At 71.0% G+C, this 57,671-nt stretch carries 48 protein-coding genes and 3 pseudogenes (2 of these 51 only partly in view); 25 read left to right on the plus strand and 26 right to left on the minus strand.

Translation table 11 applies throughout. From position 1 onward, the window contains the following. From ACFHW1_RS02530 to ACFHW1_RS02540, 3 genes are all read right to left on the minus strand, one after another. A protein-coding gene (locus ACFHW1_RS02530; RefSeq protein ID WP_416552223.1) for an ATP-dependent helicase crosses the window boundary here: on the minus strand, positions 1-2,542 show its 5' portion. 893 nt of this gene lie to the left of the window's left edge; the window shows 2,542 of its 3,435 coding nt (coding positions 1-2,542); the start codon lies at positions 2,540-2,542; its stop codon lies off the left edge, out of view. An 82-nt stretch (positions 2,543-2,624) separates the two neighbouring features. Continuing rightward, a complete protein-coding gene (locus ACFHW1_RS02535; RefSeq protein WP_416552222.1) occupies positions 2,625-3,170 on the minus strand; it encodes a TIGR00730 family Rossman fold protein in 546 nt (181 codons plus the stop codon). Between the two features lie 5 nt (positions 3,171-3,175). Next, positions 3,176-4,096 carry a TIGR00730 family Rossman fold protein gene (locus ACFHW1_RS02540; protein WP_416567637.1) on the minus strand — a complete coding sequence of 307 codons (921 nt, stop codon included), beginning with the start codon at positions 4,094-4,096 and terminating at the stop codon, positions 3,176-3,178. Positions 4,097-4,329: 233 nt separating this feature from the next. Here ACFHW1_RS02540 and ACFHW1_RS02545 point away from each other — a divergent pair, with 233 nt between their 5' ends. Further along, positions 4,330-4,482: a hypothetical protein gene (locus tag ACFHW1_RS02545; protein WP_416552220.1), complete on the plus strand. Its 153-nt coding sequence runs from the start codon at positions 4,330-4,332 to the stop codon at positions 4,480-4,482. A gap of 7 nt (positions 4,483-4,489) precedes the next feature. Here the strand turns inward: ACFHW1_RS02545 and dapE are convergent, their stop codons facing one another. Further along, a complete protein-coding gene (gene dapE, locus ACFHW1_RS02550) occupies positions 4,490-5,563 on the minus strand; it encodes a succinyl-diaminopimelate desuccinylase (protein WP_416552219.1) in 1,074 nt (357 codons plus the stop codon). A gap of 108 nt (positions 5,564-5,671) precedes the next feature. Here dapE and dapD point away from each other — a divergent pair, with 108 nt between their 5' ends. Continuing rightward, a complete protein-coding gene (gene dapD, locus ACFHW1_RS02555) occupies positions 5,672-6,628 on the plus strand; it encodes a 2,3,4,5-tetrahydropyridine-2,6-dicarboxylate N-succinyltransferase (RefSeq protein WP_416552218.1) in 957 nt (318 codons plus the stop codon). A gap of 62 nt (positions 6,629-6,690) precedes the next feature. Here dapD and ACFHW1_RS02560 read toward each other — a convergent pair. From ACFHW1_RS02560 to fdxA, 5 genes and pseudogenes are all read right to left on the minus strand, one after another. Next, a pseudogene (locus tag ACFHW1_RS02560) lies at positions 6,691-10,166 on the minus strand (S8 family serine peptidase). 88 nt (positions 10,167-10,254) lie between these two features. Beyond that, complete coding sequence (locus ACFHW1_RS02565) at positions 10,255-13,377, minus strand: putative bifunctional diguanylate cyclase/phosphodiesterase (RefSeq protein WP_416552216.1); 3,123 nt, start codon at positions 13,375-13,377, stop codon at positions 10,255-10,257. Positions 13,378-13,569: 192 nt separating this feature from the next. Next, positions 13,570-14,232, minus strand: a complete 663-nt coding sequence (locus ACFHW1_RS02570) for an SIMPL domain-containing protein (protein WP_416552215.1) — start codon at positions 14,230-14,232, stop codon at positions 13,570-13,572. Between the two features lie 9 nt (positions 14,233-14,241). Then, positions 14,242-15,366, minus strand: a complete 1,125-nt coding sequence (gene dapC / locus ACFHW1_RS02575; protein WP_416552214.1) for a succinyldiaminopimelate transaminase — start codon at positions 15,364-15,366, stop codon at positions 14,242-14,244. A 17-nt stretch (positions 15,367-15,383) separates the two neighbouring features. Then, positions 15,384-15,710: a ferredoxin gene (fdxA, locus tag ACFHW1_RS02580; RefSeq protein ID WP_233606480.1), complete on the minus strand. Its 327-nt coding sequence runs from the start codon at positions 15,708-15,710 to the stop codon at positions 15,384-15,386. Between the two features lie 80 nt (positions 15,711-15,790). Here fdxA and ACFHW1_RS02585 point away from each other — a divergent pair, with 80 nt between their 5' ends. Then, on the plus strand, positions 15,791-16,837 hold the full coding sequence (locus ACFHW1_RS02585; RefSeq protein WP_416552213.1) for a GNAT family N-acetyltransferase: 1,047 nt from the start codon (positions 15,791-15,793) through the stop codon (positions 16,835-16,837). Here ACFHW1_RS02585 and ACFHW1_RS02590 read toward each other — a convergent pair. From ACFHW1_RS02590 to mshB, 3 genes are all read right to left on the minus strand, one after another. Continuing rightward, positions 16,806-17,270, minus strand: coding sequence for a hypothetical protein (locus ACFHW1_RS02590; RefSeq protein ID WP_416552370.1), 465 nt, complete (start codon positions 17,268-17,270; stop codon positions 16,806-16,808). The two genes, ACFHW1_RS02585 and ACFHW1_RS02590, sit on opposite strands and share 32 nt — an antisense overlap. Before the next feature lie 115 nt (positions 17,271-17,385). Continuing rightward, complete coding sequence (locus ACFHW1_RS02595) at positions 17,386-17,862, minus strand: hypothetical protein (protein WP_416552212.1); 477 nt, start codon at positions 17,860-17,862, stop codon at positions 17,386-17,388. Further along, positions 17,859-18,752: an N-acetyl-1-D-myo-inositol-2-amino-2-deoxy-alpha-D-glucopyranoside deacetylase gene (mshB, locus tag ACFHW1_RS02600; RefSeq protein WP_416552211.1), complete on the minus strand. Its 894-nt coding sequence runs from the start codon at positions 18,750-18,752 to the stop codon at positions 17,859-17,861. The genes ACFHW1_RS02595 and mshB overlap by 4 nt, the downstream gene beginning before the upstream one ends. Positions 18,753-18,830: 78 nt before the next feature. Between mshB and ACFHW1_RS02605 the strand changes: the two genes are divergently transcribed. The 8 genes and pseudogenes from ACFHW1_RS02605 (at position 18,831) to ACFHW1_RS02640 (ending at position 29,178) form a co-directional block, all read left to right on the plus strand. Beyond that, positions 18,831-21,035, plus strand: a complete 2,205-nt coding sequence (locus tag ACFHW1_RS02605; RefSeq protein ID WP_416614716.1) for a prolyl oligopeptidase family serine peptidase — start codon at positions 18,831-18,833, stop codon at positions 21,033-21,035. A 59-nt stretch (positions 21,036-21,094) separates the two neighbouring features. Then, complete coding sequence (locus tag ACFHW1_RS02610; protein WP_416614718.1) at positions 21,095-22,531, plus strand: TldD/PmbA family protein; 1,437 nt, start codon at positions 21,095-21,097, stop codon at positions 22,529-22,531. 14 nt (positions 22,532-22,545) lie between these two features. Further along, positions 22,546-23,937: a TldD/PmbA family protein gene (locus ACFHW1_RS02615; protein WP_416567654.1), complete on the plus strand. Its 1,392-nt coding sequence runs from the start codon at positions 22,546-22,548 to the stop codon at positions 23,935-23,937. 421 nt (positions 23,938-24,358) lie between these two features. Beyond that, positions 24,359-25,165, plus strand: coding sequence for a hypothetical protein (locus tag ACFHW1_RS02620; protein ID WP_416567641.1), 807 nt, complete (start codon positions 24,359-24,361; stop codon positions 25,163-25,165). A gap of 13 nt (positions 25,166-25,178) precedes the next feature. Beyond that, complete coding sequence (locus ACFHW1_RS02625; protein WP_416614720.1) at positions 25,179-27,116, plus strand: fumarate reductase/succinate dehydrogenase flavoprotein subunit; 1,938 nt, start codon at positions 25,179-25,181, stop codon at positions 27,114-27,116. Beyond that, positions 27,116-27,868 (plus strand): annotated as a pseudogene (locus ACFHW1_RS02630) (succinate dehydrogenase/fumarate reductase iron-sulfur subunit); the annotation flags it as partial. The gene ACFHW1_RS02625 and the pseudogene ACFHW1_RS02630, both read left to right, overlap by 1 nt. 93 nt (positions 27,869-27,961) lie before the next feature. After that, positions 27,962-28,168, plus strand: a pseudogene (locus ACFHW1_RS02635) (succinate dehydrogenase/fumarate reductase iron-sulfur subunit); the annotation flags it as partial. Positions 28,169-28,395: 227 nt separating this feature from the next. Beyond that, entirely contained in the window at positions 28,396-29,178 is a 783-nt protein-coding gene (locus tag ACFHW1_RS02640) for a GH12 family glycosyl hydrolase domain-containing protein (RefSeq protein WP_416614721.1), read from the plus strand. A 20-nt stretch (positions 29,179-29,198) separates the two neighbouring features. On the opposite strand, the gene ACFHW1_RS02645 is transcribed toward ACFHW1_RS02640, so the two are convergent. Then, positions 29,199-29,861, minus strand: a complete 663-nt coding sequence (locus ACFHW1_RS02645) for an NAD(P)-dependent oxidoreductase (protein WP_282233990.1) — start codon at positions 29,859-29,861, stop codon at positions 29,199-29,201. A gap of 118 nt (positions 29,862-29,979) precedes the next feature. Here ACFHW1_RS02645 and ACFHW1_RS02650 point away from each other — a divergent pair, with 118 nt between their 5' ends. Further along, positions 29,980-30,972 (plus strand): AraC family transcriptional regulator, encoded by a 993-nt coding sequence (locus tag ACFHW1_RS02650; protein WP_416614723.1) that lies wholly within the window; start codon positions 29,980-29,982, stop codon positions 30,970-30,972. 16 nt (positions 30,973-30,988) lie between these two features. Here ACFHW1_RS02650 and ACFHW1_RS02655 read toward each other — a convergent pair whose 3' ends face one another. Further along, positions 30,989-31,450 (minus strand): (deoxy)nucleoside triphosphate pyrophosphohydrolase, encoded by a 462-nt coding sequence (locus ACFHW1_RS02655; protein ID WP_282233988.1) that lies wholly within the window; start codon positions 31,448-31,450, stop codon positions 30,989-30,991. A 155-nt stretch (positions 31,451-31,605) separates the two neighbouring features. Between ACFHW1_RS02655 and ACFHW1_RS02660 the strand changes: the two genes are divergently transcribed. Continuing rightward, entirely contained in the window at positions 31,606-31,917 is a 312-nt protein-coding gene (locus tag ACFHW1_RS02660; protein ID WP_281553362.1) for a 4a-hydroxytetrahydrobiopterin dehydratase, read from the plus strand. A gap of 87 nt (positions 31,918-32,004) precedes the next feature. Then, on the plus strand, positions 32,005-32,367 hold the full coding sequence (locus tag ACFHW1_RS02665; protein ID WP_123605368.1) for a PH domain-containing protein: 363 nt from the start codon (positions 32,005-32,007) through the stop codon (positions 32,365-32,367). Between the two features lie 333 nt (positions 32,368-32,700). Here the strand turns inward: ACFHW1_RS02665 and ACFHW1_RS02670 are convergent, their stop codons facing one another. Beyond that, complete coding sequence (locus ACFHW1_RS02670; RefSeq protein WP_278174364.1) at positions 32,701-32,940, minus strand: GntR family transcriptional regulator; 240 nt, start codon at positions 32,938-32,940, stop codon at positions 32,701-32,703. Between the two features lie 163 nt (positions 32,941-33,103). Here ACFHW1_RS02670 and ACFHW1_RS02675 point away from each other — a divergent pair, with 163 nt between their 5' ends. Both ACFHW1_RS02675 and ACFHW1_RS02680 read left to right on the plus strand, forming a co-directional pair. Beyond that, the gene (locus tag ACFHW1_RS02675; RefSeq protein ID WP_282233987.1) at positions 33,104-33,400 is read left to right on the plus strand and encodes a hypothetical protein; all 297 of its coding nucleotides are present in this window, start codon (positions 33,104-33,106) and stop codon (positions 33,398-33,400) included. A 139-nt stretch (positions 33,401-33,539) separates the two neighbouring features. Continuing rightward, positions 33,540-34,124, plus strand: coding sequence for a Uma2 family endonuclease (locus ACFHW1_RS02680; RefSeq protein WP_278167158.1), 585 nt, complete (start codon positions 33,540-33,542; stop codon positions 34,122-34,124). Between the two features lie 54 nt (positions 34,125-34,178). Here the strand turns inward: ACFHW1_RS02680 and ACFHW1_RS02685 are convergent, their stop codons facing one another. The 5 genes from ACFHW1_RS02685 to ACFHW1_RS02705 all read right to left on the minus strand — a co-directional run bounded on the left by ACFHW1_RS02685 (position 34,179) and on the right by ACFHW1_RS02705 (position 37,101). Beyond that, a complete protein-coding gene (locus ACFHW1_RS02685) occupies positions 34,179-34,574 on the minus strand; it encodes a PIN domain-containing protein (RefSeq protein ID WP_282233986.1) in 396 nt (131 codons plus the stop codon). After that, positions 34,571-34,810, minus strand: a complete 240-nt coding sequence (locus tag ACFHW1_RS02690) for a hypothetical protein (RefSeq protein ID WP_123605371.1) — start codon at positions 34,808-34,810, stop codon at positions 34,571-34,573. Before ACFHW1_RS02690 ends, ACFHW1_RS02685 begins: the two co-directional genes overlap by 4 nt. 111 nt (positions 34,811-34,921) lie before the next feature. Then, complete coding sequence (gene ychF, locus ACFHW1_RS02695) at positions 34,922-36,007, minus strand: redox-regulated ATPase YchF (protein WP_416552201.1); 1,086 nt, start codon at positions 36,005-36,007, stop codon at positions 34,922-34,924. Positions 36,008-36,040: 33 nt separating this feature from the next. Continuing rightward, on the minus strand, positions 36,041-36,547 hold the full coding sequence (locus tag ACFHW1_RS02700; protein WP_416552200.1) for a hypothetical protein: 507 nt from the start codon (positions 36,545-36,547) through the stop codon (positions 36,041-36,043). 83 nt (positions 36,548-36,630) lie between these two features. Next, on the minus strand, positions 36,631-37,101 hold the full coding sequence (locus ACFHW1_RS02705; protein WP_416552199.1) for a hypothetical protein: 471 nt from the start codon (positions 37,099-37,101) through the stop codon (positions 36,631-36,633). A gap of 335 nt (positions 37,102-37,436) precedes the next feature. Between ACFHW1_RS02705 and ACFHW1_RS02710 the strand changes: the two genes are divergently transcribed. From ACFHW1_RS02710 to ACFHW1_RS02730, 5 genes are read left to right on the plus strand one after another with little or no spacing between them, the layout of a single operon-like run. Further along, positions 37,437-38,651 (plus strand): MFS transporter, encoded by a 1,215-nt coding sequence (locus tag ACFHW1_RS02710; RefSeq protein ID WP_416552198.1) that lies wholly within the window; start codon positions 37,437-37,439, stop codon positions 38,649-38,651. A gap of 55 nt (positions 38,652-38,706) precedes the next feature. Then, positions 38,707-40,167 carry an AlkA N-terminal domain-containing protein gene (locus ACFHW1_RS02715; RefSeq protein WP_416552197.1) on the plus strand — a complete coding sequence of 487 codons (1,461 nt, stop codon included), beginning with the start codon at positions 38,707-38,709 and terminating at the stop codon, positions 40,165-40,167. Between the two features lie 27 nt (positions 40,168-40,194). Further along, entirely contained in the window at positions 40,195-40,695 is a 501-nt protein-coding gene (locus ACFHW1_RS02720; RefSeq protein ID WP_416614725.1) for a methylated-DNA--[protein]-cysteine S-methyltransferase, read from the plus strand. 30 nt (positions 40,696-40,725) lie between these two features. Next, positions 40,726-42,510, plus strand: coding sequence for an ABC transporter ATP-binding protein (locus ACFHW1_RS02725; protein ID WP_416614727.1), 1,785 nt, complete (start codon positions 40,726-40,728; stop codon positions 42,508-42,510). After that, on the plus strand, positions 42,507-44,483 hold the full coding sequence (locus ACFHW1_RS02730) for an ABC transporter ATP-binding protein (RefSeq protein ID WP_416614729.1): 1,977 nt from the start codon (positions 42,507-42,509) through the stop codon (positions 44,481-44,483). Before ACFHW1_RS02725 ends, ACFHW1_RS02730 begins: the two co-directional genes overlap by 4 nt. Here ACFHW1_RS02730 and ACFHW1_RS02735 read toward each other — a convergent pair. Both ACFHW1_RS02735 and ACFHW1_RS02740 read right to left on the minus strand, forming a co-directional pair. Beyond that, positions 44,476-45,303 (minus strand): class I SAM-dependent methyltransferase, encoded by an 828-nt coding sequence (locus ACFHW1_RS02735; protein WP_416614730.1) that lies wholly within the window; start codon positions 45,301-45,303, stop codon positions 44,476-44,478. The genes ACFHW1_RS02730 and ACFHW1_RS02735 overlap by 8 nt on opposite strands. A 141-nt stretch (positions 45,304-45,444) precedes the next feature. Then, positions 45,445-48,081 carry an IPT/TIG domain-containing protein gene (locus ACFHW1_RS02740; RefSeq protein WP_416614732.1) on the minus strand — a complete coding sequence of 879 codons (2,637 nt, stop codon included), beginning with the start codon at positions 48,079-48,081 and terminating at the stop codon, positions 45,445-45,447. Positions 48,082-48,442: 361 nt separating this feature from the next. Between ACFHW1_RS02740 and ACFHW1_RS02745 the strand changes: the two genes are divergently transcribed. Next, entirely contained in the window at positions 48,443-49,195 is a 753-nt protein-coding gene (locus tag ACFHW1_RS02745) for an SGNH/GDSL hydrolase family protein (RefSeq protein WP_416614734.1), read from the plus strand. A gap of 59 nt (positions 49,196-49,254) precedes the next feature. Here the strand turns inward: ACFHW1_RS02745 and ACFHW1_RS02750 are convergent, their stop codons facing one another. Then, the gene (locus ACFHW1_RS02750) at positions 49,255-49,872 is read right to left on the minus strand and encodes a hypothetical protein (protein WP_416568505.1); all 618 of its coding nucleotides are present in this window, start codon (positions 49,870-49,872) and stop codon (positions 49,255-49,257) included. Positions 49,873-49,932: 60 nt separating this feature from the next. After that, a complete protein-coding gene (locus tag ACFHW1_RS02755) occupies positions 49,933-50,700 on the minus strand; it encodes a hypothetical protein (protein ID WP_416552189.1) in 768 nt (255 codons plus the stop codon). A gap of 88 nt (positions 50,701-50,788) precedes the next feature. On the opposite strand from ACFHW1_RS02755, the gene ACFHW1_RS02760 reads away from it, so the two are divergent. Continuing rightward, positions 50,789-52,009, plus strand: coding sequence for a DNA recombination protein RmuC (locus tag ACFHW1_RS02760; protein WP_416614778.1), 1,221 nt, complete (start codon positions 50,789-50,791; stop codon positions 52,007-52,009). Between the two features lie 172 nt (positions 52,010-52,181). After that, a complete protein-coding gene (locus ACFHW1_RS02765) occupies positions 52,182-55,439 on the plus strand; it encodes a S8 family serine peptidase (protein WP_416614736.1) in 3,258 nt (1,085 codons plus the stop codon). A gap of 134 nt (positions 55,440-55,573) precedes the next feature. Here the strand turns inward: ACFHW1_RS02765 and ACFHW1_RS02770 are convergent, their stop codons facing one another. Both ACFHW1_RS02770 and ACFHW1_RS02775 read right to left on the minus strand, forming a co-directional pair. Further along, the gene (locus ACFHW1_RS02770) at positions 55,574-56,038 is read right to left on the minus strand and encodes a hypothetical protein (protein WP_416552187.1); all 465 of its coding nucleotides are present in this window, start codon (positions 56,036-56,038) and stop codon (positions 55,574-55,576) included. Between the two features lie 5 nt (positions 56,039-56,043). Beyond that, positions 56,044-57,051 carry a 4-hydroxy-3-methylbut-2-enyl diphosphate reductase gene (locus ACFHW1_RS02775; RefSeq protein ID WP_416552186.1) on the minus strand — a complete coding sequence of 336 codons (1,008 nt, stop codon included), beginning with the start codon at positions 57,049-57,051 and terminating at the stop codon, positions 56,044-56,046. 133 nt (positions 57,052-57,184) lie between these two features. On the opposite strand from ACFHW1_RS02775, the gene xseA reads away from it, so the two are divergent. After that, positions 57,185-57,671, plus strand: the 5' portion of a protein-coding gene (xseA, locus tag ACFHW1_RS02780; RefSeq protein ID WP_416552185.1) for an exodeoxyribonuclease VII large subunit. Its footprint extends 743 nt past the window's final position; 487 of the gene's 1,230 nt are visible here — the first part of the coding sequence; the start codon lies at positions 57,185-57,187; its stop codon lies off the right edge, out of view.

Genomic DNA, 57,671 nt, shown 5'->3' on the forward strand with positions numbered 1-57,671 from the left:
CCGCCGCCTCCTGCCGGCGCTGCGGCTGCGCCGTCTGGTCGGCGACCACGGTACGCAGCTCGGCGACCAGCGCCGGCAGGGTGAGCGACCGGGGCGGCCGGCCGACCGGCAGGGTCGGCAGCTCCTCGCCGTCGGCGTCCACCGTCGACACGCCCAGCTCGTGCAGGAACCGGCTCGGCTGCTCCTCGTGGTCCAGCCCGCCGACCCCTGCGGAGGCGACCGCGGTGACCAGCAGCCGCCGGCGGGCCCGGGTCACCGCCACATAGAACAGCCGCCGCTCCTCGTCGAGCAGCGCCGACGTCTGCGCGACCAGCGACGCGGTGAGCCCGGCCCCGTCGGACCGGCCGGTCAGCACGTCGACCAGCCGTTCCGAACCGAGCAGGCTGCCACGCAGCCGCAGGTCCGGCCAGACGCCCTCCTGCACCCCGGCGACCGCCACCACGTCCCATTCCAAACCTTTCGCGGCGTGCGCGGTGAGCAGCCGGACCGCCTCGCCTCGGTCGCCGCTCGGCGCCAGGGTGTCGGCCGGCAACTGCTGGCCGAGCACATGGTCGAGGAAGACCTCGGTCCGGGCACCCGGCAGCCGATCGACGAACCGGGCAGCCGCGTCGAACAGCGCCATCACCGCGTCGAGGTCCCGGTCCGCCGCCGCGGCCCGCCACCGCCCCCCGGCGTCGGTCACCCCACCGACCGGTACGGTGCCGGCCGGGCCGGCCGGCGTCCGGCCGCGCAGAATCGCGCCGAACCACCGGTCGGCCAGCCCGCTGGTCTGCCACACCGCCCAGAGCACGTCCTCGGCGGTCGCACCCGGCCGGGCCGCGGTGTCCCGCGCGGTGGCCAGCAGCGCCGCGACCGCCTGCGCCGGTGCCGCCCAGCGGCGCTCGATCGCGGCCAGCTCCGCCGGGTCACGCAACGCGTCGACCAGCAGTTCACCGGAGGGACGGCGGTCACCGGCGGCCAGCGCCAGGGCCCGCAGCCCTTGCCGCAGGCGCCGCTCGGCCAGCGGGTCCGCCCCGCCCAGCGGGGAATGCAGCAGGGCGACCGCCGCCTCTTCGTCCAGCCTGTCCGGCTCCAACGCGCAGCGCAGCAGCAACAGCAGCGGCGCCACCGCCGGCTGCCGGTGCAGCGGCAGGTCCTCGGCGTGCACCACGGTCGGCACACCGGCGACGTGCAGCGCCCGCTGCAGCGGCGGCAGTTGCAGCGTGGTCGAGCGCACGATCACCGCCATCCGGGACCACGGCACCCCGTCGATCAGATGCGCCACCCGCAGCGCATGCGCCAGATAGCTGGCCTCGCTGGTCGACGAGCGGAACACCCGTACCGCCACGGCGTCGCCGCTGTCCGGGTCCGCGCCGACGGCCGGCGGTGGGTCGGCCGACGACCGACCGACCATCCCGCCGGCAGGGGCCGGGCGCAGCTCGCGGTGGCCGGCCGGGCCGCGCAGCCGCCGGGCCACCCGAGCGGTGGCCGCCAGCAGCTCCGGGTCGGTGCGGTAGCAGACCGGCAGCAGGATCTGCCGGGCGGGCGCACCCGAGGCGGTCCGGAACCGGTGCCCGAACGCCGGCACGATGCCCGGATCGGCGCCCCGGAACGCGTATGTCGAGGAGTCCGGGTCGGCGAACGCGACCAGCGGCCGCCCGCCACCGGCGATCAGACCGAGCAGCTCGACCTGCGCCGGGTCCGTGTCAGCCAGCTCGTCAACGTAGACGTAGGACAGCCGGCCCCGTTCAGCCCCCAGCAGCGGCGGATCGTCGGTGAGTAACCCGGTGGCGGCCCGGACCAGCTCGGCGTGGTCGTAGCCGATCGAACCCCGGTTGCTGACGTCGCGCAGCGCGAGGACCGCGACGTACTGGCGCAGGAAGCGGGCCGCCGCCGGCCAGTCAGCCCGGCCGAGCCGTTCGCCGAGCCGGGCCAGCTCGACCGGCCCGACACCGCGTTCAGTGGCCCGCTGCAGCAGGTCTCGCAGCTGGGTGGCGAACGCCCTGGTGGGTAGGGCGGCGCGCAGCTCCGGCGGCCAGCCGACCGGGTCGCCGATCTGATCACCGGCCGGGCCGGTCGAGCCGGTGGAGGCGGCCGGGCCGGCCGGACCGGCGGTCCCCGGCTGTGGGCCGGCCACGTCCAGCAGCTCGCGGATGATCAGATCCTGCTCGGGGCCGGTGAGCAGCCGCGGCGACGGCTCACCCCGTTCGGCGGCGGCCCGGCGCAACAGGCCGAACGCGTAGCCGGGAAACGTGCGTACCAGGGGTTCGTGCAGCACCCGCCGGGAGCCGGCGGCGATCGCCGCCTCGATCCGCCGGCGCAGTGCGACGGCGGCCCGACGGTTGAAGGTGAGCACCAGGATCCGCTCCGGGTCGGTCCCCTCGGCGACCCGGGTGGCGACCGCGTCGACCAGGGTTCTGGTCTTTCCGGTCCCCGGACCGCCGACGACCAGCAGCGGCCCGTCGGTGTGTGTGACCACCGCCTGCTGCGCGGGGTCGTCGAAGCGCGCCGGCTCGGCCTGCGCCGGCCGGCGGACCAGCCGGTACGCCTGCACGCCGCTCATCTCACCACGACGATGGGACAGCTGTCGGCAGCCGGGTGGCCGGCACGCCGGGAGGTGGGCACACCGGACGGCGCGGACCCGGTCAACCTAACCGGGCCTCGATCTCGTCCAGCGCCGCCGACACCGAATCGACAACGATCAGCATCTCCCGGGCCGACCGCCCCACGAACGCCGTCTCCGCCAACGCCGTCAGCCAGTCCAGCAGCCCCTGGTAGAAGCCATCGGTGTCGACCAGCACCACCGGTTTGCGGTGCAGCCCGAGCACCGCCGTGGTCCACACCTCGAACAGTTCGTCCAGGGTGCCAAGGCCGCCGGGGAGGGTGACGAACGCATCCGACTTTTCGATCATCAGCGTCTTGCGGCTGGCCATCCCGTCGGTGACGACGAGTTCGTCGGAGTGGGTGTCGGCCACTTCCAGGTCGACCAGCGACTGCGGGATCACCCCGAGCGTCCAGCCGCCGCCGGCCCGGGTACCGTCCGCGAGCACACCCATCATGCCGACACAGCCGCCGCCGGAGACCAGGGTGTGCCCACGTCGGGCCAGCTCCCGCCCGGTCTCGGCGGCCAGGTCGAGCCACCGCTGCTCGAGAGTGCGCGACGAGGCGCAGAAGACTCCGATCGCGGCCATCCGTGCTACTCCTCTCCTTCCGCCGGCCGGTGGTACCCGGCCGGTGCCCGTTCACCGGCCTGCCGCTCGGCCTCGATCTGGGCGTGCGCCGTCTGGCGCAGCGCCGCCTGCTCCGCGGCGAGTGCGGCATCCGCGTCGACGATGTGCCGTACCGCCTCGGCGACGTCGTCGGTCAGGCAGAGCAGGTCGAGGTCGGCATCGCCGATCCGACCCTGCGCCTGCATCGTGTCACGCAGCCAGTCGACCAGTCCGGACCAGTACCCGGTGCCCATCAGCACCACTGGGAACCTGGTCACCTTGCCGGTCTGCACCAGGGTGAGCGCCTCGAACAACTCGTCCATGGTGCCGAACCCGCCGGGCAGCACCACGAACGCCTGGGCGTACTTGACGAACATGGTCTTGCGGGCGAAGAAGTAGCGGAAGTTGATGCCTACCTCCACCCATTCGTTGATGCCCTGCTCGAACGGCAATTCGATGCCGAGCCCCACCGACACGCCGCCGGCTTCGGTGGCACCCCGGTTGGCCGCCTCCATCACACCGGGACCGCCGCCGGTGATCACGGCGTAGCCGGCACCGGCGAGCGCACGGCCCAGTTCTTCGGCGAGCCGGCATTCCGGGCTGTCCGGCGCGCTGCGGGCTGACCCGAAAACACTGACCGCCGGCGGCAGATCAGCGAGAGTGTCGAACCCTTCGACGAACTCCGACAGGATTCGCAGCGCCCGCCAGGAATCCTTGGTCTTCCATTCACCACGGGCCCGTGAATCGAGCAGACCCTGATCGGCGGTGCTGCGGCGGACCGCTTCCCGGCGCAGGGTCACCGCGCCCCGGTGCCGCTCCGACCCCGGTTCGTCGGATGTCGGGCCGACCCCGTCCGGTCCCGGTCGGGATTGGTCGTCTGGCAGGCAATAGTTGTTCGACTGGTCCATCTGGACAACCGTAGTGGGCGGCGTGCCGTGCTTGACGGGCCGCCCGCGCGTGTCCAGTGCGGACGCCGAACGGCCCCGCTGCGACACTCACCTGGACCATGACGAAAAAGGTGATGTCAATCTTGCGTCAAGCGCAACCAAATCGGCTGCGGCTACGTCTTCTCTAACAGATACTGGGTACGCCGGACGGTGGGGAGGACGCCGTCACGGCACCTTCGGGGGGAGGAGTAGTCATGATGACACGTAGCGAACTCATCCGGGTCCGGCGGCAGATGCACCGCCGGATCCGTGTCGTGGTGGCCGAGCGCCGGGTTGCCGGCGGGCGAGCGCTTCCGGCTGAGCCGGGGGACGACGCCGTCGAGCAGGAGCCGGCACTGCTGCGGTGATCCCGGTTCACTCCGGCGTCAGCCAACGCCGGAGTGTCTCGGCACCTTGCTGAATCTTCTCGATCTCCACGTGCTCGTCACGGGCGTGCGCCAGGTTGGGGTCGCCGGGGCCGAAGTTGAGCGCCGGGATGCCCAGCGCGGCGAACCGGGCGACGTCGGTCCAGCCCAGCTTCGCGACCGGCGGCGCGCCGACCGCCGCGAGGAACTCCCGCGCCGGTGCCGACGTCAGTCCGGGCAGCGCCCCGCCGGCGCAGTCGACCACCTCGACGTCGAACTCGGCGAAGACCTCGCGGACGTGCTGCTCCGCCTGCTGCCCGTCGCGGTCCGGCGCGAACCGGAAGTTGACCTCGACGTCGCACCGGTCCGGGATCACATTGCCGGCCACCCCGCCGCCGATCCGGACCGCGTTCAGCCCTTCCCGGTACTCGCATTCGTCGATGGTGACGGTCCGCGCCGAATAGTCGCCCAGCCGGCGCAGCACCTCACCGGCGGCGTGGATGGCGTTCACCCCATGCCAGGACCGGGCCGAGTGGGCCCGGCGGCCGGTGGTGCCGACCACCGCCCGCAGGGTGCCCTGGCAACCGGCCTCGACGACGCCGTGGGTCGGCTCGTGCAGCACCGCGAAGTCGGCCGACAGCCACTGCGGGTGGGTCTCGGCCACCAGACGTAGCCCGTTGAACCGTGAGTCGATCTCCTCCGCCTCGTAGAACAGGTAGGTGACGTCGTACCTCGGCTCGGCGACGGTGGCCGCCAGATGCAACGCGTGCGCCACCCCGGACTTCATGTCCGAGGTGCCGCAGCCGTAGATCACGCCGTCGACCACCCGGGACGGGAAGTTGTCGGCCAGCGGCACGGTGTCCAGATGCCCGGCGAGCACCACCCGTCGGGAACGCCCCAGCTCGGTCCGGGCCATCACCGTGTTGCCGTACCGCCCGGTGGTGAGCCAGGGCACGACGGACAGCGCCTGCTCCACGCAGTCGGCGATCCGCTGCTCGTTGCGCGACACCGACTCGATGTCGACCAACGCGCGGGTCAGGGTCACCGGATCGGCCAGGACCTCGGGGGTCAGCGGGTTCACCATGGCTGGCACGGTACCGTCTCGGCAGGATCGACTCGTCCGCTGATCACCCGGATCGCCCGGACGTCGACCCGGTGGTGACTCGTACCCCGATCGGAAGGCGACAGTTCGGTGACGGTTTCGACGCAGCCCGCCTGGGGCATCGGCCTGGCCACCTGCACGGAGCAGGGGCAGGTGCTGGACACCTGGTATCCGATCGGCCAGCTGGGGCTCGGCGAGCGTCCGCCAGCCGCGGACGGCAGCACACCCGCCGGGCTGCCCGGCGCAGTGCTCGGCCCCCGGGCACTGCCCGGACTGCGTACCGAGATCGTGGTCGTCGAGATCGGTTCGTTGGCCGACCCGATCGCCGACGCCGCCGACGCGTACCTGCGCCTGCACCTGCTCTCCCACCGGCTGGTCCGGCCGAACGAGCTCAACCTGGACGGCATCTTCGGCCGGCTGGCCAACGTCGCCTGGACCTCCGCCGGTCCGTGCCCGCCGGACCGGGTCGACGAGTTGCGGCTGATCGAGCGGGCCGCCGGGCGGCACCTGGCGGTGTACGGGGTGGACAAGTTCCCCCGGATGACCGACTACGTGGTGCCGTCCGGGGTGCGGATCGCCGACGCCGACCGGGTACGGCTCGGCGCCCACCTGGCATCCGGGACGACCGTCATGCACGAAGGCTTCTGCAACTTCAACGCCGGCACGCTCGGCACCTCGATGGTCGAGGGGCGAATCGTCGCCGGCGTGGTGGTCGGCGACGGCTCCGACGTCGGGGCCGGCGCGTCGATCATGGGTACCCTCTCCGGTGGCGGCACCGAAAAGGTCCGCATCGGCGAGCGCAGCCTGCTCGGCGCGAACGCCGGCATCGGCATCTCGCTGGGCGACGACTGCGTGGTCGAGGCCGGCTGCTACATCACCGCCGGCTCCAAGGTGACCCTGCCGGACGGCCGGGTGGTCAAGGCCCGCGAACTGTCCGGCGTCGACGGGCTGCTGTTCTGGCGCAACTCGGTCACCGGGGCGCTGGAGGCCCGGCCGCGCACCGGCGCCGGCATCCAGCTCAACGAGGCGCTGCACGCCAACAGCTGACCGCGGACCGGTCGGTGCCCCACCCGCCGCTACGGGGCGGACAGGGCACCGACCGGCGCGGGTCAGCGCCGCGCGATCCGGTACGCCTGGATGATCGTCTGCCGTGCCGTGTTGCCGGCCCGGTCGGTGACCGACGCCCGCAGCGACACGAAACCGTCCCGGTCCGGATGGTGGACCATGGCGGTCCAGCCGGCCTTGGCGGACCGTACGTCGGCCGGCAGCCAGGTCCGCCCACCGTCGTAGGACACCTCGACGGTCGGCCGACGGATCCCGATCCCGACCACGCCCGGCTGGTGGGTGGCGGTGAACGGGATCTCCATCGCCCGCCCGGCGACGGCGGTGTTGCCGGCGTCCACCGACGGGGTGAACCGCACCGCCATCACCGGCAGGGCCGCCACCTGGTCACGGTTCACCGGACCGGACGGAAAGGTCCACGCCCCGCTGACCGACGTGGAAAAGTCCCCGACGTCGTGCGTCGCCGACACCTCAAGCCGGTAGTCGGCCTGGGCCCGGGGCACCGGGAACCGGCCGTAGCCCGGCTCCGGGCTATCCCCGATCAGCTTGCCGCTGCGGTACAGCGCGGTCCGCGCGGTCCGCGACACCACCCCGCCGGGGTGGCCCTGCGCGTCGCCGAACATCGGCACCTGAACGTCGACGACGTTGCCCCGCCGGCTGACCCAGGCACCGTCGCCCGAGACGGCCGGGAACACCGGCCCGTACGGCGCCAGGTTCCAGGTGTCCAGGGTGCGTTTGCCGGGCTGGTGGCGGCTCGGCGGCGAGACCAGCACGGCGGTGTACTCCGGCCAGAGCTGACCCTCCACCGCCCGGCCGAACTCCAGGGAACTCTCCCAGGTCGACGTGCTCGACACGCTGTAGTGCTCCACCCGCACGCTGGGTAGTTCGACCGGGGTCACCAGCGCCCATCCCCCGATGTCCCGCTCGCCGTGGCCGGGGAAGACCAGCCGGTCGGTGAGGTCGCCGTGGCTCACCCCACGGAACCGGTGCCGGACGGTGGCCAGGTCCCGGGGACGGTAGTGCCTGGTGAACCCGTTGGGCAGCCGGTCGGCGAAAAGCTCGCTCAACCCGTAGAAGTACGGGCTGGCCGTGAACCCGTCCGCGCCGTCCGGTCGCAGCCACTGGCTGGCGATGCTGGCGGTGAACTCGCCCGCGCCCGACGGCCCGCCCTCGTGGGCGGCGGCGAGCCCGTCGAAGGTGTCAGCCAGCACTCCGATCCCAGCACCCGCGTCCGGGGTGCGGTACTGGAAGCTGATGTCGACCAGCGCCGGACGCGCGGTCGACTCGGGCACGGTCATCCGGACCGGGCGGGCGGTACGCGCGTCGAACAGTACGGTGCGGTCACCGTCCAGCCGCAGGTTCGACCGGACCAGGACGGCGAGCTCGTACTCCTGTTCGCCGGTCTGGCGTTGGATCACGCTGGACAGTCCGTACCGGCCGGCGGGCAGCCGGGCGGTGACCCGGCCGGAGCCGTCCGAGGTCCACGGCATCGCGTCCGCGGGCTGGTCCAGGCCGACCGCGACGGTCCAGTAGTCGTCGGTCGCCACGCCGGCCTGGTCGACGTGGACAAAGGTCAAATCGTAGCTTTCCACCTCTCGGTGGACGCCGAACGGGGTGACGACGCGCTGGCCGGCGCCGGTGGCGACCAGATGGCCGGAGTAGTAGCCGTTCGGGCCACCGACGCTGGTGTCCGCGGTCAGGGTGGCAGCGGCGGTGCCGCCGGCCGGTACGGTCACCGTGTCGGCACCGGCCCGGAACATCTCCGCCGGCGCGCTGCGGCCGGTCGGGCCGACGGCTTCGACGGAGAGGGTCAGGGTCTGCGGCTCGCTGCCGGTGTTGCGGTAGGTGACCTTCTCGACGATCGCCGGGTCGTCGTGGTGCGGCCAGTCGGCGCGGCCGAACGATACGCTGGCCGGTCGGCTGATCAGCTCCTGGGTGACGGCGCGGGCGACGTCCACCCGGCCGGCACCCTGCGGGTACGCTCCGGTGCCGGACCGTGGCGCGGCCGACGCCATCAGGCCGGCCTTCAACCGCACGGCGGTCCAGTTCGGCCGCCGCTGGGCGAGCAGCGCGGCGGCTCCGGCCACGTGCGGCGCGGCCATCGAGGTGCCGGAGGCGGCGACGTAGTGCTCGTCGACCGGATCGGCGAGGGTGGTGCCGGCGGCGCGGGCCGCGACGATCCCGACGCCCGGGGCGGTGAGATCCGGCTTGACCGCGTCGTCACCGGTGCGCGGGCCACGGCTGGAGAAGTCGGCGAGCGTGTCGTCGCGGTCCACCGCGCCCACGGTCAGCGCCGCGTCGGCGCTGCCCGGCGAGCCGACGGTGCGGTCCGCGCCGGAGTTGCCGGCTGAGATCACGAAGAGCGCGCCGGTCTGCGCGGTGAGCGTGTCGACCGCCTTTTCCAGCGGATCGGTCTGCGCAGTGTCCGGGCCACCGAGACTGAGGTTGACGACGGTGGCCCGCTGGTCGGTCGCGGCCCACTGCATCCCGGCCAGAATCGCCGACTCGGTGCACCAGGACGACTCGCACACCTTGCCGGAGATCAGGGTGGCGTCGGGGCCACACCACGGTTCGCCCCGCCCGAGGCGGCACCGCTGCCGGCGATGATCGAGGCGACGTGGGTGCCGTGGCCGACCCGGTCGGCCGGGTCCGGATCGTCGGTGAAGTTTTCCGACCGGGCCACCTTGCCGGTCAGGTCGGGGTGGTCTGCGTCGACTCCGCTGTCCAGCACCGCGACGGTCACCCCGGCACCGGTGAATCCGGCGTCGTGAGCGGCCGGCGCACCGATCTGCCCGACGCTGCGGTCGAGCAGCAGTCGCCGTCGGCCGTCCAGCCAGACCCGGGCCAGGCCGGAGGCGGTGGCCAGGGTTCCGGCGCGGCCGGTGGCCTCGCCGGGCGGTACCGGGGCGGTGCCGGTGACCGCCGCCCAGAAGTCGGTCGCCGCGTGCTTGTCGGCGGTCAGCGCGGCGCCGCCGATCGCCGGCAGGTCCCGGGTGATCCGCGCGCCGGCAAGGCCACCGGCGTCCCGGCGGGCGGCGTCGGCCGGGGCGGCGTACTCGACGAGCAGCGGCAGCCGAGCGGTGGCGGCGTCGTGGTAGCCGTACGAGATCAGGTCGGTGACGTTGAACAGTCGCCGGTCCAGCACGCCGGCGCGGATCAGCGGCTGCGCGTCGGCTGGTACGACGTACCGGCCGTCGGAGCTCTGGTAGGTGTGGAACCGCAGGTGGTTGCGGCCTGGGGCGGGTTGGACAGCGGTGCCGGCGCTGGTGACGACGACCCGGTCCCCGGTGACCAGGGTGACCGCGGTCGCGGGGTCGGTACGGACCCGGCTGACCGGGTCGTCGAGGGTCGGTGCCGGGCGGGCGGCGGCCGGTCCCGGCCGTCCGACACCGACCAGCGTCGCGGCCAGTACGGCGACGAGAGCGGCGGCTTGGACTCTCCTGGATGGATTGGACATCGTGAACCTCCCCGGTAGACGCCGCAGCGGCGTCAGGGTCGTGATTCCGAAGCCCCAGGATTGCATACCTGGTATGCACCGACCCGGCCCGAAACTCGGGGCAATATGGACATGATTTGCACTCTGAGTCGCCAAGCTACTACTTGTAGATGATCTATGGGTGGGTCAACCCGACCGGCCGGCCACCGGCCAGCCAGGCCGCCGCGTCCGCCTCGGCGAGCGGCCGGGAAAACAGATAACCCTGCCCGAAGCCGCAGCCCAGATTACCGAGCAGGTTCCGGTCGACAACCGTCTCAATGCCCTCTGCCACCACCTGCAGACCGAGCGAGTGCGCCAACCGGATGATCCCGTCCACCAACGACCGCTGCCGTTGCGAGAAGGCCATCTCCGCGGTGAACGAACGGTCGATCTTGAGCACGTCGATAGGCAGCTGACGCAGGTAGCTGAGCGAAGAGAACCCCGTACCGAAATCGTCGATGGCCAGCCGGACACCGAGCTCGCGCAGCTGCGCCAGGTCCGCCCAGACCTGGTCGTCGTTCTGCAGCAGCAGACTCTCGGTCAGCTCCAGCATCACCGAGTCCGCCGGCAACCCGGCGGCGATCAACTCGCGACGGACCTTGCCGGTGAAGCCGGCCACCCGGAACTGCCGGGCGGAGACGTTGATGCTGACATACGGAGCCTCGCCCACCGGCAGAGCGGCCCGCCACTGGGTGACAGCGGCGAGCGCCCGGCCCAGCACCCAGTCGCCGATCGGCTCGATCAGCCCGGTCTCCTCGGCCACGTCGATGAACTGGTCCGGCCGCAGCAGCCCCAGGCTCGGGTGCCGCCACCGCAGCAACGCCTCCAGCCCGACGGCGTTGCCGCTGGACAGCTCGACGACCGGCTGGTACACGACGGCGAAGTCGGACTCCGGCGCCGACCGTTCCAACGCGGTACGCAGCTCCATCCGCCGGATCAAACTCACGTGCAACGCCGGCTGGTACCGCCGCCAGCGTCCCTTGCCCGCACCCTTGGCGACGTAGAGGGCGAGATCCGCGTGCCGCAGCAGCTCGTCGGTGCCCTCGGCGTCCGAGGTGGTGGCGACCCCGACGCTGACCGCGCCACCGACCATCCGGCCGGCGAGCCGGAACGGCTCGGTGAAGGCCGCCACCACCCGCTGCGCCGTCTGCTCCACCTCGGCCGGGTCGGTTGCGTCGTCGACCAGCGCGGCGAACTCGTCACCGCCGAGCCGGGCGGCCGCGTCGGCCGATCCCAGCGTGGCCGCCAACCGGTTCGCCACCGCGACCAGCAACTCGTCGCCGGCCTGATGGCCCATCGTGTCGTTGACCACCTTGAAATCGTCAAGATCGATGAACAGTACGCCGACCGCGTACCCGCCGCGCTGGGCGCGGGCCACTGCCTGCTGCACCCGGTCGTGGAACAGCACCCGGTTCGCCAGACCGGTCAACGAGTCGTGGAACGCCCGGTGAGTCAACTCCTGCTCCAGCCGACGCCGCTCGGTGACGTCCCGCAGGGTGAGCACCAGACCGCGAACCGCCCGGTCCGACCGCAGGTCACGGCAGCTCACCTCGACCTGCACGGTGCTACCGTCGGCGTGCCGCAGCCGCCAGTCCGGCCAGTCGTGCGGCTCACCGGAGGAGCGGACCAGGGCCAGCCCTTCGAGCACCCGGCCGTGGTCGGGCGGATCGACCAGGTCGGTCAGCGGGCCGCCGCCCGGTGCCGGCCGACCGAGCACCGTCTGCACCGCCGGGCTGGCGTACCGGACCGCGTCGCCGTCATCGACGATCAGAATGATGTCCACGCTGTTCTGCACCAGGGCCCGGAAGTACACCTCCGCGTCCCGCCGGTTGATCTCGTCACCCAGCCGGATCCGTTCCAACGCCATGTTGGCGTGACTGGCCAGCACCTCGATGGCGTCGCGCAACGCGTTGAGGACGCCGGTCTCGGCCGAGACCAGCAGAACCCCGGCTCGCGGACCGGTCACGTCGGGCCGCGGCTGCGCCGGCACCGGACCGGGTAGCCGCTGCTCCGGCAGCACCAACGGGCAGAGCAACGCGAACGGAAACGACCCGAGCTGGTGGGCCAGCATCGGGGTCAGGGTCGGCCGACGCAGCAGCCGGGTGCGTCGCACCGCAGCGGTCGACGGCAGCAACGTGCCGGTCGCCGTCGCCGGCACCGACGGCCCCCAGACGCTGCTGGCCAGCGCCGGTACCCCGCCGGTGCGGTTGAGCACCAGCACCAGGCGGTGGTCTACGCCCTCCGGCACGATCCGGGCGATCCCGGACCGCACCGCGCGATCCACCTGCGCCGCGTCGGCCGCCGAGACCAGGGCGGCGCACGCGTCCCGCAGCCCCTGCTCCCGGCGGACCGTCTGACGGTGTGCCGCGAGCACGTCACCGAACCGGCTGAGCACCAACGCGAAGACCACCGCCGAGGTGATGGCCAGCATCGCCCCGTCGCGGATCCGCCCGGTCATCGCCTCGATCAGCAGAATCGACGGCGAGATCATGGTTGCCAGGACCAGCAGCACCGCCCACGGCCGGCTGATCTTGCCCGGCTCGATCTCCGCCGGCTCGGAGAGCTGCGCCATCGACGGATGCAGCCCGGCCGCTCCCCAGGTCAGATACGTCAGCAGCCAGCCGAGTTCGATCGGCCCGCCGGGCTGCCACGGCTCACCGAGCGTCGTCAGTCCGTACAGGATGTCGCCGGTGAGCATGCCGGCACCCCCGACGAGCAGCAAAACCAGGGCCGGGGTCCGTGGATTCGTCGCCAGCAGGCGAATCATCACGGCCAGAATCAACAGATCACCGAGGGCGTACGCGGCGAGGATCGATCGTTCGAACGGCTCCATCCCGGGAGCGGTGATGTACGGACCGATGATGAAGATCCAGGCCAGAAGCGCGGCGGTGCACAGAAATGTGAGGACGTCGAGCAGCCGCGACCGGTCGCCAAGCATCTGGTTGCCCCGGGTCAGCATGAACAGGCCGACGGCGGTGAGGGCGAATACCGTCAGATAGCACAGCTCGGTGACGATTGAGCCGGGAAGAATCGCGTAGGTCGTGTCGCCGGCGGCGAGCATCACCACTGCGGCGGCGAGACTCCACCACGCCGCGGCCCGTTTCGGCCGGTAGCGCCGGATACCGAAGAAGATTCCACCGGCGCTCATCACCCCGAGCGCCGGCCACAGCACCGGATGCCAGCCGGGGGCGAGAAGGATCCCGGCGGACAGCAGGATCATCACCGTGGCATATCCACTGGTGAGCTTCCGGACCGACACGGGCCTCCCCTCAGGCCGGACGTCAACACGTGGCAACGCCTACAACTGACCCATTGACGCCCGGGCGATCCATTCACCGCCGGGCAACACATCCACCGCTCGGTTTACCAGTCCGACAACGCGTTGGCCATACTTCTGCCGGGCAATGGTCGGCAACGATGAGACGTCGATCCGGATCGGGAAGTTCGCCGGTCACGTTGGACGCAGTACCGCCGGAGCAGAGATGGTGAATCGGGCCTCCACGACTGCCTGCACCGTCTGCACCTGCGGGTCGAGGTCGAGCTGCGGCGCGGCATCCGCCATCTCGGTCGCGGCGAACGCCCGGGGGGCGCCGCGCAACACCACCGGCTGCGGCGCGGACATCCCGTGGTCGGCCAATTCCACCAGGCCGGTCACCTCCGCCCCGAGCGCGTCGGCGTAGTCGCGTGCCCGGGTGATCGCTTCGGCGATCGCCGCCCGACGGGCCTGGCCCAGCTCAGGACTGGTCGGCCGCAGCGACCACCACGGACCACTGACCTGGACCTGGTCCTGGCCGGCCAGCCGCATCATCAGCTCACCGAGCACAGTGAAGTCAACAACCGTGACGGTGGTGGTGACGCTGGCATGGTAGGCGACAACCCGTTCCCCGGAGCGTCGCCACTCAGGCCGCACCAGCAGCGCACCGGACTCCCGGCGCTCGATCGCCGGCCCGTACCCGTCGATCAAGGTACGGACCGCGTCGCCCCGCTCGGCGAGCCGGGCGAGGGTGCCGGAGCGGTCCTTGCCCCGGGCGACGGCGGTCACCCCGAACCGGGCCAACTCGGGTGGGACCTCCCGGGTCACCTCACCGCGCACCGACACCATCGGAGCATCCATCCGGCCAGCCTAGTCGAGCCGGGCGACCGCCGTCGCCACCCGCTCGTCGGTGGCGGTCAATGCGACCCGCACATGGCGCTGCCCGGCCGGGCCGTAGAAGGCACCCGGCGCGACCAGGATGCCGCGGGCGGCGAACCAGTCGGCGGTCGACCAGCTGTCCTCGTCCCGGCTGGCCCACAGGTAAAGACCGGCGGTCGAGTGGGAGATGGTGAAGCCGGCCGCGGTGAGCGCCCCTCGGAGCCGGTCCCGGCGGGCAGCGTACCGCCGACGCTGGTCGGCCACGTGCCGCTCGTCGGTGAGCGCGGCGACCATCGCCGCCTGCACCGGAGCCGGCACGATCATGCCAGCGTGCTTGCGCACCGCGAGCAGGTCGTCAACGAGCCGCGGCTCACCGGCGACAAACCCGGCCCGGTAGCCGGCCAGGTTGCTCCGCTTGGACAACGAGTGCACGGCGAGCAGACCGGTCGGATCACCGCCGCAGACGTCGCCGCTGAGCACCGAGACCGGCTGCGCCTCGAAGCCGAGGGTCTGGTAGCACTCGTCGCTGGCCACCACCGCCCCGCGCTCGCGCGCCCAGTCGACAACCTTGCGCAGATGCCCGCTCGGCAGCACCTGGCCGGTCGGGTTGCCCGGCGAGTTGACCCAGACCAGCCGGACCCGGCTGGACGGCCCGAGCGCGGTCAGCGAATCGGTCCGTACCACCTCGGCCCCGGCGAGCCGGGCGCCCACCTCGTAGGTCGGGTAGCAGACGGACGGCACCACCACCACGTCGCCGGGACCGACCCCGAGCAGGGTGGGTAGCCAGGCGACCAGTTCTTTGGAACCGACCGTCGGGAGCACACCGATCCGGTCGCCGACGGCACCGCACTCGCGTACGCACCAGTCCCGGATGGCCTCGCGCAGTCGCGGGCTGCCGGCCGTCATCGGATAACCCGGGGTGTCCGTGGTGGCAGCCAGCGCCTGCTGGACCACGGCCGGCACCGGGTCGACCGGCGTACCGACCGAGAGGTCCACGATGCCGTCGGGGTGCCGGGCGGCACGCTCCTTGACCGGGGCCAGCCGATCCCACGGAAAGTCCGGCAGGCCGGCGGCCGGTGACCCGCCGCCGGTCGGCGCGGACCGCCCGGCGGCCAAGCCCTCCCGTGCCCCGGTCAGTGCGCGTCCCCGCGCGCCGGCTGGGCCGCGACGAACGGCGTATCCTTCTCGATCTTGCCGACCTTGGAAGCACCGCCCGGCGAGCCGAGATCCTCGAAGAACTCGTAGTTCGCGGTGGTGTACTCCTTCCACTGCTCCGGCACGTCGTCCTCGTAGAAGATCGCCTCCACCGGGCAGACCGGCTCGCATGCACCGCAGTCGACACACTCATCGGGGTGGATGTACAGCATCCGATTGCCCTCGTAGATGCAGTCGACCGGGCATTCCTCGATGCACGCCTTGTCGAGCACATCGACGCACGGCTCGGCGATGATGTAGGTCACTGGCCTTCCTTCCCGCACGACATGCCGCGATCGCCCGCGGCACTGACGAGCCTAGTATCTCGCCGGGGAGGGGGTCGATCGTGCTCCGGCCACAAGATGTGGGACACCGCGTGGTAGTCCGAAAAATTATAGGTGTTGGCGGAGATCGTCCGCTCTATACCGACCTACTCGGCCTGCTGGCCGAGCTGACCGAGACCGAACTCACGGTGCTGACCCGCAACGGGCCACGCCGGGTCGCACTCGCCGACGTGCACCGCAGCAAGCTGGTGCCGCCGACCGCCAGTCCGGCGGCCCGTCGCGCGGCGGACCGCGAATCCGCCGCCGTCACCGAGCTGGAACGGGCCGCGAACCAGACCTGGGCGGCGCCGGTACAGCAGCGGCTCGGCGACTGGCTGCTGCGCGCCGCCGACGGCTGGACCGGCCGGGCGAACTCGGCGCTGCCACTCGGCGACCCCGGCTGCCCACTGCCGGACGCGGTGGACGCGGTCACCGCCTGGTACGCCGAGCGTGGCCTGCCGGCACAGGTCAACGTGCCGCTGCCAGCTGCCGCCGAGGTCGCTGGCGAACTTGCCCGCCGAGGTTGGCGCAGCGGACCGTTGGTGCTGGTGCAGACCGTGCCGCTGGCCGACCTGCTGGCCCGTACCGCCGGGCTGGGCGAGGACGCGGCAGGCGGTTCACCCGGCGGCGGGCCGCCGGTACGGCTGGACCACGCGCCGTCGCAGGAGTGGCTCGCCCTGGTAGCGGCCCGCAAATCGGCCGGCGACCCGCTGCCGGCCGCCGCCCGCCGGCTGCTCACCGACGCACCGCAGGTGCGCTTCGCCCATCTGTACGCCGACGGCCGGCTCGTCGCCATCGCCCGGGGCGCTGTCGACGCCGACCACCGGTGGTGTCAGATCGCGCTGCTGGAGGTGCAGCCGGCGGCCCGGCGGCGGGGGCACGCCACCCGGATGCTGCGGGCCGTCGGCCGGTGGGCCGCCGACGAACTGGCCACGCCGACCGCGTTCCTCCAGGTCGAACAGCACAACCCGGCGACCGCCCTGTACGCCCGGCTCGGCTTCACCACCCACCACGTCTATCTGCCGTGGCAGCCGGCGGTCAGCGACGAACCACGCGACGGGGCTTGTTGAGCTTGGTCTCGGCGTACCGTTCCAGCGACTTGGACCGGTGGTCCCAGCCGAGTGTGATCAGCACCAGATAGCCGAGCAGCACCCCGCCGGTGGAGAAGCCGGCGTACAGCCATACCTGGGAGAAGAACGCGCCCGCCCCGGCCGAGAACGGATGGTCGCCGCTGACGAACGGCCCGACGAAAATGGTCAGCACCAACGCCGCCAGGATCGCCGCCGCGGCGTCACCGCTCCACCGCTCGACCGGGCGGTCCCGCCCCCAGACGAAGGCCACCGAGCCGAGCACGACACCGATCACCACGAACATCGCGAACGAGAGCCGGTCCTGCGTCTGCGGATCGGTGTCGATCCCGAAGCGGACCACCAGCCGGGCCACCACATTGACCGCGAACAGCACCCCGGCGAGTACGCCGACCGGCAGCCAGCGCTGCCTCATCTCCACCTCCCGCACCCAGACCCGCACCGCGTCCACGGCACGCCGGACCGCGCGGGTGTGTTCTCCGGACCCCTATATTCGTACCGAGGATTGTAGGAGCCGACACCCGGTCGCGTCAGCCTCCGTCGCTGCGGCGGGCCGGCTGGGCCAGGATCATCCGGAACGCGAGGACGGCGAAGGCGATCGCCCCGGTGAAGATCACCGCGAAGCCCACCCAGTTGTCGCCGGCCAGCAGAATGTCCCCCTCGGTGGTGCCGCCAGCGGCCAGCACCATCACCGCGAACCAGGCCGCCGCCGGCAACGTCATCGCCCACCGGGCACCCACCGCGCGGATCGCGAACCAGCTCACCAGCACGTTGCCGGCGATCGCCAGCAGCACCGACACTCCGACCAGGTGCCCGCCGACCCGTACCGTGGCCAGCAGCAGCTCCAGGACCGCGGACAGCACCGCCGCGACCGCCGCGACCACCCCGCCGACCGTCCGCAGCCCCAGGTCCACCAGCTCACGCAGGCGGGTAGGGGCCGGAGCCGTCGCCACCGGCGGCGACGGCTCCACCGCCGACACCTGGCCGGAGACACCGGGCGAGGTCACGGCAGCGGCACCTCGCCAGCCGGCAGCCCAGCGAACAGGTCGGTCTCCCAGCCGTACGGGCCGTCGCCCGGACCCTGCCGGCCGGCACCGAGGACGAAGTACTCGTAGCCCATGAACTCGCCGCCGACATTGCCGGCCAGCGCGTAGAGCCACGAATCGGCCGGGATCTGGCTGGCATGCGCCCGCATGGCGGCCTGCTTCGCCTGGTAGTGGGCGGTGCCGTCGATCCGCGCCGCGATCTGCGGATCGGGGGTGCCGAACGGCAGGTCGTCGACGTGTTCGACGCCGGCGAACGGGTTGTTCGACGCGCCCCGGAACGCGTCGATGCCGGCGGCGAGCACGCTCTTCGGCATCGCGGTGAAGTAGATCTTGTCGGGGGCGACCCCCTCGGCGGCGGCCAGTTCGGCGGCGCGCATCGTCACCCGGTGGGCCTGGATGTGGTCGGGGTGACCGTAGAAGCCGTTGTCGTCGTAGGTGACCACCACCTGCGGCCGGGTCTCCCGCAGCACCTCGAGCAGCAACCCGGCGGCCTCGTCCAGGTCGGCCTGCCAGAACGCCCGTGGGTGGTCGTTGGTGGGCAGGCCCATCATCCCGGAATCCCGGTACCGGCCCGCACCGCCGAGGAACCGGTGATCGCTCACTCCGAGCGCCGCACAGGCGGCGTCGAGCTCGGCGATCCGGTACCCGCCAAGCTGGTCGGCCTGATCAGGGGCCAGCCCGGCGAGGCGCGGCAGGTGGATCTCGCCTTCCTCGCCGAGAGTGCAGGTGACCAGGGTGACCTGCACTCCGGCGGCGGCGTACCGGGCCATCAGGGCACCGGTGCCGATCGTCTCGTCGTCCGGATGGGCATGAACCAGGAGAAGCCGTCGCGCGGCGGCAGGGTCGGTCACTCCGGCAACTTTACGCCGGATGGGCACCGGAGTGGATTAACGGTCTCATCGCTGATCAGCCGGTTCTACGATCCGGGAGTGGAATCACCGGAGCCTGCCGCCCGTACCCGCAGACCTGTCCGGGGCGCCCCGCACGCGGTGACCGTGGGCGCCGACGGCGCCCGCGTGGTGTTCCTGCGCTCCACCGGCCCGCACGACCCGGCCGCCGGTCTCTGGTCGTTCGAGGTCGACAGCGGCGAGCAGCGTCGGATTGCCGACCCGACGATCCTGCTCGGCACCGGGAACACCGCCGGTGCGAGGAACACCGCCGATGCGGGGATCACCCGGTACGCCACCGACCCGGCCGTCCGGGTCGCCGTGTTCGTCCTTTCCGGCCGGCTGTTCCGGGCCGACCTGGTGACCGGCGACGTGATCGAGGTACCGGTGGTCGGCTCGGTCACCGACGCCCAACCGGACCCGACCGGCAGCCGGATCGCGTACGTGTCGGACAACGACGCGGACCCGGTCGGACCGGCCGGCGCGACCGGCGGATCCGGCCGCGATGAACCGGCCCACGACGGATTCAGCGGCAACGGGCGGGCCGGCGACCCGCACCGCGACGGTGCCGGCAAGCTCCGGGTCGTCCACCCGGACGGCCGCGACGTGCTGCTCGCCGGCGAGGACGGCGACATCACCTGGGCACTGCCCGACCCGGCGGCGGTCGACTTCGGCCGGGACCGCGGCTACTGGTGGTCACCGGACGGCCAAAGCATCCTCGCCGCCCGGGCCGACCGTACCCGGCTGCCCCGCTGGCAGTACGCCGACCCGGCGCAGCCGCAGCTGCCGGCCCGCAGCCGGCCGTACCCGATGTGCGGTGGCCCGAACGCCGAGGTGACCCTGCACCTGCTCGACCTCGACGGCGGCTGGGTCGACGTGCACTGGGACCGGGAGACCTACCCGTACCTGGTGTCGGTCGACTGGTCCGACGGCGGCCCGCTGATCACCGTGCTGCGCCGGCTGCAGCAGCACGGTCTGGTGCTGTCCATCGACCCACGCACCGGGGAGACCCAGGTGCACGCCGAGCTGGCCGACCCCCGGTGGGTGGAGCCGATCCCCGGCACCCCCTGCCACCTGTCCGACGGCCGGGTGCTGGTCGGCGGGGAACTCGCCCACGACGGGTACGACGCCCGCTGCCTGTTCGCCGACGGCACCCTGCTCACCCCGGCGGCGCTGTACGTACGCCGGGTGGTCGGCCGGCTGCCCGGCCGGCACACCAGCCCGGACCTGCTGATCGAGGCGAGTGACGGGGAACCCAGCGAACAGCACCTCTACCGGGTCCGCACCGCGGCCTCCTCGGGTGGCCTGGACGCGGTCCGGCTCACCAGCAGTCCCGGCTGGCATGTCGCCGCGGTCGGCGGTGCCGTACTGGCCGTCGGTTCGGCCACCCTGGACCAGCCCGGGGTGCGTTGGACGATCTACCGGGACGACGCCGAACTCGGCGTGCTGCGGAGCCTGGCGGCCACCCCGGCGGTGACTCCCCGGCCCACGCTGCAACGGGTAACCGACCGCCGGCTGCCGTCCGGTGTGCTGTACCCGCAGTCGCATGTCGCCGGCCGGCGGCTGCCGGTGCTGCTGCAGGTGCACGGCGGACCGGGCCACCAGCAGGTCCGGGCCGAGCGGGCAGGCTGGCTGGCCGGGCAGTGGTGGGCCGACGCCGGCTTCGCCGTGGTCACCGTCGACAACCGGGGTACGCCGGGCATCGCGCCGAGTTTCGAGAAGGTGGTGCACCGGCGGCTGGCCGACGTGCTGCTCGCCGACCAGGTGGACGCGCTGACCGCGATCGCGGAGAAACATGCCGACCTCGACCTGGGCCGGGTGGCGGTGCGGGGCACCGGGTTCGGCGGCTGGCTGGCCGGGCTGGCCGCGCTGCGCCGTCCGGACGTGTTCCGAGCCGCCGTGGCGCGCGACCCGGTCACCGACTGGGCGTTGCTGCGCAGCGGGTACGCCGAACGGTTCCTCGGCCTGCCCGAGGAGGGCGGCGAGATCTATCCGCACCACAGCCTGGTGGAGATCGCCGCCGAACCGGTGACCGGCAGCGACGAGCTCCGCCCGCTGCTGCTGGTGCACGGGCTGGCCGACGGTGCCGTGCCGGTGGCGCACACCCTACGGTTGTCCGCCGCGTTGCTGGCCGCCGGCCGACCGCACGCGGTGCTGCCGTTGGCCGCCGGCACCGACCCGGACGCGGCCACCGTGCTGCGCGCCGAACTCGCCTTCGTCCGGCAGACGTTGGGACCGCTCGGCTGAGCGGCCGCCAGCGGGCGTCGGGATCGCCCGGCCGAGCCGATGTCGCATAAGGTCACAGGGTGACCCAGTTCGAGGTGGCGACGGCCGCCGTGCAGGCGGCACTCGACGCCGGCGCCCGGTACGCCGACGCGCGGGTGATGCACCGCCGTTATGAGTCGATGACCGCACGCAACGGTGAGATCGAGGCGCTGGTTCAGCACAGCGACGCCGGTCTCGGCGTCCGCGCACTGGTCGGTTCCAGTTGGGGCTTCTACGCCGTACCGGATCCGTCGCCAGCGGCGGCGCGGGCCGCCGGTGGTCGGGCGGCGAAGATCGCCGCGGCCAGCGCCCAGGTGCCAGGGCCGCCGACCGACCTGGTGCCGGCCGGGGCCGGCACCGCGAGCTGGGCCAGCCCGTGCCGGGTCGACCCGTTGTCGGTGCCGCTGCCGGACAAGGGCGATCTGCTGGTGTCGGCGACCCGCACGATGCTCGACCACGGCGCCGACCTGGCCGAAGGGCTGTACCAGATCTGGGACACCGAAAAGTGGTTCGTCTCCAGCGAGGGGCACCGGATCGACCAGCGGATCCGCGAGTGCGGTGCGGGGCTGTCCGCGACGGTGATCGGTGACGGGGAGACCCAGCGCCGTTCCTATCCGAGCCACCGCGGCCAGTACGGCACCAGCGGCTGGGAGCTGGTCGACGACCTGGACCTGCCGGCGCACGCCGCGCGGATCGCCGAGGAGGCACGGGCGCTGCTCACCGCGCCGGCCTGCCCATCCGGGGAGACCACGCTGATCCTCGGCGGGGAGCAGATGGCGTTGCAGATCCACGAGTCGGTCGGGCACGCCATCGAACTGGACCGGATCCTCGGCTGGGAGGCCGCCTTCGCCGGCACGTCCTGGCTGGACCTGGCCCAACTCGGCAGCCTGCGGTACGGATCCGAACTGATGAACGTGACGATCGACCCGACCATCCCGGGCGCGTTGGGCAGTTTCGGGTTCGACGACGAGGGCAGCCCGGCGGTCAAGCGGGACGCGGTCCGGCAGGGCCGGTGGGTCGGCGTACTGGCCGGGCGGGACTCGGCCGCCGTCGCCGGCCTGGACCACGGCGGCAGCGTGCGGGCGGACGGCTGGTCACGGCTGCCGATGGTCCGGATGACCAACGTCGGTCTGGAGCCGGGGCCGCACACGTTGGACGAGATGATCGCGGCGACCGATCACGGGGTGCTGATGGACATCAACCGATCCTGGTCGATCGACGACAAGCGGCTCAACTTCCAGTTCGGCTGTGAAATCGGCTGGGAAATCCGCAATGGCAAGTTGGGGCGGATGCTGCGCAACTCGACGTACACCGGAATTGGCCCGGTGTTCTGGCGGTCGATGGACATGCTGTCGTCGGAGAGCGTCGCCTGGGGGACGCCGAACTGCGGCAAGGGCCAGCCCGGTCAGGTCGGGCACACCGGGCACCCGGCGGCGCCGGCCCGGTTCACCAACGTCCGGGTGGGGGTACGCGGGTGAGTCTGGACGCGGGGCTGACCGGCGCGGCGACGTCGCCCGCCGAGACCGATCTGGCCCTCCGGGTGGTGGCGGCGGTCCGCCGGGCCGCCGGGCCGGGTGCGCAGGCCGAGGCGTACGTCAGCCACCGGGCGCTGGCGCTGACCCGGTTCGCCAACTCGTTCATCCACCAGAACGTCGCCGAGGCGGTCACCACAGTGTGGCTGCGGCTGCACGTCGACGGCCGGACCGCGATCGGTTCGACCACGCTGACCGGTCCGGACGGGTTGGCCGACCTGGTCGAGCGCACCTTGGCGGCGGCCCGGCTCTGCCCGCCGGATCCGGCCTGGCCGGGGCTCGCCGGACCGGCGCCGCTGCTCGCGGCCGGGTCGTGGGACGAGGCGACCGCGCAGGCCGGCCCGGCGGAGCGGGCTGCCCGGGTGCGGGACTTCGTCGCGGCCGCCGGCGGTCTGGAATGCGCCGGGTTCTGCCGTACCGTGCACCGGTCGACGGGGTTTGCCAACAGCGCCGGGCAGACCGCCGGCGGCCGGGCGGCGGAGGCCGCGATGGACGGGATCGCCCGGACCGACGGCGCCGACGGGGTGGCCCGGCAGGCGGCCGACCGGCTGGCCGAGATCGACGGCGCGGCGCTGGGTGCCCGGGCGGCGGTGAAGGCCCGGGCCGGCCGGCACCCGGTCGATCTGCCGCCTGGGCGCTACCCGGTGGTGCTCGAACCGACCGCGGTGCTGGATCTGTTGCAGATGCTGGCCCGGCACGGCTTCGCCGGCAAGGCGCACCACGAGCGGCGGTCGTTCGTCCGGCTCGGCGAGGCCCAGTTCGACCCGGCCATCACGCTGGTCGACGACCCGGCCACCGGCGGCGGGCTGCCGTTCGACGCCGAGGGCACCCCGACCGGCCGCACGGTGCTGGTGGACGCCGGCCGATCGACGGCGCTCACCCACGACCGACGGACCGCGGCGGCAGCCGGCACCGCTTCGACCGGACACGCGGCACCGGGCAGCGTCGCGTGGGGGCCGGTGGGTCAGCATCTGCGGCTGCTTCCGGCCGGCGGCCGGCAGTTCGCCAGCGACGACGGGCCGGCGGCTGGCGGCAGTGCGGCGCTGCTCGGCGGTGTGCAGCGCGGTCTGCTGGTGACCGACCTGTGGTACACCCGGATCCTCGATCCACGCAGCCTGGTGGTGACCGGTCTGACCCGTAACGGTGCGTGGCTGGTCGAGTCAGGCGAGATCGTGGCGGCGGTCCGCAGTCTGCGGTTCACCCAGTCGTATCCGCAGGCACTCGCGCCCGGTGCGGTGCTGGGTCTGGGCTCGGAGTTGCGCCGGCTGCCGGACAGTTGGGACGACACCTCCTGGCACGCGCCGGCTCTGCACCTGGCGGACTGGCAGATCACCGGCGGCGCCGCGGGCTGACCCGGCGAATTGCGAGATTGACGACGCTACGCGGATTACTTAGGTTAGGCATACCTCATTCCTGAGGGTCAGCGACGGGCGGTGCGGGCTGGTCGACCGCGCCGCCCGTCACCCCTGACGACGCGTTCGCTGTCAATCTGTGACCGACGCCGCTCGGGATCCAGTGAGCTTCTGCACATCCACCCCCATAGCGGCGGGCCGGGCTTTCGTAACCGACGCGATACCGGCGAGACTCCCTTGCGCATACGGCCGCCGGTACTGGGCGTAACGTGTGCACCGGACCAGCGCCCGCCGATGCGTGTGGTGCGGGTTCCGGAGCACGCGGTCGCACGGCATCTGGGCTCTGCCCTGCTACGCCACAGACCGGCCGAAGATATCCGGGTCCGCCCTTGCACGGGTCGGGCCCCGTCAGGGAGACAGGATGACGACTACGGCAACGATGCCGGGGCAGGCGCGGGCGCGCGCCGCCATCGCGGCGAAGACGTTGCGCACCGACCGGTGGTGGCTACCCCCGCTGATCACCGTGATCGGACTCGGTGCCTGGGTCACCTACGCCACTGTCCGTGTTTTCATGCACGACTTCTACTGGGTCCAGGAGCACCACTACCTCACCCCGTTCTACTCACCGTGCGTCACCGAGCGCTGCGTACCGGAGGCGGCGCACTTCGGCCGGTTCCTACCCGGCTGGTGGATCATCCCGGACGCGGCGCTGACCCTGCCGTTCCTGCTGCTGTTCCGGCTGACCTGCTACTACTACCGCAAGGCCTACTACCGGGCGTTCTGGCTCTCCCCGCCGGCCTGCGCGGTCCCGGACGGCCACCAGCGCTACACCGGTGAGACCCGCTTCCCGCTGATCTTTCAGAACGTGCACCGCTACGCCTTCTACGCGGCCGCCATCATCTCGCTGATCAACACCTGGGACGCGGTACTCGCCTTCGACGGCGAGAACGGCTTCGGCGTCGGCCTGGGCAACGTCGTCCTGCTCGGCAACGTGGTCATGCTCTGGGCGTACACCCTGTCCTGCCACTCCTGCCGGCACATCGCCGGTGGCCGGCTGAAGCACTTCTCCAAGCACCCGGTGCGCTACCGGATCTGGACGTTCATCTCCAAGCTCAACGTCCGGCACATGCAGCTGGCCTGGATCACCCTCGGCACCCTGGCGCTGACCGACTTCTACGTGATGGCGCTGTCCGCCGGCTGGTTCAGCGACCTGCGGTTCTTCAACTAAGGGCTTGGACGATATGACTACCCGAATCGAACGACACCACTACGACGTCGTGGTCATCGGTGCCGGCGGCGCCGGACTGCGAGCGGCGATCGAGGCCCGGCTCGCCGGCAAACGCACCGCGATCATCTCCAAGTCGCTGTTCGGCAAGGCGCACACGGTGATGGCCGAGGGTGGCGCCGCCGCCGCGATGGGCAACGTGAACAGCCGGGACAGCTGGCAGGTGCACTTCCGCGACACCATGCGCGGCGGCAAGTTCCTGAACAACTTCCGGATGGCCGAGCTGCACGCCAAGGAGTCACCGCAGCGGATCTGGGAACTGGAGACGTACGGCGCGCTGTTCGACCGTACGAAGGACGGCAGGATCTCGCAGCGCAACTTCGGTGGCCACGAGTACCCGCGACTGGCCCACGTCGGTGACCGCACCGGCCTGGAGCTGATCCGCACCCTGCAGCAGAAGATCGTCTCGCTGCAGCAGGAGGACAAGCGGGAGTACGGCGTCCACGACGCCCGGATCAAGGTCTTCGCCGAGACCACCATCACCGAGTTGATGCTGGAGGACGGGCCGGACGGATCCCGGGTCGCCGGCGCCTTCGGCTACTACCGGGAGAGCGGCGAGTTCGTCCTGTTCGAGGCGCCGGCCGTGGTGCTGGCCACCGGCGGGGTCGGCAAGTCGTACAAGGTCACCTCGAACTCCTGGGAGTACACCGGCGACGGGCACGCGCTCGCCCTGCGGGCCGGCGCCACCCTGATCAACATGGAGTTCCTGCAGTTCCACCCGACCGGCATGGTCTGGCCGCCCTCGGTGAAGGGCATCCTGGTCACCGAGTCGGTCCGGGGCGACGGCGGGGTGCTGCGCAACACCGACGGCAAGCGGTTCATGTTCGACTACGTTCCCGACGTGTTCCGCAAGCAGTACGCGGAGACCGAGGAGGAGGCGGACCGCTGGTACACCGACCCGGACAACAACCGGCGTCCGCCGGAGCTGCTGCCCCGTGACGAGGTCGCCCGAGCGATCAACAGCGAGGTCAAGGCCGGTCGTGGTACAGAGTCCGGCGGCGTACTGCTGGACATCGCCAGCCGGCTCCCGGCCGAGGAGATCCGTCGCCGACTGCCGTCGATGTACCACCAGTTCAAGGAGCTGGCCGACGTCGACATCACCAAGCAGCCGATGGAGGTCGGGCCGACCTGCCACTACGTGATGGGTGGCGTCGAGGTCGACCCGGACACCGCCGCGGCGGCCGGCCGGATCAGCGGCCTGTTCGCCGCCGGTGAGGTCTCCGGCGGCATGCACGGCTCCAACCGCCTCGGCGGCAACTCCCTGTCCGACCTGCTGGTCTTTGGCAAGCGGGCCGGTGAACACGCGGCCGCGTACGTCGGCGGGCTGGACCGGCGGCCGAAGGTCTCGGCCGACGAGGTGGAGCAGGCGGTGGACCAGGCGCTGGCGCCGCTGTCGCGCGACACCGGGGAGAACCCGTACACCCTGCAGCAGGACCTGCAGGCGGTGATGGGCGACCTGGTCGGCATCATCCGGCGCGAAGGTGAACTGGCGGATTCGCTGGTCAGGCTGGCCGAGCTGCGCGAGCGGGTGGTCAAGGTCAGCGCCGCCGGCGGCCGGCGTTACAACCCGGGTTGGCACCTGGCGCTGGACCTGCGCAACATGCTGGTGGTGTCGGAGTGCACCGCCAAGGCCGCGCTGGAGCGCACCGAGTCCCGCGGCGGGCACACCCGCGAGGACCACCCGACCATGGCCCCGACGTGGCGCACGGTCAACCTGGTCTGCTCGCTGGACGGTGACACGGTCAAGCTGGAGCACAAGCCGCTGCCGAAGATGCGCCCGGAGCTGATCAAGCTCTTCGACCGGGCGGAGCTGGCCAAGTATCTGACCGACGAGGAGTTGGCGGAGTTCGACGCGCTGGCGCAGGACGCGCTCGCTGAGGAGGCGGACAACTGATGGGCACCAAGCGCCACTTCAGGGTGTGGCGGGGCGACGAGACCGGCGGCGACCTGCAGGACTACCAGGTGGAGGTGAACGAGGGCGAGGTTGTCCTCGACGTCATCCACCGGCTGCAGGCCACCGAGGCTCCGGATCTGGCCTGCCGGTGGAACTGCAAGGCCGGCAAGTGCGGCTCCTGCTCCATGGAGATCAACGGCATGCCGAAGCTGGGCTGCATGACGCGGATGTCGACGTTCGAGGAGAACGAGACGATCAGCGTCAGCCCGCTGCGGACCTTCCCGGTGATCCGCGACCTGGTCACCGACGTCTCGTTCAACTACCAGAAGTCGTTGGAGACGCCGGCGTTCAGCCCGCCGGAGGACCTTGCCCCCGGCGAGTACCGGATGCAGCAGGTCGACGTGGAACGTTCGCAGGAGTTCCGCAAGTGCATCGAATGCTTCCTCTGCCAGAACACCTGCCACGTGGTACGTGACCACGAGGACAACAAGACCGCGTTCTCCGGTCCCCGGGTGTTCATCCGCGCCGCCGAGCTGGACATGCACCCGCTGGACACCAGGACCGACCGCAAGCAGTACGCGCAGGCGCAGCAGGGGCTGGGCTACTGCAACATCACCAAGTGCTGCACCGAGGTCTGCCCCGAGCACATCAAGATCACCGACAACGCGATCATCCCGATGAAGGAACGCGTCGTCGACCGGCGGTACGATCCCCTCGTGTGGCTCGGCAGCAAGATCTTCCGGCGGGGGCAGAACGGCGCGGCGGCGAGTGGACCGGCGCTCGGTGAGTCCGGCCTGGACCAGCCGGCCGGTACGGCGGCCGGGCTGCCGGCCGACGGTGACCACAGCGCGGTGGCCGACGCCGAGCGCGGGGTCAACTGGCACCGCCAGGTGCCCCGCCCGCAGGCGGCGGCGGTGGACGAGAAGGGCCACCTGCCGATCAGTGAGCTGGCGTTCGACAAGCCGGCCGCGCCGTCGCCGTTCGGCGAGGACGTCACTTTCCCACTGCCGGACAAGTCACTCAACTACCACCACCCGGACCAGGACCGCTAAGCCGGTATCACGCCCGCTGACCGCCCCTCCCGGTGCTTCCTGCGCCGGGAGGGGCGGCTTCTATCCGTGGTCGCCGGGGTTGCCCGCCATCCATTGACGGTCGTAACATCCTTCGCGGAGCCGGGAACGGGACCTTGTCCACCGTTTCCGTCGTGGGGCGGCGTCGGGCCGCCGGACCCACGACACCAGCCTGTACTGCGGGCTGCTCGCCGAAGGACTCCCCCACCATGATCCCGCTCCGGCTCCGGCGCCACCGCCTGCCCGCACTCGTCGTCGCCGCACTCGTCGTCGCCGGCGTGACCGTCGTCTGGCTGGCACCGGACGCCGACGCCAGCGAACTCTGCGGGCGGGCCGACACGATCGACATCACCGACAAGCGGTACGTGGTGATGAACAACGTCTGGGGTGCGGACACTCCGCAGTGCCTGACGGTCGACGCGGCTGGCCGGTTCGAGGTGACCCGCACCGAGCACGACAAGCGGGACGGCTCCGCCGCCGCCTACCCGACCATCTACCAGGGCTGCCACTGGGGCAACTGCACCGTCGGCAGCGGCCTGCCGATCAAGGTGCGGCAGTTGCGCACCGCCCGGTCCGACTGGACGATCGACACCCAGGACGCCACCGGCCGCTGGAACGCCACGTACGACCTGTGGTTCCACACCGACGCCAACGCCCACCGCTCCCCCGACGGCGCCGAACTGATGGTCTGGCTGGACCGGGCCGGTGGGGCCGAGCCGGCCGGGACGCTGGTGGCGCGGGGAGTGCCCCTGGCCGGGGCGACCTGGGACGTCTACTACGCCGACTGGCACTGGAACTACGTGGCGTACGTGCGTACCACGCCGGTCGACGAGGCGCGGGACCTGGAGTTGGCGGCGTTCACCCGGGACGCGGTGGGCCGCGGCTACCTCGACCGGGACTGGTACCTCAGCGGGGTCGAGGCGGGCTTCGAGATCTGGCACGGCGGCGCCGGGCTCACCTCCCGGTCGTTCCAGGTCGCGATCAACCTCTGATCGGCCGTCGCGCTGTCGGGTCAACCGGCCGAGAGGGAGAGCGTCGCGCCGATGTGGTCGTCGTTCTCGACCGACTCCGCCAGGAGCCACGCGACCTGCCCACGAGCCACTTTCATGCTGCGGGTCGCACCGGTGGTCGAGACGAACGGCGGCTCGGTCGTGTCGTCGTCGGTGAGGTTCACCGGTTGAACTGCGGTCCAGTCCAGGCCGCTGGACCGTACAATCCGCTCCTGCCGCTCGGTGTCGACGATCTGCGGTCGCAGAAGCGCCCAGAAGACCAGTCGTTGGAGCATGGGCAGGTGCGTTCGGGTGGGTCCGACGCCGTACGACGTCTGCACCACCAACCGGCGTACGCCGTGACGGCGCATCGCCTCGACAACGACACCGGTCCCCCGGGAACGGACATCCAGCGACGTGTGCGCCGGACCACGCAGCCGGACCCGCACCGGGTTCTCGCTGATACCGAGCGTGACGATCACCGCGTCCTGACCACGCACCGCATCGTCGACATCGCCAGGGTCGGTGGCGTCGCCGTTCAACCCGCGCAGCGAGCCGCCATCGACCGGACCGGCCACAGTCGACGCGTTTCGCGAGAACGCGGTGACCTCGTGACCCCGGCGGCCAAGTTCCCGTACCGTGGCACGGCCGGACCCACCGGACGCACCGACCACCAGTACCTTCATCGTTTCTCCCCTTCGTCGCTGCCGCCAGCGAGCGGCTCCCCATCGACAAAATCAGTTCGGGGCCGGCGAGGATATGATCGGGAAACGCGAAAGTGTGCTCGATCGTCCAGGGACCGCGATGGCGAAACTCGAGGTCGATGCGCCGTGGGTGTCGGTGGACCCGGTCGGGGAAGCGCTGCACCTGCTGCGGATGACCGGGATCTTCTACTGCCGGACCGAGGTCAGCGCCCCATGGGCGCTGGAGATGCCGCCGTTCGGTGATTGTCTGAGTTTCCATATCGTGACGTCCGGTGGCTGCTGGCTACGTGTCGGGGACGCACCACCACGACAGCTGAGCGCCGGTGACCTCGCGCTCGTGCCGCATGGCCGTGGACATCTGCTGCTCAGCAGCCCACAGGCCGGACAGGCTGGACGGGCCGGACGGGTCGATCTGCTGCCACAGGAGCATCTCAATGCGCACTACTCGATACTCCGTCACGGTGGCGGCGGCGAGACGTCCACGCTGGTCTGCGCAGTGGTGTCGTTCGAGGGGCCGGCCGCTCACCAACTCGTACGGCTGCTGCCACCGGTCATCCATGCGACCGGGTCGGACCCGCGGACCAGTGGCTGGATCGGTGCCACCCTCGCGTTGCTGACCAGCGAGGTGTCGGACCTTCGCCCGGGCGGGGAAGCCGTCACCACCAGACTCGCTGACATCCTGGTGATCCAGGCGATCAGGTCATGGATCGACAGCGACGACCCGCAGGCGCGAGCCGGATGGCTCGGCGCGCTGTCAGACCCACTGATCGGGCGGGCCATCGCGGCGATCCACCGCGAACCCAGCCGTACCTGGACCGTCGCCTCGCTGGCGCGCGTAGCCGCGATGTCGCGGTCGTCGTTCGCGGCCCGGTTCACCCGGCTCGTCGGTGAACCGGCACTCCGGTACGTCACCCGGTGGCGGATGCACGTCGCGCTCGCCAGGCTCGAACAGGGCCAGACGACGGTCCGCGAACTGGCCGGCCAGTCCGGCTACGGATCGGAAGCCGCCTTCGGCCGGGCGTTCAAACGCATGATGGGAGTCGCTCCAGGCTCGGTCCGCGGTAGTCGCGACCCGAGTGCCGGCCCGCGCTGAGCCACAGCACCCGGCATCAGCCGTCATTCGATCTGCTGCCGGCGAACAGCAACGGACGGAGCTCGGCGACGATCGGCCGATCCGCGGGCAGCCAGGTGACCTGGTCGAGTTCGTCGGCCGCCAACCAGCGCAGAGCGGAGTGCTCCAGCGCGGTCGGCTGCGCCGGCCCGAGCAGCCCGGCCAGGTAGACCCGCAACACAGACCGGCCGTGACCAAGCGGGCGATCGGGACCAATGCGGTCACCCACCGTGATCGCAACGCCGAGTTCCTCGCGGCACTCCCGGATCAGAGCATCGGTCTCGGTCTCGCCGCTCTCCACCTTGCCGCCGGGAAATTCCCACTTGCCGGCCGCCCCCGGTGGATGGGTCCGGGCACATGCCAGCACCCGACCGTCGAGGACGATCGCCGCCCCGACCACCACCTGACGCCTCACCTGCCCGCTCCGCACAGCAGATGAGCCTGCCAGATCAATCAGCATTTCGGGTAACCCTGCTGACTGCTAGGACAGCAGATGACGGAAGGGTGGACGTGGACACACCAACCAGTTAGCGGCCAGACTGGGGACCACCGACCAAGACACAGGATGGCGACGATTTGGCCACAAGCCGGCAACGACGCCTGGGAGGTGTGGCTTTGCGAGCACTCTGGTCCAGCCGGACCGGCCGCGACTACCTTAGCGATGCCCTTACCCAACTGGACGGGTGGACGCAGGACGGCCAGCAGCTCCGGCGAACCCTGCTGCTCGACGACAGCCAGCACGCCGAGCTCACCGAGCGGATCAAGGTAGCAGCCGACGCCCTGCACCTGCGGCCCGACGTACGCCGGGCCGACGGACGGACCCAGATCCGGCTCGGCTCCCCCGACGGCGACAAGATCACCGACGGCGACGTCGCACTCGCGGCCCGCATCGAGGACGCCTACCGTACGGTCGTCGACCTTCGCTGACCCCGCATCCTGCGCTCGGATCACCGCTGGCCGCAGCGACCTCGCGCTTCGCTGGCGTGGTTGTGCCCGCCGCCTACCCTCGGGCACATGGCGAACGTGGCGTACGACCGGCGGGAGCAACTTCGGCAGATCGAGAGCGGGCTGCTCGACGGGGAGCAGGTGATCGCGGTCTACGACGCGATCGGCACCGGCACCGGCTTCATCGGGCTGACCAACCGCCGGGTGATCATCCAGGACAAGTCGTTCGTCGGCAAGAAGGTCGCCATCACCAGCATCCCGTACTCGAAGATCACCAGCGTGAGCGTGGTGAGCAACAAGTCCTGGGGCGGCTCGTACTTCTCGTCCGGCGCCATCGCGATCAATGTCGGCACCCACACCTACGAGGTCGAGTTCCGTGGTGACCAGAAGTCCCACCACGTGCACAACGTGATCCTGCACTACATCTCGTGACCGATTGCGGGACCGACAGCCAGCAGGGCTGACCGCTCGATCATGTCCATCCCGCGCTCGACCTAAGCGGTTTCCGGCTTCTCCGGCTCGACACCGCCGGCTCGCAGGATCCGCCGGACCTGTTCCCGGCCGTAGCCAGTCACCCGAGCGATCTCGCCCACGCGGGCACCGCCTCGGTATGCAGTCACGATTGCGGCCGCAAGCCGCTTCCGTACCTGTGGCACCTCGGCACGCGCTGAAGCGACCTCCGCGAGCCCATCCTGCACGCGTTGGAGCGCAGCCCGGTACGCCTGCGCTGCCGCCTCAAGGTCACCTGCCACGGCGGAAGGTGCCTCAGGGCTTCGGGTCTGGCGTGACGAACGTGCCGCGACCGGCGAAGGTGACCACTCGGCCTTCCTCGCGTAGCACGTCGAGCGCGGCCCGCACGGTGCCACGCGCCACGCCGTACGTCTGCGCCAACGTCACCTCACCAGGCAGCTTGCGCCCCGGCAGCCAATCGCCGCTATCGATCTTCGCCTTGAGCGCATCGGCCACCTGCTCGGCAAACGAACGCGGCGACCACGGGTCGACCATGCTCACAGGCTGCCACCTGTCCAGCCGACCGATGCTGTCCATTCAGTTCACTTGATGGACAGGATGAACCTGGTGGACTAGCGTTGGATCGGCAGACAAAGGCGGCCCTCGGCTCGCGTGGCAGCGCTCGCCGAGGGCCTTGACGCGAAGCGAGGTCGCGCCCGTGAGTATTTTGCCCGAGACACCGCCACCCGACGACCAGCCCAAGACCCACCCGCACCGCGAATCCCCAGGCGAAGCGCTCGGCGGAGCGACGACTCCCCAGGAGCCGGGGATCCTGGTGGTCGGTCCGAGAGTGCTGCCGGGGCACGGGACGGTGCAGATCTGGGCCGACGCCGGCTCAGGCGGGACCGGTCAGCGGGTGGATGTTGCCGTCGACCGCCTCCGGTTGGCCAATATCGACTCCGGCGAAGGCGTCATGGCCGTATACCAACTGGAGCCGTTCCACCGCCGAGGCTGACCCCTCCGTTCAGCGTCGAGGTGAGGCTCACGCACCTCAAAACCGCCTCGGAAGGTGTCTGAGCCTCACCTCGATGCGGTGCAGACATCGAGACTGAACGACGGTAGGTCAACAGAAGCCGGATGTTACGGTGAGGAACATGACCGCAGTGCCCGAGTGGATGCGGCCGCCCCGCCCGGAAGGGTGGTACGCCGACGACCTCGACCAGCTCCCGCAGGCGCCGCGTCACACCGAGCTGATCGACGGAGCGCTCGTCTTCATGATGTCCCCCCAGCGGGCTTGGCACGGCCGAGCTGTCTCCGCTTTGCTCTTCGCTCTCATGGAGCAGGCGCCAGCAGGCGTCGAGATTGAGCGGGAGATGACGATTCGGCTCGACGAACGGAACCGCCCCGAGCCCGATCTCCTCGCCACGCGGGCTCCCTACTACGACCCGGACTGCACCTTCTACACACCCGACCAGGTGCTGTTGGTCGTCGAGGTGGTGTCGCCGGAGTCGGCCCACCGCGACCGGACAGTCAAGCTGCGCAAGTACGCGGAAGCCGGCATTCCGCACTACTGGCGCGTCGAGGACGAGGGTGGATCACCGGTGGTCCACGCATACGAGCTCGACGAGCCCACCCGGTCGTACGTCGCGACCGGGATCCACCGCCACGAGCTGCACACCACGACGCCGTTCGAGCTCAAGCTGAATCTGGACGGGCTTGTGCCCGGTCGCAAGAGCTGAGCCGGGCAGCCGCTCAACTGCCTGACGCATCTCTGCCACGGCCGCAGGGCCGGCCTACAGCCTGATGACCCGAACCCGATGCCCGCACAACCTGGTCATGTCGTCGACATCCGACGTCAAGACCGCGACCGGCGCGGGTAGTCGTAGCGCCATCTCGGCGACCATGGCATCGATGGCGTACTTGTGCCCGTGCAGCCCCGCCGCCTTCAACAGCCCCGCACTGCGACGGGCGCTCTCTTCCGTCACCGCCTCCACACGAATGCGGGACAACAGCCAGGTCAGCCGAGCGGTGTCCACGCCGGTGTGGGAAACCTCGATGATCGTGGCAGCCGACATGGCCAGATCAGCCCCGTCACGCTCCGCCTGCTCCAGCAGTCGCATCACCATGCGATCCCGGCCGATCCATCCCGAGAAGCCTTGCGAGTCGAGCACAAGCGATTCGAGGCTCACGCCGCCCGGTCCGTCTCCCTGGTCCCGTATAGAAGCGCCTGGGCCTCGGCCATCTCCTGATCGGTGAACGCCCCGGACTCAGCTTGATAGCGGTCCAACTCCTCCCGGAGAAGCCTTCGCCGCTCAGCCCGCTCGGCCAGCTCGGTGAGGTAGCCGGAGACGTTGTCGGTGTGCGACTTCATGCTCTCCAGCAGCTCCACCGGCAGCGTGATCGTAACCTTCCTCGTCCTCGCCATCCGGCAACCATACCACGGTATTACCGCGAGCTGGGCACAGCTGCTACCCCCTGGCAGACACCGCGAACCTTGGGACGCGCCACACGCCGGCTCGTGCCCAGCATGCCGGAATCAGACGTTGAAGCGGAACTCGACGACGTCGCCGTCCTGCATGACGTACTCCTTGCCTTCCATCCGGACCTTGCCGGCCGCCTTGGCCGCCGCCATCGTGCCGGCCGCGACCAGATCGTCGTAGGAGACGATCTCGGCCTTGATGAAGCCGCGCTGGAAGTCGGAGTGGATCACCCCGGCGGCCTCCGGCGCGGTCGCCCCGACCGGGATGGTCCAGGCCCGCGCCTCCTTCGGCCCGGCGGTGAGGTACGTCTGCAGCCCGAGGGTGCGGAAGCCGACCCGAATCAGCTGGTTGAGCCCCGGCTCGCTCTGCCCGGTCGACTCCAGCAGCTCCATCGCCTCGTCGTCCGGCAGATCGATCAACTCGGACTCGATCTTGGCGTCCATGAAGACCGCCTCGGCCGGGGCGACCAGCGCGCGCAGCTCGGCGAGCAGCTCGGCGTTGCCCAGCTCGTCCTCGTCGACGTTGAAGACGTACAGGAACGGCTTGGTGGTGAGCAGGTGCAGCTCGCGCAGCTCGGCAACGTCGATGCCGGCGGCGGACGCACCCGCGTACAGCGTGGTGCCGCCGTCGAGCAGCGCGGCGGCGGCCTTCGCGGCGGCGTGGATCGCCGCCCGGTCCTTGCGCAGCCGGGCTTCCTTCTCCAGCCGGGGCAGCGCCTTCTCCAAGGTCTGCAGGTCGGCCAGGATCAGCTCGGTGTTGATCGTGGCGATGTCGTCGCCCGGCGAGACCTTGCCGTCGACGTGTACCACGTTCGGGTCGGAGAAGACCCGCACGACCTGGCAGATCGCGGCGGCGTCGCGGATGTTGGCCAGGAAGGCGTTGCCTCGGCCCTGCCCCTTGGACGCGCCCCGCACCAGACCGGCGATGTCGACGAACGACACCGCCGCCGGGATGGTCTTCTCCGAGCCGAAGATCTCCGCCAGCCTGCCCAGCCGCCCGTCCGGCAGCCCCACCACCCCGACGTTCGGCTCGATAGTGGCAAACGGGTAGTTCGCCGCGAGAACGTCGTTCTTGGTGAGCGCATTGAACAGGGTGCTCTTGCCGACGTTGGGCAGGCCGACGATGCCGATGGTGAGACTCACGTCGGTCGAGTCTACGCAGCGTCCGGTGGCGGGTCAGGCGCAGGCGGTCTTCAGCTTCTCCGCCAGCTCAGCCAGGCGACCCTCCACCTGTCCCATTGGGGTGTTGTCGTCCGGGTCGACGATCTGGGCGGCGAACTCGGACGCCTCGGTCAACGCCTGCTGCACGTCAGCGTCGACCGGGTCGGCGGCGAGCGACTCCAGCATTGCCGAGAGGTCGGTGAACTTGGCCCGGAACTCGGCGTAGGCGGTCTCCGCATCCGTACCGCCCTCGGCCACTGCGGCGATGAACTCGGCGAAGTACGCCTCGATGGTCGATGCAGTCTCCTCGGCGACCGGTACCGCCGTGTCACATGCCTCCTTCGTGGCCGCAGCGGCCCCGTCCTCGGCGGAGCCGGCCGACTCCGCGTCGGCCGACGCGGTCGCCGCCGGCGGTGACGTCTGACCGGCGGTGGGGTCGACATCGCTGTCGCCACCGCCGCAGCCGGCCAGGGTGAACGCGAGCGCCGTCGCGGCGGCGGCGGTGATCAGGGTACGTCGCATTGAAAATCCGTCCATTGAGAGGCGAGCAAACTGGAGCAGGCTAACGGACGCCTGCTCCCGCCCCGCCCGGCCCCTCGCGGACGTCACTCGCAGACGGCGCGGAAGTTCTCCGGGATCGCCACCACGGCGGCCACCTGCTCATCGCTGAGTGGAGTCTCACCGATCTCGGTGGCGGCCTCGATCGCGGCCGTACTCTCGGTCAACACCGTCCGCAGCTCGTCCGACACCGGGCCGGTGGCCAGCGAGGTGAGCGTCGCCGACCAGCCACGCATCTGCGCCTCGAAGTTGTCCTTCGCGTCCGCCGGCGCCTCCGCGCTGGCCGTCGGGTCGGCGAACTGGTTGACGTCACGCTGGAAACCGGCGGCGAAGTCGCTGCTCATCGATACTGCCTGATTGCAGGCGGCATTGGTGGCGGCGAGGATGTCGGCCTCGCTGGCGGTGGTGCTGCCGCCGGTCGGCGACGGCGCGCCCGTCGGCGGCGGCTCGGTGCCGCAGCCGGTGAATCCGAGGATCAGGGCCGAGCCGAGGACGGCGCTGGCCAGTAGGCGACGCATGATATCTACCGACTCCTTTATCGAGGTACACCAAACTGTGCCACTCTATCGATCCAGGAGCCAGGTCGCCGAACGGAGTCTATCGACCAACGCAGATGGTGAGAGCGCCGCTGCCAGCAGTTGATGGTGAGCATCGTCATGCTACCTACCGGTGTCGGGTGCTCTACCGTCTGCGCAGGGCGACGGCGCCGGGTGCCCAGCGCGGCCAGACCCCGTCAGCACCGGGCGGTAGCCGCTGCGGGCGGCGTACCGTTGCCGCCCGGACGGACAGACGTCCGGGCGGGCGGGAAGGTCCGGGCGAGCGGGAAGGTCCGGGCGAGCGGGGAGCGGGTGGCGTGGTGGCGAACGGGGCGGCGACGCTGGCGCGGCCGGTGGTGGAACGGGCGCGGATCGCGGTCGCAATCGCGTTCGGGGTCAGCGGTCTGGCGTTCGCGTCGTGGATCTCCCGTACGCCGGCGATCCGCGACGCCCTCGATCTGACCAATGCCCAGTTCGGGCTGCTGCTGTTGTGCACGTCGGTGGGCGCGGTCAGTGCGCTGCCGCTGTCCGGTCCGCTGGTGCACGCGATCGGATCCCACCGGACGGTGCTGCTGGGCGCATCGGCCGTGACCGTCGGGATGCTCGCCGTCGCGGTCGGCGTGGCGGTCGTCTCACCGCCCCTGGCCGGTGCCGGGCTGCTGCTGACCGGCACCGGGTTGAGCAGCTGGGACGTGGCGATGAACGTCGAGGGTGCCGACGTCGAGCGCCGGCTCGACCGCCCGCTGATGCCCCGTTTCCACGCCGGCTTCAGCCTGGGTACGGTGACCGGCGCGCTCCTCGGGGCCGGATGTGCCTGGCTCGCGGTGCCGGTCGACTGGCAACTCGCCGTCACCGCGCTGCTGGTGATCGCCTCGATCGCCGCAGCCGTACGGATGTTCCTGCCGGTCCCGGCCCGGGTACCCGGCGCAGCGACGCCCCGGTCCGGGGTGCTGCGTGCCTGGCGGGAGCCGCGCACCCTGCTGATCGGTCTGCTGGTGCTGGCCTTCGCGTTCGTCGAAGGGGTGGCGAACGACTGGCTCACCCTGGCCGTGGTCGACGGCTACCGGGTCGGTGACGCGGTCGGCGCGGTGGCGTTCGGGGTGTTCGTCGCGGCGATGACCGCCGCCCGGATGGTCGGCGGCACGGCGTTGCAACGCTGGGGCCGGGTGACGGTGCTGCGGGCGACGGCGGTGCTGGCCCTGGTCGGCCTGGCCCTGGTGGTGTTCGGGCCGACGCTGCCGCTGGCGCTGCTCGGGGCGCTGCTGTGGGGCGCGGGGGCGTCGCTCGGCTTCCCGGTCGGGATGAGCGCGGCCGCCGACGAGGCCGACCGGGCGGCGGTACGGGTGTCGGTGGTCAGTTCGATCGGCTACACCTCGTTCCTGGCCGGTCCGCCGCTGATCGGTTTCCTGGCCGAGCAGGTCGGCATCCTGCGATCGCTGCTGGTGGTGGTCGGGGCGTTGGCGATCGGCCTGCTGGCCGCCGGCGCGACCCGGCCGGCCGGCCCGGCCGGTGCGGCCCGCCCGGGCTCGTGACTGCAGGTCCGATTCCCGCCAGCCGACCGGGCCCGCAAGCGGGCAGGATCGACCCATGGAGCTCGACTTCGAGCGGTGCTACCGGGTGCTGGACAGCCGCGACCAGCGTTTCGACGGCTGGTTCTACACCGGCGTGACGTCGACCGGCATCTACTGCCGGCCGTCCTGCCCGGCGGTCACCCCGAAGCGGGACAACGTCCGGTTCTTTGCGTCGGCGGCCGCCGCGCAACAGGCCGGGCTGCGCGCCTGCCGACGCTGCCACCCCGACGCCACCCCTGGCTCGCCCGACTGGGACCGCCGCGCCGACCTGGTCGGCCGGGCGATGCGGTTGATCAGCGACGGGGTGGTGGACCGCGACGGCGTGCCAGGGCTGGCCCGCCGCCTCGGCTACACCGAACGGCATCTCACCCGGGTGCTGACCGAGCAGGTGGGGGCCGGCCCGCTGGCGTTGGCCAGAGCACAGCGTGCGCAGACGGCCCGCATCCTGGTGGAGCGGACCGCCCTGACCGTCGCCGAGATCGCGTTCGCGGCCGGTTTCGGCAGCGTCCGGCAGTTCAATGACACGTTCCGGACGGTGTACGGCGGTCCGCCGTCGACGCTGCGCGGCCGGGTACGGCCCGGTGCGCCCGACCGGGCCGGGGTGATCACCGTACGGCTGGCCTTCCGTCAGCCGATGGCGGTCGATGCCGTACTCGGATTCCTGGCCGACCGGGCGGTGCCCGGCGTGGAGTCCGCCGACGGCGGCGGATACCGGCGTGCGCTGCGGCTGCCGTACGGTGCCGGCACGGTGGCGCTCACCCCGCACGACGGCTTCCTTGCCGCCGCGTTGCACCTCGGCGACCTGCGCGATCTGGCACCGGCGGTGTCCCGCTGCCGCCGACTGTTCGACCTGGACGCCGATCCGGCGGCGGTGGACGCCGTGCTGGGCGCCGATCCGGCGTTGGCCGCTGCCGTCGCCGCCGAGCCCGGGGTCCGGGTGCCGGGCGCGGTGGACGGCTTCGAGCTGGCGGTACGGGCCGTGGTCGGGCAGCAGATCTCGGTGTCCGCCGCCCGCCGGGTGCTGGCCCGCCTCTGCACGGCGACCGGGTCGCGAACAGCCCCGCCTGCGGACGGCCTGGCGCCGTTCCCGGGCCCGGCTGACCTGCTCGCCCTGCCCGACGACGCCTTCGCGATGCCGGCTGCCCGGCGCGGCACGCTGCGCGCGCTGGCCGCCGGCGTCACCGACGGCGGCATCGGACTCGACCCGGGCAGCGACCGGGTCGAGCTGTCGCACCGGCTCACCGCACTGCCCGGCATCGGCCCGTGGACCGCCGGGTACGTGGCGATGCGGGCGCTCGGCGACCCGGACGTGCTGCTCGGCACCGACCTGGGAGTACGGCGCGGCGCGGCGGCGCTGGGCCTGCCCGCCGCCCCCACCGACCTGACCGCCCACGCGGACCGCTGGCGGCCCTGGCGGTCGTACGCCAACCTGCGGCTGTGGCGGTCCGCCACGCCATCGAAATCGACACCGGAGTGACACATGACAAAACGTTCGACATTGGACATGAGTACCGTCGCCACGGCGGTCGGGCCGCTGACGCTGATCACCGACCCGGACGGGGCGCTACGGGCCGCCGGGTTCACCGCCGACCCGGACGACCTGCTCGACCTGGTCCACCCCGACCTGCGCGGGCCGGTGCGCCGCCGGGCCGGCCTCGGCGACGTCACCCGCGCCGTACGGTCCTACCTGTCCGGTGAGCTGACCGCGATCGACCAGCTCACGGTCTGCCAGCACGGCGGCCCGTTCCAGCGCACCGCCTGGTCGGCGCTGCGTGAGGTGAAGCCCGGCGAGCCGGTCAGCTATACGGCGTTCGCCCTGCGCTCCGGCCGTCCAGCAGCGGTCCGGGCGGCGGCCGGCGCCTGCGCCCGCAACGCGGTCGCGCTGGTGGTCCCCTGTCACCGGGTGCTGCGCGGCGACGGCACGCTGGGCGGCTACCGGTGGGGTCTGCCGATCAAGAAGTGGCTGCTCCACCATGAATCGCAGGTGACCTTCGCGGGGCGGTGAACCGGTGCCGGCACCGGCTACCGTCGTGGTGTGGACGCCGTACCCGACCGATCTCCGCCCCGGCGGCGCGCCGTCCACAATCTCTGGCGGCTGCGCCGCTACCTGCGCCCGTACCTCGGTCAACTCGGTTGGCTGCTGGCGGCCGCTGCGGCGGCGACCGGAGCCGGCATCGCCATCCCGCTGGTCATCGCCGAGGTGGTGGACGGCCCGGTGGCCGCCGGTGATCCCGCCGGTCTGCTGCTCCTCGGTGGACTCGCCCTGCTGCTCGGCGTCGTCGAGGCGGTGCTAATCTTCATCCGGCGGTGGGCACAGAGTGCCTCGTCGATCGGGATGGAAGGCACCATCCGCGACGACATCTACACCCACCTGCAGCGGCTCCCGGTCACCTTCCATGACCAGTGGCAGTCCGGGCAGTTGTTGTCCCGGGCGATCAGCGATCTGTCGGTTATCCGACGCTTCCTCTCCTTCGGTCTGCTGTTCCTGATCCTCAACTCGGCGACCTACCTGACCGTGGTGGCGTTGCTGCTGCACCTGTACTGGCCGTTGGGACTGGTGGTGGCGGCCAGCGCCGTACCGCTCTACCTGTTCAGCCGCCAGTTCACCCGCGCCTATCTGCGGGTGTCCCGACGGATGCAGGACCAGCAGGGTGACCTGGCCACCCTGGTCGAGGAGTCCGCGCAAGGGCTGCGGACCATCATCTCGTTCGGGCGCGGGCCGTACCTCACCGCGCGCTTCACCGACCTGGCCCGCGAGCTGCACGACACCGCGGTCGGCAAGGGCCGGCTGCTCGCCCACGCGTCGGCCCGCTACGACCTGGTGCCGAACGCGAGCCTCGCGGTCGTGCTGGTCGCCGGGGCCGGCGCCGTCGCCGACCAGCAGCTCACCATCGGTCAACTGGTCGCCTTCGTCACCCTGCAACTGATGCTGATCTGGCCGATCAAGTCGCTGGGCTGGATCATCTCGCACGCCCAGGAGGCGATGACCGCCGCCGACCGGATTCAGGAGGTGCTGGACACCTCGCCGTCGATCGTCGACCGACCGGACGCCGTCCGGATCCGGGTCGGTGAGGTCCGCGGTGAGTTGGGTTTCGACAACGTCACCTTCGGCTATCCGGGGACGCCGGAGCCGGTGCTGCGCGGCGTCGACCTCACCGTACGGCCGGGTGAGACGCTGGCCATCGCCGGCCTGACCGGCAGCGGCAAGACCAGCCTGGTGTCGCTGGTGCCGCGACTGTACGACGTCACCGGCGGACGGATCACCCTGGACGGTCATGACCTGCGCGACCTGCGCCTCGACGAGCTGCGCCGGTGCGTCGGCGTGGCGTTCGAAGATCCCACGTTGTTCTCGATGTCGGTTCGGGAAAACCTGACCCTCGGCCGGCCGGACGCCACCGACGCCGAGGTGCACGCCGCCGTCCGGTTGGCGCAGGCCGACTTCGTCCACGACCTGCCCTGGGGGTTGCATACCCGGATCGGCGAGCAGGGGCTGTCGCTGTCCGGCGGGCAGCGGCAGCGGCTGGCGCTGGCCCGGGCGGTGCTGGTCCGGCCCCGGGTGCTGGTGCTCGACGACCCGCTGTCCGCCCTGGACGTGCACACCGAGGCGCTGGTGGAGCAGGCGCTGCGCCGGGTGCTGGTCGGCACCACCGCGCTACTGGTGGTGCACCGGCCGTCCACGGTCGCGCTGGCCGACCGGGTGGCGCTGCTGGACGCGGGCCGGATCGCGGCCGTCGGCACCCACACCGAACTGCTCGCCACCGTGCCCGCCTACCGGGCCGTACTCTCCGCCGACGGACCCGGCCTGGTCAGGTCGCGGTGAGCCGGACCGACGATGCCGGCAGCACCGCGGACCGTGACGCGAGCAGGTCCGACTACGCTCAGCCGGACGGGCGCGGGGTCTCCGACCGGGCGGCGGACGAGGCCAGCAGCGGAGCCGACGGCGACCCGGTCGACAACGCCCGGGTCCGGGCCCGCAGCCGGGCGCTGCTCGGCTCGCTGACCCGGCCGCACCGGCGGATGATCGCGGTGGCGGTCGGCCTGCTGCTACTGCAGAACGCCGCCGCGATGGCCGGTCCGTACCTCGTGATGCTGGGTATCGACCGGGCCATCCCGCCGCTGACCGACGACGGTGACGCGGGGCCGCTGACCGCGATCGCCGTCGCCTTCGCGGTCGCCACCGTCGCCGAGTACGTCGGCAAGCGCAGCTTCCTGATCCTGTCTGCCCGGGTCGGTCAGGCGATCCTGCTCGACCTGCGTCAGCGGGTGTACCGGCACTTCCTCAACCTGTCGGTCAGTTTCCACGAGCGTTACACCTCCGGCCGGGTGGTTGCCCGGCTGACCAGTGACATGGACTCGATCTCCGAGCTGGTCAACGGCGGCATCGACGACCTGGTGCTCGCCGGGCTGTCGGTGATCTCGGTGGCGGCGATCCTGCTCTGGCTGGACCTGCCGCTGGCCCTGGTGACCCTGCTGGCGTTCCCGTTCCTGGTGTGGATGTCGATCTGGTTCGCCCGCGCCTCCACCGTCGCCTACCGGCGTACCCGGGAGACCGTGGCGCTGCTGATCGTCCACTTCGTGGAGTCGCTCGGCGGGGTCCGGGCCGTGCACGCGTTCCGGCGCGAGCCCCGCAACCAGGAGATCTTCGCCGAGGTCAACACCGGCTTCCAGCGGGCCAGCCTGCACGCGTTCCGGCTGATCGCGATCTACTCACCGAGCCTCAAGGGCATTGGCAACGTGGCTGTCGCGATGGTGCTCACCTTCGGCGGTTGGCAGGTGCTGCAGGGCCGCACCGAGATCGGCGTACTCGCCGCGTTCCTGCTGTACCTGCGCCGGTTCTTCGAGCCGATGCAGGAGCTGAGCCAGTTCTACAACTCGCTGCAGTCGGCGACCGCGGCGCTGGAGAAGCTCTCCGGCGTGCTCGACGAGCGGCCGGACGTCGCCGAGCCGGTGCGGCCGCGTCCGCTGCCGCAGCCGGTACGCGGCGCGGTGCGGCTGCATGCCGTCTCGTTCGGCTACCGGCCGGACCGTCTGGTGCTGCCCGAGCTGACCCTGCGGATCCCGGCCGGGCAGACGGTCGCGCTGGTCGGGGCCACCGGGGCCGGCAAGTCGACGATCGCCAAGCTGGTGGCCCGGCTCTACGATCCGGTCAGCGGGTCGGTCACCCTCGACGGCGTCGACCTGCGTGAGATCGCCGGCCGCGACCTGCGGCGAAACGTGATCATGGTTACGCAGGAGAACCACCTCTTTGCCGGCAGCGTCGCGGACAACATCCGGTTCGGCCGCCCGGACGCCACCGACGCCGAGGTGGAGGCCGCGGCGCGGGCGATCGGCGCGCACGAGTTCATCTCCGGACTTCCCGACGGGTACGCCACCGACGTGCACCGGCGCGGCGGGCGGCTGTCCGCCGGGCAACGGCAGTTGGTCGCCTTCGCCCGGGCGGTGCTGGCCGACCCGGCGGTGCTGATCCTCGACGAGGCGACCTCGTCGCTGGACGTGCCGACCGAGCGCCTGGTGCAGCGGGCGTTGCAGACCATGCTCAACGGCGGCCAGAACGACGATAGCCAGAACTGCGGTGGCCGCAACGGCGACGGGCCGGTGGCCAACCGCTGGCCGACCGGCCACGGGCGCACTGCGCTGGTCATCGCGCATCGGCTGTCGACGGTGCAGATCGCCGACCGGGTGCTGGTCCTCGACGACGGCCGGATCGTCGAGGACGGCCGGCCTGCCGACCTGATCGCCGACGGCGGTCGGTACGCCGTGCTGCACCACCAGTGGCGCGACAGCCTCAGCTGAGCCGGACCGCCTGCAGGGTGTAGCTGAGTGGGAACCGCTCCGGTCGTTCGGTCAACCGCCACTCGCCGTCATCGCCCTTGGCCATCCGGCCGGGCAACGCGTTCCACGGCACGCTGTCGTGCTCGACCAGCATCGTCACCTGCATCCCGACGCCGGTGAGCGCGGTGAAGATCTCCCCGATGCCATGGTTCCACGCGTGGGTCAGGTTGTGGGTGAAGCTGACCTCGGTGTCGACGTACGTGCCGTCCTCGTTCCACACCAGCGGCCGGTCCGTCTCGAAGTACGGCAGGTCGAGCACGAGCAGGCCGTCCGGGCGGGTCTCGTCGACCGCCCACAGCGCCGGGTGCCCCTCCCGCAGGAACAGCCGGCCGCCCGGCCGCAGCAGTGCGGCCACCGTCTCCGCCCATCGGGTCACGCTCGGCAGCCAGCAGAGCGCACCGATCCCGGTGAAGACGAGGTCGAACCCGCCCGCGCCGAGCACCTCCACGGCGCGGTAGACATCGGCTTCGACGTACTCGATCGGGGTCTGTGCGGCTGCGGCGATCCGCCGGGCCTCGGCCAGGGACGCGCCGGAAAGGTCCAGGCCGGTCATGGTCGCGCCCAGCCGGGCCAGCGACAGCGTGTCGGTGCCGATGTGGCACTGCAGATGCACCCCGCGTACGCCGGTCAGGTCGCCGAGCCTCGGCAGGTCGAAGCGCACCACCTCACTGAGCAGCGCCGGGTCGGCGATCAGCTGCGCCACCCGGTAGTCCGGCGATGCGGCGTGTGCCGGCGCGCGCTCGTCCCAGCTGGCCCGGTTGAGCGCCAGATAGTCGGTCATGCCGCCGACCATCGCATGATCCGACGCCGCTGGCACCCCGTTATCGTCCGGTCGGGCTCCGGCCCGGTGAGTCTGGTAACGGCGGGTGGCCCCGGTCGCTCATGCGCTCCCGGGGCCACCCGCTTTCTCAGTTGTTACGTGTCACGCCCTGTTCGCCCGACGGCGGGTGAGCAGGAGCAACGAGATTCCCAGCACCACGAGCGCACCGCCGCTGGTGATCAGGTTCGTGGTCGCGCTGCCGGTGACCGGCAGCCCCACGTACCGGAACGCGATCTCGTTCGAGGTGCCGTTCGGTGTCGTCACCGTGATGGTTGTGTGCTTGACGTCGCACGGCGGAGTGACGAAGGTCAGCGAGGTCCCGGAACTGTTGACCGTGACCTTGTTCGCTGGAATCGTCTTGCCGCAGATCGTCACGGTCGTCTGGCCCGGGATGAAGCCGCTGCCTCCGACGACCACTGTGGTCCCGCCGTTGGCCGGTCCCTGTCCAGGGTCGACCGAGTCGATCACCGGTGCCGGGCCACCCGAGTAGGTGAAGCCGTCGGGAGCGACCGCGTCATCACCCGGCAACACCACCACCACATCAACCGGACCCACCGGCCCCGGCGGCGTCACCACCGTCAACGACGTACCCGACGGATCCACCACCAGATCAGTCCCCGGCACACCACCGAACGTCACATCAGTCGCCCCGGTGAACCCGGAACCCGTGACCGTCACCGTGGTACCACCCGTGTTCGGACCCGAATCCGGAACCACCGAATCAATCGTCGGCGGCACATAGGTGAAGATCCCCGCATCCGCAGTACCAGCCGGGAACACCAACACCACATCAGCCGGACCAGCAGCACCCGGCGGAGTCACCACCGTGATCTCCGTACCAGCCGGATTCACCGCGAACCCCGTACCCGCCACGCCATCAAACGTGACACCGGTCGCCCCAGCGAAACCCGAACCAGTAATCGTCACCGTGGTACCACCAGACGTCGGCCCGAAATCAGGATCCAGACCCGTCACCACCGCATCCGAACCATCAGCCAGATACGTGTACGCCAACGGATCAGTCGAACCACCATCAGTGGTCACCACCACATCCACCACACCAGGCGCATGCGCCGGAGTCACCGCCGTCAACGACGTACCCGACGGATCCACCACCACATCAGTGGCCGGCAACCCGTCAAACGTCACCGCCGTGTCACCCGGCACAAAACCCGAACCAGTGATCGTCACCGTCTGACCACCAGACTGCGGACCAGAATCCGGATCAATCGACGACGCAGTCGGCGGCGCGACCACATAAGTGAAGCCGTCGGGAGCGACCGCGTCATCACCCGGCAACACCACCACCACATCAACCGGACCCACCGGCCCCGGCGGCGTCACCACCGTCAACGACGTACCCGACGGATCCACCACCAGATCAGTCCCCGGCACACCACCGAACGTCACATCAGTCGCCCCGGTGAACCCGGAACCCGTGACCGTCACCGTGGTACCACCCGTGTTCGGACCCGAATCCGGAACCACCGAATCAATCGTCGGCGGCACATAGGTGAAGATCCCCGCATCCGCAGTACCAGCCGGGAACACCAACACCACATCAGCCGGACCAGCAGCACCCGGCGGAGTCACCACCGTGATCTCCGTACCAGCCGGATTCACCGCGAACCCCGTACCCGCCACGCCATCAAACGTGACACCGGTCGCCCCAGCGAAACCCGAACCAGTAATCGTCACCGTGGTACCACCAGACGTCGGCCCGAAATCAGGATCCAGACCCGTCACCACCGCATCCGAACCATCAGCCAGATACGTGTACGCCAACGGATCAGTCGAACCACCATCAGTGGTCACCACCACATCCACCACACCAGGCGCATGCGCCGGAGTCACCGCCGTCAACGACGTACCCGACGGATCCACCACCACATCAGTGGCCGGCAACCCGTCAAACGTCACCGCCGTGTCACCCGGCACAAAACCCGAACCAGTGATCGTCACCGTCTGACCACCAGACTGCGGACCAGAATCCGGATCAATCGACGACGCAGTCGGCGGCGCCGGTGCGGCCGGACGTTCACAGGTGGCCTCGGCGATGATGACTTCACCGACCGGGATGACCACCGGGAACCCGAGGAGCAGACCCGAGAGTGAGGCGGTGAGCACGATGGTGGCCGCCGCCGCGCTGTCGGCGGTGACGGTCTCGATACGCGACAGTGAGACATCGAGCATCGCTCCGACCAGACCCGGCACCGTCACCGCGGCGCTCACGTCAAGGCTCGGCCCGTTCGGGATCAGGACCTCCGCCAGGCCGAACACGGTAAGCCCGGTCAACGTCGTGTCGGCAGTCTGCGGACCGACGAAGGGGCAGCTGACTGCGGCCTCGACGGCCGATGCGGTCAGCACGTTCACGCCGAGGATGTCCAACGACACGTCGGCGACCGAGGACGAGGCGGACGACGAGATCGGGCCCCTGGTGGCGCTGACCTCCAGGACGGTGCCGTCGGCGGCGACGCCGATGGCTCCCGGCAGGGTGATGTCGAGCAGGGTCTCGGTGTCGGTGCCGCCGGCGGGTGGGGCGTCCACCGACCCGATCACCGCACTGGCCTCGATCACCGGAATCCCGAGGACCTCAGCCGAGAGGTCGACGATCACCCCCCTCGCATGCGCGTCTCCGGGAGCTGCGTAGGCGGGTGCGGCCGTCACCGCCAACCCGCCAGCGGTGCCAAGTAGCGCGGCCAGCGAGACGCTGGCCACCCGTTTCAACGTTGACTGCACTTTTCCCCCGTCTCGTCTTCTGCGTGAGCCGGACAGGCCGGTGTGCCCATCCGTCACAAACGAGAACGACAACAAATAGGGCAAGTCGTGCAAAACTACCAGAGGTCCAGCTCACACGACACCCATGTCCGACGCGGCGTGGCCGGCCAGACGGGACGGCGTCCGCTGAACGGATCCACTTCCGCCGTTCGTCGGACGTGCCCACAGGTTGATCCCCTAAGCTCACTCAACTGGCCCCGGACGGGCTGCCCGGCCAGGAAGCACTGCCCGCCAACCGTCAGAGCGGGATCCGCGTCACAGCACCAGTCGGTACCGGGAGGTAACTTGGTGCCGCTGGTCATGCGGGACGGGGAGGTCGCGGGTGCGGTATGTGGCGATCGGGGACAGTTTCACCGAAGGGCTCGGCGACGAACTACCGGACGGCGCCGTACGCGGCTGGGCTGATCTGGTCGCCGCCGGCCTCGCCGCCGCGAACGGCGGCCCTGTGCAGTACGCCAACCTGGCGATCCGGGGACGGCTGCTGGAACCGATAGTCACCGAGCAGCTCGACCGGGCGTTGTCGCTGTCCCCACTCCCGACGATGATCACACTCAACGGCGGCGGCAACGACATGATGCGCGCCGGCACGGACCTGAGCCGGTTGGTCGCGCTGACCGAGGGCGCGGTACGCCGCTGCGCCGACGCCGGCGTACGGCTGGTGCTGCTCAGCGGCGGCGACCCGAGCGCCCGGCTGCCGTTCGGCGCAACGATGCGGCGACGCGGGCTGGCGCTGACCGCAGCCACCGCCGAACTCGCCGCCCGGCACGGCCTCGACTTCATCGACGTGTTCGGCGACATGGAGATCCGCCGCGAACAGTACTGGTCACCCGACCGCCTGCACCTCAACTCGGCCGGCCACCGCCGAGTCGCCAGCCTGGTGCTGGACGGGCTGGGCCACCCGACCGAGGCGCACGTGGTCGACCCGGCACCGGTCGGCCGACGCGGCCTGCTCGCCGAGGCCCGCTACTACCGGGAGTTCGTGGTGCCCTGGGTACACCGCCGGCTGCGCGGCCGCTCGTCCGGTGACGGGCGGACCGCGAAGTACGCCGACTGGGTGCCGGTCCAGGCCGGCTGACCGTGTCGGATCCGTTCCCTCGGATCCGTTCGCCGGCTGATGGTCACCGCCGCTTGCCGTCACCAGCCACGCAGGAAGCGCAGGCCGAGCAGGAAGGCCACCACCGACGGCCCGGCGAGCAGCGTCACCGCCTGCAGCCGGTACGGCATCCGGTGCCGGCCGAGTTCGAGTGCGTTGGCGAACACCACGGCGGCAGCGAGCATCATGAAACCGCCCCACCAGCCGGTGGCGCCGAAGTCGACCAGACCGGTCACGATCAGTCCGAGGGTGACGCCGACCCCGGCGCCGGTGACGGCCAGCAGGGCAACGGTGCGGTGCAGCCCTCGGGCGAGCGGATGATCCGGACGCCAGCGGTAGGTGCCGGCCACCGCCAGGCAGGACAGCACGACGAGCAACGGCCAGCCGTCACCCATCAGTCCCAGCATGAGCAGCGCACCCACGGTGAAGACGATCGCGCCGATGCCGGCGATGACGTACCCACCGAAGGCCCGGCCGCCACCGCGGGCCAGTAGCGGGCCACCGGCGGCGGCGATCAACGCCCCGGGTAGCAGGATGAACCCGGCCCACCAGTGGAACCGCCCGGACGACTGGGCGGCGGCGGTCACCGCCCCGGTGGCCAGAGCCGCCGCGCCGAGACCGGCGAGCCAGCCGCGTTGAATCTGTCGCTTGGTGTCCACGGTGACGAGCCTGCCCGCTCACCGGTCGGCGGACCATCCGGGTAGCCCTACTTCCGAAGGTCAGAAATCCCCGAACCCGCCGAAATCCCCACCGCCGAAATCCCCACCGCCGAAGTCGCCGCCACCGAAGTCGCCGCCACCGGAGAAGTCCTCGCCGCCGGTGAAGTCCTCGTCACCGCCGCCGTCCTCCAAGCCGGCGGCGTACCCGGCGTCGTAGCCGGGGTCGCCGAACGCCGGAGAGAACAACGCGCTGAAGACCAGCATGCCGCCGATCGCACCGGCCGCCCCGGCCAGCGCCGGCTTCCACAGCGGTTGGGAGTACCAGCCGGCCGGCACCGGCCGGCCCTGGTGGTAGCCGCCCGGGTAGTAGTGCGGCGTCTGCGGGCCCGGGTTGGGCCCGGCCCGGAAGGTTTGCCCCTGGACGTCGACCTCACGTTCCTTGGTGAGCTGCCCGGCGCCCCGGGCGGCGGCCAGCGGGGGCAGCTCGGGGCCGGGGTCGATGCCGAGCGCCACCCGGGCCGCCCGGACGTAGGCCAGGCCCTCCAGGGCGGTCTCCCGGGCCAGCTCGAACTGCTTGACGCTGCGGGCCTGCTCCAGCTGTGACCCGGCCGCGGTATAGCGCTCGCCGGCGTCGAGCAGCGACTGCCGGACCGCCGGCTGGTCGCCGTGCAGGTTCATCACCTGGCCGCCGAGCCGCTCGTACCAGCGCTGTGCCTCGGCCCGGGCGTCGGCCAGCGCCCGCTCCTTGCGGGCGGCGCTTTCCCCCCGCCACCACAGCAGGCCGCCGGCGAACAACGCCACCAAGACCAGGAGCAGAAGAAGTTCCATGGCTACGACGGTAGCCGCCCTGATCCACCACCAGCCACAACGACGGACGGTGCCGGGCGCCGGCGGGCGGGCGGCGTACCTGTTTGACATGCTTTCCGGCGTGGATGTCGCGACGGTAGTGGTGGTGGTCGTCTGTCTCGGTTGCGGCGCGGCGCTCGGCTGGCTGGCCGCCCGGGCCCGGTCGGCGGCCGAGATCGCCCGGCTGGACGCGACGCTGCGCGCCACCCGCGACGGCGAGGGCCGGTTGGAGCAGTCGATGCGGGCGCTGTCGTACGAGGCGACCGCCCAGTCGCAGGAGGCGGTGGCGCGTGCGGTGGCACCGCTGCACGACGCGCTGCGCCGCTACGAGCAGCGGGTGGCCGAGCTGGAGCATGACCGGGTCGACGCGTATGCCGAGCTGCGCGAGCAGGTCCGGGCGATGGGTGGAGTCTCCGCTGAACTGCGTACCGAGACCAAACAACTGGTCGCGGCGCTGCGCGCGCCCCAGGTACGTGGCAGGTGGGGTGAGCACCAGCTGCGGCGCATCGTCGAGGCGGCCGGGATGCTGGAGCACTGCGACTTCGCCGAGCAGGTGACAGCGCGGACCGAGCAACAGACGGTCCGCCCGGACCTCGTGGTACGGCTGCACGGCGGACGCAGCGTGGTGGTCGACGCCAAGGCGCCGTTCGACGGCTATCTGTCTGCAATGGAGGCCCGCGAGGAGCGCAGCCGGGACCAGCACCTGGACAGTCACGCCCGGCAGCTGCGGACCCATGTGGACGCACTCGCTGCGAAACAGTACTGGTCCGCGTTTGATCAGACGCCGGAGTTCGTGGTGCTGTTCGTGCCGGCCGATTCGTTCCTGGACGCCGCGTTGCAGCGCGACCCGGCTCTGCTGGAGCACGCGTTCAGCCGGGACATCGTACTGGCCACCCCGGCGACGCTGGTGGCGTTGCTGCGCACCGTGGCGTACTCGTGGCGGCAGGAGGCGCTGGCCCGTAACGCGGTGGCCGTGCACCGACTGGCCCGTGATCTGTACGGGCGGCTGGCCACGCTGGGCGAGCACGTCACCAAGTTGGGTAACGCGCTGGGAGGTGCGGTCACCGCGTACAACCGGGCGGTGGGATCGTTGGAGGGGCGGGTCCTGGTCAGTGCACGAAAACTCGCCGATCTCGGGGTTTCCGACACCGAACTGACGCCCCCGCCACAGGTCGAAGTGGCGCCGCGTCAGGTGCAGGCGCCGGAGCTGGAATCGCCGTCGGTCGGCGATGACCGGGCGCATCGGACACGTCCCGAGTGGACCGGGTTGAGCTGGGAAAACCCCGAATAGACACTACTCATTGCAGGCATTTCACTACGACCACGCCACCCATTCAGGGAAGTGCATGTCACGGGCTGGTCACAACGCTTGGCTAGGTAGTGACAGCGATCCACCGGAACACAAAGGATGCGGTCACACGTGCCCTGCACCACAGGGCCCAGTTCTTCCGGAGGAAGAGAACGTGAGTAAACCCCGCATCTGGAGACGGCGAACCTCTGCCGCGCTCCTGGCATCCGTCATGGTGGCCGGTGCCGTGACGCTGGCGGGTGGTGCGTCCACCGCGAGCGCCAACCCGTCGACCAAAGCCGACGTACTGAAGGACACCCCTACCGATACGTTGGGGTCGCACGATCTCGACCTGCTCGCCGAGGCGGAGGCGAAGAGCGAGCAGAGCGTCACCTTGCTGGTCGCCACCGAGCAGGGCCAGGCACCGAAGGTCGCGGCCGAGCTGAAGAAGCTCGGCGGCGTGATCGGCAACCAGGTCGATGAGGTCGGCTACGTCCGGGCCCGCGTGCCGGTCAAGAACGTCGTCGCGGCGTCGAAACTGCCCGGGGTCTCGGCAGTCGACCTCAACGAGACGATCCCGATGCCGGACCCGGTGCCGGAGAGCATGGCGGCGGCTTCCTCCGTGGCGAGCGCGACCACCGGCCCGGGGCCGGACACCGGCGCGGTCAACCCCTACATGCCGACCAGCGAAACCGGCGCGGTCTCATTCAAGAAGAGCCACCCGCGCTGGGACGGCCGCAACGTCGTCGTCGGTATCATGGACTCCGGGATCGACCTGGACCACCCCGCGCTGCAGACCACCACCACCGGGGAGCGGAAGGTCATCGACTGGGTCACCCCGATCGACCCACTGTACGAGAACGACGGCACCTGGCGGCCGATGCTCACCGGTGTGAGCGGCCCGAGCTTCAGCTACGCCGGGGTCAGCTGGTCCGCGCCGGCCGGCGACTACATGATCAACCTGTTCTCGGAGTCGATCACCGCCGGCGGGGCGGCCGACGGTGACGTCAACCGCGACGGCGACACCAGCGACCGATTCGGCGTGCTGTACGACCCGGCCACCAACGACGTACGGGTCGACGTCGACCAGGACTTCGACTTCACCGACGAGCCGGTGATGCGTCCGTACCAGGAGAACTTCGACATCGGGCATTTCGGCACGGACGACCCGGCGACCCCGATTGCCGAGCAGGTGCCGTTCGTCGTCGAGTTCCGTACCGACGTCGACACCACTCCGGTCGGTGGTCCCGGCCTGATCGACTACGTCAACATCGGCCTGATCTCGTCGTCGCACGGCACCCACGTGGCGGGCATCGTGGCCGCCAACGACATGCTGGGCAACGAGAACTTCGACGGCGCCGCGCCCGGCGCCAAGCTGGTCTCCTCGCGGGCCTGCACCTTCGCTGGCGGCTGCACCGCCGCCGCGTTGACCGACGGCATGATCGACCTGGTCATCAACCGGGGCGTCGACATCATCAACATGTCGATCGGTGGTCTGCCGGCGCTCAACGACGGCAACAACGCCCGCGCGGAGCTGTACAACATTCTGATCGACGTGTACGGCGTGCAGATGTTCATCTCGGCCGGCAACTCCGGCCCGGGCACCAACACCATCGGTGACCCGTCGGTGGCGTCCAGCGTGGTTAGTGTTGCCGCGAGCGTGAGCCGGGACACCTGGCTGGCCAACTACGGCTCCGAGGTACGCACCCGCAACTCGCTGTTCCCGTTCTCGTCGCGCGGTCCGCGTGAGGACGGCGGGTTCAAGCCGAGCATCAGCGCCCCCGGCGCGGCCATCTCCACCGTCGCCGGCTGGGAGGAGGGCGGCCCGGTCCCTGAGGCCGGCTACCCGCTGCCGCCCGGCTACGCCATGTACAACGGCACGTCGATGGCCGCCCCGCAGGCCACCGGCGCGGTTGCCCTGCTGATGTCGGGCGTCAAGGCCAAGGACCTCGACGTCACCCCGATGCAGCTGCGTCGGGCGCTGTACAGCGGTGCCCGCTGGATCAACGGTGCCTCCGCCCACGAGCAGGGCAACGGCATGCTGCACGTGGCCGACACCTGGAAGCTGCTGCGCGAGGGTATCGAGGTCAACGGCTACGACGTCAGCGCCCCGGTCTGCACGCCGATCTCGGAGTACCTGGCCACCCCGCACGAGGGCACCGGCGTCCACAACCGGTGCGCCGCCGACGCCGGTGGTCACCGGCCGGGCCAGTTCAAGTCCTACCCGGTCACCATCACCCGGACCAGCGGCCCGGACGTCGACCTGCTGCACAAGCTCAAGTGGGTCGGCAACGACGGCACCTTCGCCGCCCCCGGCCAGGTGGTGCTGCCGCTGAACGAGGCCGTCACGTTCAACGTGCGGGCCACGCCGGACGCCGGTGTGCACAGCGCCATCCTCCGGGTGGACAACCCGTTCACCGCCACGGTCGACTTCGAGATCATGAACACGGTGGTGGCATCGACCGCGATGACCAGCCCGGAGTACGAGTTCAACACCTCCGGCAAGGTGACGCGTAACGCGTACACGTCGTTCTTCGTCACGGTGCCCGAAGGTGCGACGGCGCTGCAGGTCAGCCTGTCGGGCATCGCGGACGGATCGCAGACCCGGTTCATCGCGATCGACCCGTACGGCGTACCGCTGGAGAGCTCCAGCAGTCTGCGCTGCTACACCAACTTCTCCGACCCGAGCCTGTGCAAGCCGGAGGAGCGGGACTACCAGAACCCGCTGCCGGGGGTCTGGGAGATCGAGGTGGAGTCGCGGCGGACCTCGCCGATGCTGCAGAACCCGTTTGAACTGACCGCCCAGGTGCAGGGCGTCACTGTCGACCCGGCCAACACGGTGCTTGAGGACATCACCCTCGGTGAGCCAACTCCGCTCAGCTGGACGGTGGAGAACACCTTCGGCCCGGTCACGGTCTCCGGGCAGGGCGGCTCGCTCGGCTCGGCGAACAGCGACCGACCGACGATCGCCGACCTGGAGGTGCAGACCTTCCAGGTGACGGTCCCGGCCGGGGCAACCCGGTTGTTCGCGAAGATCGGCAACACCAGCGATCTCAGCGCCGACCTGGACCTGTTCGTCTACCGGAACGGTTCGCTGATCGACTACACCGCCGACGGCGACTCCGAAGAGGCCGTGACGATCGACAACCCGGCACCCGGTGTCTACGACATCGAGGTCGACGGGTACTCGGTGCCGGCCGGCAGCACCGAGTACGACTACCTGGACGTGTTCTACTCGACCGGTTTGGGCGCCATCTCGGTCGAGTCGGGCTCGACGGAGCTGGCCAACGGCGCCAGCGCCACGCTCAGCGGCAGCGTCACGGTGGACGCCACTCCGGAGGCGGGCCGGGAGCTGTTCGGTGAGATGCTCGTCGTCACCGAACAGGGTGCGGTCGTCGGCCGCGGCGGGGTCTCGGTCAGCTCGGTGAGCTGACCTTCGGCTCGGCCGTACGACGGTAGAGGGGCCCACCCCGAGTCGGGGTGGGCCCCTCGCTGTGTCCTACGGGCACCGACGCAGGCACCAGGGCGCCGCTCGGCGCAGGTCAGGGTCGGTGGTCGCGCCGCCGGTCAGGCGGGCTCGACCCGCTGCACCATGAACGGGGTGCCCTGCTGGCAGGTGGTCATCAGGTCGGCCTGGACGTGACCGGTGACGCTCAGCCGGGCACCCGGACGGATCAGGTCACGCGAGCCGCCGACCAGCAGATAGCCGTCGAGCAGGTAGCAGTCGTGCTCCACCCCGGCCTCGACGGCGCCGGTCAGGGTCATCGGCCGCGACGACCCGGTCGACTTTCCCGCTCCCGGGGTGCCCCCTCGCACCGAGGTGGGCAGGTCTTCAGGCGGTCCGGGGGTCTGCGGTGCTGTGCTCACCGTGGCACCTCCGCTCGGTGATTCGGCTGCCGGCGGCGTGGACGGCGCGACCGTCACGGTCGGCACCGGGTCGGGGTCGGGCTCGGTCATGGGTTCACCGGTGCCGCACGCCGGCAGCGCCAGGCAGGTCAGCAACAGGGGTACGCCGATCCGAGTGACTCTCATACCGGCTAGGACGCGGTGGCCGGGACGCCCGTTCCCGCTGCGGCTGCCTTCATGTCCCGACGCAGCTCCGACGGCAGCGAGAAGGTGATCGTCTCCTCGACCGTGGTGACCTGCTCGACGTCGGTGAAACCCCGTGCGGCGAGGTGGTCGACCACCTGGTGCACCAGTTCGTCGGGAACGCTGGCACCGGAGGTCAGCCCGACGGTGGTCGCGTCGGCCAGCCAGGCGTCGTCGATCTCGTGGGCGAAGTCGATCAGGTAGCCGGCGCGGGCCCCGGCGTCGATCGCCACCTCGACCAGCCGCACCGAGTTGGACGAGTTACGGGAACCCACCACCAGCACCACGTCGCACTCGGCCCCGATCTGCTTGACCACCTGCTGGCGGTTCTGGGTTGCGTAGCAGATGTCGTCAGTCGGCGGCGACTGCAGCATCGGCAGCCGTCGCTTGAGACGGGCGACCGTCTCCATGGTCTCGTCGACCGACAAGGTGGTCTGCGACAGCCAGACCACCTTCTCCGGGTCCCGTACGGTGATCTTGTCGGCGTCGTCCGGGCCGTCGACCAGCTGGATGTGCGCCGGGGCCTCGCCGGAGGTGCCGACCACCTCCTCGTGGCCCTCGTGGCCGATCAGCAGGATGTCGTAGTCCTGCGCGGCGTACCGGCGGGCCTCCTGGTGGACCTTGGTCACCAGCGGGCAGGTGGCGTCGATCGCCTTCAACGACCGGGCCTTCGCCTGCCGGTGCACCTCGGGGGCGACGCCGTGTGCCGAGAAGACCACGGTCGAGCCGCGCGGGACCTCCTCGTTCTCCTCGACAAAGATCGCGCCCTTGGCCTCCAGGGTCGAGACCACATGCTTGTTGTGCACGATCTGCTTGCGTACGTAGACCGGGGCGCCGTACAGCCTCAGCGCCTCCTCCACGGTCTGCACCGCGCGGTCGACGCCAGCACAGTAGCCACGGGGGTTGGCCAGCAGCACCCGCTTGCGGTGGACCGGTTTCGCGTCAGGCTCGCTCACCCGGCCGAGTCTACGTGCCGTCGACCACGACGGCAGCGTGGCCGACCGGCGGGACCGGACGGGGGCCGACCGGCATTCGCCGACCGGCGGGGCGAGCGGCGATGGTGTCACCGCCCGCCCGTACCCTTGCCGGGTGACCGACACCGACACGACGCCGCGCAGCAGCGCGGACGAGCCGTGGCCGGTTCGGGTGGTCAGCCAGAAGATCAGCGCCTGGATCGGCCGGCTCGGCTGGGTGTGGGTCGACGGGCAGGTCGCGCAAATCAGCCGGCGGCCCGGCGCGACCACCGTGTTCCTGACCCTGCGTGACCCGTCGGCCGATCTCAGCCTGACCGTCACCACCAACCGTGACGTGCTCGACCTCGGCGCGCCGGAGCTGACCGACGGAGCCCGGGTGGTGCTGCGCGCCAAGCCGGAGTTCTATCCGGCCCGGGGCACGCTCAGCCTGCGCGCCGACGAGATCCGCCAGGTCGGCCTCGGTGAGCTGCTGGCCCGGCTGGAAAAGCTGAAGAAGCTGCTGGCCGCCGAGGGATTGTTCGACCGGGCCCGCAAGCGCCGCCCGCCGTTCCTGCCGAAGCGGATCGGGCTGATCACCGGCCGGGCGTCGGCGGCCGAACGGG

The organism is Micromonospora sp. LOL_014 (assembly GCF_048060245.1).
In the GTDB taxonomy this organism is placed as follows: domain Bacteria; phylum Actinomycetota; class Actinomycetes; order Mycobacteriales; family Micromonosporaceae; genus Micromonospora_E.

What these genes read in the sequence shown, in the direction of transcription:
- ACFHW1_RS02760 (WP_416614778.1), top strand. Translation starts at nt 50,789, where the DNA reads ATGCTTTCCGGCGTGGATGTCGCGACGGTAGTGGTGGTGGTCGTCTGT.
- ACFHW1_RS02620 (WP_416567641.1), top strand. Translation starts at nt 24,359, where the DNA reads ATGACGACTACGGCAACGATGCCGGGGCAGGCGCGGGCGCGCGCCGCC.
- ACFHW1_RS02645 (WP_282233990.1), bottom strand. Translation starts at nt 29,861, where the DNA reads ATGAAGGTACTGGTGGTCGGTGCGTCCGGTGGGTCCGGCCGTGCCACG.
- ACFHW1_RS02650 (WP_416614723.1), top strand. Translation starts at nt 29,980, where the DNA reads ATGGCGAAACTCGAGGTCGATGCGCCGTGGGTGTCGGTGGACCCGGTC.
- ACFHW1_RS02700 (WP_416552200.1), bottom strand. Translation starts at nt 36,547, where the DNA reads ATGCGACGTACCCTGATCACCGCCGCCGCCGCGACGGCGCTCGCGTTC.
- ACFHW1_RS02680 (WP_278167158.1), top strand. Translation starts at nt 33,540, where the DNA reads ATGACCGCAGTGCCCGAGTGGATGCGGCCGCCCCGCCCGGAAGGGTGG.
- ACFHW1_RS02640 (WP_416614721.1), top strand. Translation starts at nt 28,396, where the DNA reads ATGATCCCGCTCCGGCTCCGGCGCCACCGCCTGCCCGCACTCGTCGTC.
- ACFHW1_RS02755 (WP_416552189.1), bottom strand. Translation starts at nt 50,700, where the DNA reads ATGGAACTTCTTCTGCTCCTGGTCTTGGTGGCGTTGTTCGCCGGCGGC.
- ACFHW1_RS02540 (WP_416567637.1), bottom strand. Translation starts at nt 4,096, where the DNA reads ATGGACCAGTCGAACAACTATTGCCTGCCAGACGACCAATCCCGACCG.
- ACFHW1_RS02670 (WP_278174364.1), bottom strand. Translation starts at nt 32,940, where the DNA reads ATGGTCGACCCGTGGTCGCCGCGTTCGTTTGCCGAGCAGGTGGCCGAT.
- ACFHW1_RS02770 (WP_416552187.1), bottom strand. Translation starts at nt 56,038, where the DNA reads ATGAGAGTCACTCGGATCGGCGTACCCCTGTTGCTGACCTGCCTGGCG.
- ACFHW1_RS02535 (WP_416552222.1), bottom strand. Translation starts at nt 3,170, where the DNA reads ATGGCCGCGATCGGAGTCTTCTGCGCCTCGTCGCGCACTCTCGAGCAG.
- ACFHW1_RS02570 (WP_416552215.1), bottom strand. Translation starts at nt 14,232, where the DNA reads ATGGATGCTCCGATGGTGTCGGTGCGCGGTGAGGTGACCCGGGAGGTC.
- ACFHW1_RS02735 (WP_416614730.1), bottom strand. Translation starts at nt 45,303, where the DNA reads ATGACCGACTATCTGGCGCTCAACCGGGCCAGCTGGGACGAGCGCGCG.
- ACFHW1_RS02625 (WP_416614720.1), top strand. Translation starts at nt 25,179, where the DNA reads ATGACTACCCGAATCGAACGACACCACTACGACGTCGTGGTCATCGGT.
- dapE (WP_416552219.1), bottom strand. Translation starts at nt 5,563, where the DNA reads ATGGTGAACCCGCTGACCCCCGAGGTCCTGGCCGATCCGGTGACCCTG.
- ACFHW1_RS02590 (WP_416552370.1), bottom strand. Translation starts at nt 17,270, where the DNA reads ATGAGGCAGCGCTGGCTGCCGGTCGGCGTACTCGCCGGGGTGCTGTTC.
- ACFHW1_RS02720 (WP_416614725.1), top strand. Translation starts at nt 40,195, where the DNA reads ATGAGTACCGTCGCCACGGCGGTCGGGCCGCTGACGCTGATCACCGAC.
- ACFHW1_RS02545 (WP_416552220.1), top strand. Translation starts at nt 4,330, where the DNA reads ATGATGACACGTAGCGAACTCATCCGGGTCCGGCGGCAGATGCACCGC.
- ACFHW1_RS02715 (WP_416552197.1), top strand. Translation starts at nt 38,707, where the DNA reads ATGGAGCTCGACTTCGAGCGGTGCTACCGGGTGCTGGACAGCCGCGAC.
- ACFHW1_RS02665 (WP_123605368.1), top strand. Translation starts at nt 32,005, where the DNA reads ATGGCGAACGTGGCGTACGACCGGCGGGAGCAACTTCGGCAGATCGAG.
- ACFHW1_RS02705 (WP_416552199.1), bottom strand. Translation starts at nt 37,101, where the DNA reads ATGCGTCGCCTACTGGCCAGCGCCGTCCTCGGCTCGGCCCTGATCCTC.
- ACFHW1_RS02690 (WP_123605371.1), bottom strand. Translation starts at nt 34,810, where the DNA reads ATGGCGAGGACGAGGAAGGTTACGATCACGCTGCCGGTGGAGCTGCTG.
- ACFHW1_RS02655 (WP_282233988.1), bottom strand. Translation starts at nt 31,450, where the DNA reads ATGCTGATTGATCTGGCAGGCTCATCTGCTGTGCGGAGCGGGCAGGTG.